Genomic DNA, 55,249 nt, shown 5'->3' with positions numbered 1-55,249 from the left:
TCGTCGAGCAGGGCACCGTGAGGTTGGACGACCCGGTCGTGACGTACCTGCCCGAGTTCGCCATGGCCGATCCACGCGCCCGGCAGATCACGGTGCGAAACCTGCTGGACCAGACCTCCGGGCTCGACGACCGTCGCGCGCCCGCCGGTCCGGCCGAGTCGTTGCGGCGACGGGTGTCCCAACTGGCCGGCGCCGACCTGCTGTTCGCACCCGGCGAGCGCTTCCGGTACGACAACCTCAACTCCGAAGTGGCCGCCCGGCTGGTGGAGGTCGTCTCCGGACGGCCGTTCGCCTCGTTCATGGCCGAGGAGGTGTTCGGGCCGTTGGGGATGCGGGCCAGCACCACCGTGGACACCGCGGCTCGGTTTCCTCGCTCCGGGCATGTCCGGGTCTTCGGGACGGCAGTCCCGGCGCCGGCACCGGCGGCGTTCGTCAACGGGTCGCAGGGGGTCGTGACGACCGCCGCGGACATGGGCCGCTGGCTGGGCGCGCATCTCAACGAGGGTGTCGGGCCTGACGGCGGGCGGGTCCTGTCGGCCGAGTCGATCCGCGTCGCCCACACGCCCACCGCGCGTAGCCCGGAGTACGTGATGGGGTGGATCGCGGACGATCCCGGCGAGCTGTCGCACAGCGGCGGCAATCCCACGTTCATGGCCGAGCAGACGCTGCTTCTGCGGGACGGGTACGGGATCGCGGTCATGGTGGACGTCGGCATGACCGCGACGGCGGCGGACGCCGACGCCATCGTCGACGGGCTGGTGACGATACTCGGCGGAGGGCGCGCGGCCGCCGGTGTTCCCGTCTCGCTGGTCACCGACGTCGTGTTCGGGGTACTGACCATCGTCGTCATCGCTCTCGGAGCGCTGGGAGTACGGCGTGCCCGGCGGTGGGCCGCGGCCCGGCGCCGGATGGGCACGGCCGCCGTCCGGCTGCTGCCGTACCTGGTTCCAGGAGCTGTCTCGGTGTCCTTGCCCGTACTGGCGACGGCGCTGTACACCCGGCGGACAGGATGGGACGCGCTCGCCTACGGCGTTCCCACGGTGCTGATGTGGCTGGGGGTCTCCACCGTCGTCGCGTTGGCCGTGGTGACGGTCCGGGTGCGGGCGCTGGTCGCGTCGCGCCCGGTCCCGGTGTCGTCGAGCCAAGCTCGGGATGCGACCGTCGTCGGTTCCGGATCCCACGCCGAGTAAGGAGAATAGGCCGGTGATCGCCGTTGAGGACCTGATGGAGCGCAGCCGCAGGGCCCGCACCGTGCGCCGGCAGCTACAGGGGAACATGGGTATCGGCTGGGTGCTCGCCGTGCTGGGCACGGTCCAGGTGGTTCTCGCGGGCTGGGTCCTGACGGCGGGGAGCGTCGCGCTCCTCGTGCTCGGCGAGCTGCTCATCGCGGCGCTCAGCGTCCTCGTCCTGACGTACCGCCGCTATCTGCGGTATCGCCGTTCGTTCGAGTCGGACCTCGCCCGGCGAGCCAGGGCCCGCGAACGCGGTGAGCTCGCCGAGGAACTGCACGACGTGCTCGGCCACGAGCTCAGCCTCATCGCGCTGCGTGCCGGGGCGCTGCAGGTGACGAGCACGGGCGCGGCGTCCGAGCAGGCCGCGGCGGTCCGCGCGCAGGTCGAGCAGGCGGTTCTGCAGCTGCGGCAGACCGTCCGGTTGCTGCGTCCCGACGACGACGTCCCAGAAGCCGCCCCGCCCTCCGGCTGGCATCTCGCGGGGCTGATCGCCCGGGCCCGCGACGCGGGCGCCACCATCGCGGTGGACGGTGATCTCGGCGACGTCCCGGCTCCGGTCCGGCTGACGGCCTACCGGGTGGTTCAGGAATGCGTCACCAACGCGGCGAAGCACTCCCCGGGCGCACCGGTCGGCATCCGCCTCACCGTGGAGGGCGATTCCCAGCTGGTCACCGTGACCACGGCGGGGGATGTGGGCGAGGACAGCGGCGGCTGGTCCGGCCTGGCCCGGTTGGAGCGGCGCGTGCGAGCCCTCAACGGCGAGCTGTCGGTCCGCGGCGTCGGCGGCACACGCGTGACGTTCGCCCGCATCCCCTTCCCCGGCTCGTCGTACGACAACGCGCCGCCGGGAGACGACCCGCCGGCCCGGCGGCCCGGAGCCGCCACGCTGCGCCGGGTGTTCTTGCCGGCACTCGGCGCCGTCGGCGTACTCCTCGCCTTCCACACCTGGGCGACGTACGCGACGGTGGTCGAACGGGACCGGTTCGCCGGCCTGGCGGCCGGACAGCCGGTCGCCTCCGCGAAGGACCTGCCGCGACGGCAGGCGCCGGTCCGTCTTCTCATCCCGGCCGACCCGATCCCCGCGTCCTGGCGTTGCCGCTACTTCACCGACGGGAACTTCCCTCTGGGCATCGCCACGTTCCAGATCTGCGACGACGGGGAAACCCTCACCCGCGTGCACGACCTGCGCAGAGGGCCCTGGCGATGATCCGGGTGCTCATCGTGGACGACGATCCCGACGTCCGGGCCGGACTCCGGACGATCCTGACCAGCGACGGTTCGGTACAGCTCGTGGGCGAGGCGACCGACGGGCACCAAGCTGTGGAGCAGGTGGATCGCTGCGTACCGGATGTCGTCCTGCTCGACATCCGGATGCCCGGCGGTGACGGCCTCGCGGCCGCGGCCGAGATCCGTCGCCGGTGGCCGGGGCAGCGCATCATCGTGCTCACGACCTTCGGGGAGACCGAATACGTCCGTCGCGCCGTACGTCTGGGGGTGAACGGGTTCCTGCTGAAGGTAGGGGATCCACGCGACCTGCTCGCCGGTCTGCGGTCGGTCATGGCGGGCGGGGCGTGCCTGGCGCCGACCGTCGCCGCCATGGTCATCGGCGATGCCCGGTCGGCCGCGGACCGGCGCGAAGTCGTGAACACCGCCGGGCAGATCCTCGCGCGCCTGCCCCCGCGAGAACGCGATGTCCTCCACCTGGTCGCCGAAGGACGGTCCAACGCGGAGATCGGGGAAACGCTGCACCTCAGCGAGGCAACGGTCAAGGGCTACCTGAGCTCGGCCTTCGCACGGCTCGGCGTGCGAAACCGGGTCGAGGCGGCCTTGCTCGTCTGGCAGGCCAGGTGAGGCGGCGAATCGGTCGGCCGGCGACGGCCTCCCAAGTGTTCGACGGCGGCCTTGTTCACCAGCTGCCCTCGGTCCTGGCTCGGGCACGATCCAGGACCACACCCGCGGCTGAGCGTCGACGCGACCAGGCCCGCGGTCAGCGGTGCTGGAAAGTGGTCCGCAGCCGGTAACGCTCGCCGCTGTAGCGCACCGTGGACAGCAGGACCGGCCGCTGGTCGCGCCCGTAGATCGTCTGGTCCAGAACCAGCACGGAGGCCCGCGGCTCGATCTCGAGGTGAAGGGCGAGCCGCTCGTCGGCGTCCCTGGCCTCGATGCTCACCTCGGACCGGTCGAGGTACACCCCACGTTCCCTGAGCGCCTCGAACAGCGAAGACTCCGCGAAGTCGACGTCGTCCAGGCCCGGTAGCGCCGAGGTGACGACCAAAGTGTGATCCACGGCGATGCGCACGTCGTTGAGGAGCCTGACGCGCTCCAGTTCCAGCAGCGGGCTGCCGGCCGGGATGTCGAGGCGCTCGGCCTCGTCCAGGGTCGCCGGCCGCACCTCCTGGGTGAGTACGACGGAGCTGGGCCGCATGTTCTTGCGGCGCGCCGTCACCGTGAAGGACTCCAGGTCCTTGGGCCAGTCACGGGCCACGACCGGCGCGGCGACGAACCAGCCGCGGCCGTGGGAGGCGGTCACGACCCCTTGCTCGACCAGGTGCGTGAGCGCCTTCCTGAGCGTGACCCGGGAGACGTCGAGCCGGACGCAGAGCTCGCGCTCGGGCGGCAGCTTCGTTCCCGCGCGCAGACCGCGGTGCTCGATCTCGCCGACGATCAGGCCGGCGGCCTGCGCCCACAACGGGTCCGGGCCGGTGTCTCGCACGAATCACCCTCCTTGATCACGTACGAGAATACCACTGCCGAAACATTGAATACCAATGCGTACCACCATTGACCAACTACATACCACCGGCTACTTTTGCCCGAAAACCACAGGAGGACTCATGGGCAAGCTCAAGCTCGGTGTGGCGGGCGTCGCCGCTCTGGCGCTGGCGACCGCGTGCGGCGGCGGCCAGGCGCCGTCGCAGGAGCAGGCGACGACCGCGCTCACCCTGCAGACCAACTGGACCAGCGGCGGCACCGAGAGCGTCCCGCTGAAGAAGGCGCTGGCCGACTTCACCGCCAAGACCGGGATCCAGGTCAAGGTGCTGGAGAACGGCGACGACCTCAACCAGGTCTACGAGACCGCCCTCCTGGCCGGCCAGGAGGCCGACGTGCTGCTGGTGGGACTGCTGGAAAAGCAGCTGGACTGGGTGAAGAACGGCGCGGTCGTGCCCACCGAGGAATACGTGCAGGCCTGGGGGCTGGGCGAGGCGATCCCCGCCGAGTCGCTGGCCGACTGGAAGGATGCCGAAGGGCACCTGCGCGGCCTGCCGTACGCGGGATTCACCTGGCCCTGGTGGTACAACAAGACCCTGTTCGACAAGCACGGCATCGCCCTGCCGCAGACCACTGAAGACCTCTTCGCCGCGGCGAAGAAGCTGCGCGCGCAGGGCGTGGGCGGCGTGGCCATCGGCGGCAACGACTGGTCCGGGCAGAAGGTCTTCATGCAGTACCTGGAGACCTACCTCGACGCGCCCTCGGCCAAGAAGGTCTTCGCCGAGGGCGGCACCTGCGCCAGCCCGGACGCCATGAAGGGCATCGAACTGTTCGTCCGGACGCGTGAGGCCGGGGTGTTCGTCGACGGCGTCGAGGGTCTGACCGCCGACCAGGCCACCGCCCTCTACCAGGAGGGCAAGGCGGCGATCGCGCCCATCGGCTCGTGGTCCTTCTCCAGCATGGACGAGGCGCTGGCCAAGGGCACCGTGCTGGGTGGCATGCCCGTCGCCGCGGGCGGCACCTACGCCAAGCCCAACGCCTTCCGCGGCTCCACCTCCGCCGGATGGTGGATCAGCCCCAACGGCAAGAAGAAGATCGACACCGTCAAGAAGCTGATCCAGTACATGTACTCGCCCGAGGTGCTGGACCACATGGCCACCGACGGCGGCGTGGTGATGGCGACCGACACCACCGTGGACCCGGCCAAGCTCGGCTCCCCGCTCCTGCGGCAGTCCTACACGACCTTCTCCAAGAGCGTGGACTTCGCCGTCATGCCCGACCTCTACGTCCCCGCCGATGTCGGCAACCCGCTCTACCGGGCGACCTCGATCGCCTACACCAAGGGCAACGACGCCCGGAAGATCTGCGCCGCGGTCGACGAGGTCTACCGGGCGGCGCAGTGAGGAAGCTCGGTTTCACGCTGCCCGCGCTGGCCTGGTTCCTGGTCTTCACGGTCGGCCCGCTGGCCAGCCTGTTCTACTTCTCGCTCACCGACTGGCGCGGGCTGATCGCGCCGCGCACCTTCGTCGGCGGGCGGAACTTCGAGCGGCTGGCCGGCGATCCGGTCGTCCACCAGGCCGTGATCAACACGCTGGTGCAGCTGGTGGTCTCGCTGCCCATCGTGATCGCCGGGGCCTTCATGATCGCCTACTACCTGTCGCTGCGGCCGCGCGGGCACCGCTTCATCAGGGCGGTGATGTTCACCCCCGTCCTGCTGTCCGCGCCCGCGCTGGCGATGGTCTTCGTGGGCGTCTTCGCACCCTCCGGCCTGGTCAACGGCTTCCTCGGCATGCTCGGCCTGGACGGGGCGATCAAGCCGTGGCTGGCGGACAGCTCGACCGCCTCCGTCGCCGTCATGGTGGTCATCGTCTGGTCGTCGATGTCGGTCTCGGCCGTCATGCTCGCCGCACGGCTCAACAACGTCCCGTCCGAGGTGTTCGAGGCCGCCTCGCTCGACGGCTGCGGCCACTGGCGGCGCATGTGGTCGATCGCCTGGCCGATATGCCGCGACTTCGTCGGCGTGGTGACCATGCTCCAGTTCCTGTGGACGCTGTTCTCCTCCGCCGCGGTCGTGCTGCTGCTGACCCGTGGCGGGCCGGGCACCACCACGGTGAACCTGTCCTTCCTGGTCTACGACTACGCCTTCAACCAGTCGAAGGTCGGCTACAGCCAGGCCATCGCGGTGCTGCTGTTCGCGGTCGGCGTGCTCGGCCTCATCGGCATCCGCCGGCTGTTTCGCCAGAACTACTGATTCGCCAGAACTACTGAAAGTCCGGCAGGACTACGGAAAGGAGGGCCGGATGCGACGTCTGCTGACAGTCCTGTCGCACGCGGGCGTGTGGCTCTACGTCGTGCTGCTCCTCGTGCCGGTGTACTACCTGGTCATCTCCGCCTTCAAGGACAACGTGGGCATCCTGTCCGCGCCGTTCTCCCCCTTCACCGGGCTGGAACTGGACAACTTCGGCAAGGCGTTCACCAATGCGACCCTCGGGCCTGCGCTGCTCAACCAGGCCTATGTCACGGCCGGGGCCAGCGTGCTGACCCTCGTGCTCGCCGTACCCGCCGCCTTCGCCCTGACCAGGTCGCGCGGACGGCTCGCCGTCCTGGTCGAGCGGGTCTTCGCGCTGGGCTTCCTGGTGCCGGGTTTCGCGTCGCTGGTACCGACCGTGATGTTGTCGATCATGCTGGGGCTCTTCCACACCCGCGAGTTCCTGATCTTCTTCCTTCCGGCCGGAGCTTTGCCGCTGTCGGTCATCCTGCTCACCCAGGCCATGCGGTCCATCCCGCACGACCTGGAGGAATCGGCGGTCCTCGACGGCGCGGGCAGCCGGCAGCTGCTGCGCTCGGTTTATCTGCCGCTGTCGACGCCGACCGTGGTCGTGGTGCTGATCCTCAACTTCCTGTCCTTCTGGAACGAGTACTTCTTCGCGCTGGTGATCGCCGGGCCGGACCCCGCGGTACGGACCGCCCAGGTCGCGCTACCGACGCTCTCGCTGGCCAACGCCTCGCAGTACGGTGTGCTCGCCGCGGGCATCGTCATCACCCTGATCCCGGTCTACGTGCTGTACGTGTTCTTCGCCGACAAGATGGAAAGGGCGGTGCTCGCCGGTGCGCTCAAGGGTTGAGATCCGGGTGGCCCACCTGGGGTACGGCACGGCCGCGTCGAAGGCCGTGGTGCTGCGCGTCCCCGGTGGCGTCCTTCCGCGGCGCCTGCTGCTGGTGTCCGGTGAGGCCGCCACGCCGCTGACCGCCGGGCCGGTGCACGAGGTGCCCGGCTGGAGCGGCGGCTCCTGGGCCCGCGTGGACCTCCCGGACGAGCTCCCGGCGGGACGCTATGCCGTCCAGGCGGGTGACACGCTCAGCGACGGTTTCACCGTCGGCGACGACCAGGTGCAACGGCAGACCATGTCCGACGTCCTGGCCTACTTCAAGGCGATGCGCTCCAGCGGCGAGATCGACCGCAAGGACCGGCGGGCGGCCTTCTGGGGAGACGACGGCGGCGCCACGGTGGACGCGCGGGGCGGCTGGCTGGACGCCAGCGGCGACACCAGCAAGTTCCTCAGCCATCTCACCTACACGCGCACGATGAGCCCGCAGCAGATCCCGCTGTGCGCCTGGGCGATGATGGTCGCGCGGGACGCGGTCGAGTCCCGGCACCCGCGGGTCGCGCGGTCGGTCGCGGCGCGGCTGCGCGACGAGGCGCTGTTCGGCGCCGACTTCCTCATGCGCTTTCGCTCCGAGGAGGGTTACTTCTACACGGGCATCTTCGACGCGCTGACCAAGCGGCTGGAGGAGCGGGTCGTCACGGCGCCGCTGCCCGAGTGCGTGCGCACCGACCGCTACCGGGCGGGGTACCGCCACGGCGGCGGCCTGGCCGTCGCGGCCCTGGCCCGCGCCGCCACGCTGGACGACGAGGGTGACTTCAGCCGCGAGGAGTACCTGTCGGCGGCGGTGAAGGGCTTCCACCATCTGGAGGCGCACAACCGGCAGTACCTGCACGACGGCGCCGAGAACATCGTCGACGACTACTCGGCGCTGCTCGCCGCCGCGGAACTGGTGGCCGCCGGGGTGGAGGAGGCCGCGCAGGCCGCCCACCGCCGGGCCCGGTCCCTGACCGGCCGCTACACCACCTCGCGAAAGGGCCCCGGCTGGTTCGTCGCCGACGCCGAAGGCAGGCCGTTCTTCCACGCCGTCGAGGCGGGCCTGCCGGTGCTGGCCCTGATCAGGTACGCCGAAGTGCTGCCCGGCGCCGCCGAGGACGCCCTGACCGTGGCCCGCCGGGCAATGCTGGACACTCTGGAGCGCACCCACGCCGTCCCCAACCCCTTCGGCTACCCGCGCCAGCGCGTCCAGCCCGCGGGCGGCGAACCCGCCGACGCCTTCTTCTTCCCGCACGCCAACGAGACCGGCTACTGGTGGCAGGGCGAGAACGCCACGATCGCCTCCCTGTCGGCCGCCGCCTCCGCCTGCGCGCGTCTTGACGGCCTCACGCCGCCGCAGCGCTCCCGGCTGGAGGCCTTCGCCGACGACCAGCTCGCCTGGATCACCGGACGCAACCCCTTCGACGCCTCGATGATCCACGGCAAAGGACGCAACAACGTCGACTACGCCTCCGACTTCCCGAACCTGCCCGGAGGCATCGTCAACGGCATCACCTCCGGCTGGAAGGACGAGGACGACATCGCCTTCCTGCCCTCCGACGCGCCCGAGGGTGAGTCCTGGCGCTGGGCCGAGCAGTGGATCCCGCACACCGGGTGGTTCCTGCTCGCCGTCGCCACCGCCCGCTGAAAGGACCTTGATCAATGACCTCCCGCATCACCTTCCGCGACGGCCAGGAGCGGCAGCCGCAGGCGCTCCAGGAGATCGCCGCCCACCTGCGCGAGCAACTGGCCGGGCCGCACGCCACCCGCCTGAGCGGAGCCCGGCGGCCGCTCTTCCTCGGCATCGGCGCCTCGTACGCGGCGCTGGCGGTGCCGGTGGAGCTGCTGCGCGAGCAGGGCGTCGCCGCGCAGCGGGCGCTCGCCTCGGAGGTCGGGCCCGCCGGGCGCGGCTTCGACACCGACCTGCTCATCGGCGTCTCCCAGAGCGGGCGCAGCCTGGAGACCATCGCGGCCTTCCGTGAGCTGGCCGCCGTACCCCGCGTGGCGGTGCTGAACGTCGTGCCCTCCCCGCTGGCCGATCTCGCCGACCTCGGCGTCGGCCTGGGCAATCAGCCCGACTCCTATGCCTCCACGATCGGCTTCACCGGGACGATCGTCGCGCTGGACCTGATGGCCGAGCTGATCGCGGCCCGACCCGCCGTGGCGGACCCGTGGCGGGATATCGCCGCGCAGGTGACCGGCGTGCGTTCGACGGCGATGGACGTGCTCGCGTCCGTACGCGAGCGGGCCGCCGGCTGCGTGGCGGCCGACGTCGTGGGGTCGGGAGCCTCCCGCGCCTCCGCAGAGGAGGGGGCCCTGCTGCTGCGCGAGGTCACCCGCATGCCGGCATCGGCGTCCGCGACCCGCAACTACCTGCACGGCGAGATGGAGTCCGCCGGCCGCACACTGCATGTGATCTTCGGAGACGGGCGCGAGGTCGAGCTCGCCCGCTCCCTGTCCGAAGCGGGGCATCTCACGCTGCTGGTCACCGGCACGGCGGTCGAGCCGACAGCCGATCTCGCCGTCGTGTCACTGCCCGGGGCCGCCACCGGCGCGCGGATCGTGCTGGAAACCGTCGTGGTGCAGGAGCTGGTGGCCACCCTCGCCGACGAGCGCGGGGTCGCCATCGAGTCCTTCGTCTTCGCCAACGACGACACCAAAGAGGGCGGCGTGGACCCGGCCGACTTCGCCATCGCCTCGCCGCGGGCGCAAAGCCGGTGATCGCGGGGTTCGACGTCGGCGGCACCAAGACGCACGTACGGCTTGTCGAGGGCCAGAGCGTACGGCACGACCGCGTGGTCTCCTCCGAAGGCTGGTCGGCCCTGCCGGTCGAGCACGCCGCCTCCTGGTTGTGCGCGCTGCTGCCCGGCGAGCCTGTCGAGGCGCTGGTGGTGGGCGCGCAGGGATGCGAGGACCGCGCCCACTGCGCCGCCCTGCGCGACGCCTTGGTCACCCGCGTGCGGGCGCCGGTCACCGTCGTCAACGACGCCGAGCTGCTCCTGCCGGCGGCCGGGCTCGAGCGTGGAGTCGCGTTGATCGCCGGCACCGGCGCCATCGCCGTCTACACCGACGGCGAGCACCTGATCCGCGCGGGCGGCTGGGGCTGGGTGCTCGACGACGACGGCAGCGCCTCAGCGCTGGTCCGCGAGGCGGCCAGGGCGGTCCTGGCCCGGGCTGACCGGGGTGAGGAGCCCGACGAGCTCGGCCTGATGCTGCTGGAGTCGACGGGCGCACCCGATCCGGCCGCGCTCGCCCACTCGCTCAGCTGGGGCACCGGTCCCGAGCGCTGGGGACTGCACTCGCCTGCGGTGGTCGCGGCGGCAGCCGCCGGTTCCGCGGCCGCACGCCGGATCCTCGATGAGGGGGCACGGTCGCTGGCCGGGCTCGTGGTGACGCTCGCCGGCCGGGGAGTGCCGGTCGAGGACGTGGTGGTCGCAGGTGGGCTGGTGACCAATGTGCCCGAGTACTGGGCGGCGGTGCACCGGCTGCTCGGGCAGTGGCTTCCGTCCGCGAGGACGACGTTGCTCGACCGCCCGCCGGTCGAGGGGGCGATCACCCGGGCTCGGTGGCTGCTGGAGGGTGCCTGACGCGTCGCCGTCGAAGACCAGGCCTCGGGCGATGACGAAGACGCCGGGTCACGGCCGGATCGGGCGCGGCCTGGAGCCTGAGGAAGTGGTGACCCGGCTCGGCGTCCGGGTCGAAGACCGCTCTCGCGTGACGCTTGACGAGCTGATCCGGTGGCAGACCTTCGGCGCCGTCGCCGGTGGAGACCGGACACTCCTCGTCGAGGCCCGCGGCGGGGCCGGCGTCACCGAAGAGATCGTCGTGCCGCTGTCGGCGGGCACCCGTCTCGTCTCCCACTTCTATCGTGCCGTTGCGCCGGACGTCAGAGCCGCCTGCACGATGCGGATCGCCTCGCCCGTGTCGATGCCGACGCTGGCGATCACGGCCGCGTAGTCGGCGGCGGCCCGGAGGGCCCGCTCCCGGCCCTCCTCTCCGGCGGCCGACACGAACGAGCCCGCCCGCCCGCGCGTCTCGATCAGCCCCGCCTCCTCCAGCTCCCGGTAGGCCCGGCCGACCGTGTTGACGGCCAGGCCGAGGTCGGCCGCGAGATGGCGGATGGTCGGCAGCCGGGCGCCCACGGCCAGCGTGCGGTCCTGGATCTGCCGGGCGAACTGGGCCCGCAGCTGCTCGAACGGCGGCACCGGCGAGGCCGCGTCGATGACGATCATCAGACCATCATGACCCGCCGGGCCACCGTCGCGCTCGGCGGCATCCTGGCGTGGAGCGCGACGAACGCGGCCAGGGACAGGATCAGGTAGGCGACCGCGGCGACGCTCCACCAGCCGGGCGCGATGCCGAACAGCAGCACCATGGGCAGCGACCACTGAACGCTCGGCATGGTGAGCTCGCGGGCGTCCTCGACGCGCATGATGACGTCGGCGGTCAGCGACTCCTCGTCCTGCGCCACGACCGGGAACCTGAGCAGGTGGCGCAGCTGCATGGCGGTGATGGCCGTCACGCCGAGCAGGCCGATCAGCAGGACGACGGCCAGCTGCCGCACGGTGGGATCGGGAACGGCCAGGGCGCTGCCGGCCAGCGCCATCGCACCGGCGAACGTGGCGACCGCGAAGACGGCGTACGGCCGGCCGAGCACGGCCCGCCAGCCGGGCTGGATCGGATGGGCCACCCTGCGCGACAGCGCCGCGCCCGCCCGCTGGTCGACGCGTCGCACCCACCGGTCGAGCAGCGACTGTGCCAGCAGCATTCCGGCCACCAGCCCGGTCAGGGCCAGCAGCGGCAGCGGGCGATACGACGGGAGGCCGCCGAAGGTGGAAGCGGCGGTGAGCGCGCTCGCGATGATCAGCACGGCCAGGATGATCTGAGCGGCGAGGCGGGCGCGTCTGCGGACCGCCAGCCGGCCGGCCAGCAGCGGGGTGGGATGAGCGTCGGTCAGGTCGTGGCGGGCCAGCCACTCGCTCGCCAGTCGCAGATCGGCCGCACGCGCCGGCGGGTCGGTGTCCGGTGACGGTTCGCGGGTCATGACGTCTCCTTTGTCGCAAGCTTTGTAGCAAGATGATGCGTCATAGATTGCGACAAAGTCAACGCCCCGCGGGCTCTCACCGTCCTGGCTCCACCGGCGTTCCCCCCGGTCTTGCGGAGGCGGGCTTCGGCGTCGATCGCCTTGGCCATGAATGGCCGGAACCGATGGCAACACTCCTGTTCCGGTACAGCTATCAAACGGTTCGCATCGCCCGACGCGTAATGGACATTGAAAAGTTCAGGACCCAGATAGACGTCGAAATCGCCGCTCTCAAGAGCGCGGAACCCGATCCGACATCGGAGACGTCACAGGTGCCGGCCTCGAGGATCCCGTCCGCAGAGCCTCAGAAACCAGCCTCATGAGATCTTCCCTTCTTCCTCCTTCACGTGAACGCAGCAAGTCGAGGACCAGGGATCAAAGCTGGAGCTCCACAATCGTCCTGGAGCCGCCGACGGTATACCGCCGACAGAACCGAAAGCCTCCGAACCTGGGAGACCTCCGTCAACCCCGACTCGGCCCCGGAGGACAGGCGTTTTCCGGATAACGCCGGCCTTTGATCACCAGTAAGGTGTGGGGATGACGACGAAGGCGTACGCGGCGCTCCTTCGGGGCATCAACGTGAGCGGCCACAAGAAGGTCCCGATGGCCGAATTGCGAGCGCTGCTCACCGAGCTCGGCCACGGCGACGTGCGCACCCATCTGCAGAGCGGCAATGCCGTCTTCACCAGTGCTCCGGGCGACGAGACGGCGCTCGCAGCGCAGCTGGAGCAGGCCATCGAAAAGCACTTCGGCTTCGGCGTCGACGTCCTGGTGCGTGATCACGCGTATCTGAAGGCGGTGGTCGACACCTGCCCGTTCCCCGCGGCTTCGCTCGAAGGCAGGCAACTGCACGTCACGTACTTCTCCGAGCAGGTCACCGCGTCGCGTTTGGCATCCTTCGACGCGGCGAGGTACCTCCCCGAAGAGTTCCGGCTCGGCGACCGCGCGCTCTACCTCTACACTCCCGACGGCCTGGGCCGCTCCAAGCTCGCGGAAACCCTGGCGAGATCCGCGCCGGCCGATGGCGTCATCGCCACCACCCGCAACTGGAACACCGTCACCAAGCTGGTAGAGCTGACTCAGGCCCGCCCTGCCTGACCGAGGTCAGATCCCGGGGACCTGCGCGGGTGCCGCGCCACCGACGTTCGGCGGCCAGGAGGGTCGCGACATGGTGGATCAGGTCTTGGGAGACATCGAGCACGGCTCATAGGTGATCACGTGGAGTTTCTTAATCGAGAATCGTGCGGTGGGACCTTTTCCGCCGGTACTCCACGCTCATTTCAGGGCATCGCGACCCATGCCGGCTCGTGCGCGGCGATGGCGTTCCAACGCTGCGAACTGCGTTCCCGTTGTCGCCCGGAGTCGCCCGGAGTCGTCCGCCGGCGCCTCACAATGAAAATTTCATCCCGCCGGCTGGATCCATGCGTGGAACCCGCGTCCTCACTTGACAGTCCCGCTTGCCCACGCCTATTGTGACGCGAAATCCCCGCGCGCCGAAATGTTAGCGATAACAATCGCTGATCTTATTTGGAGACACAACCCGGACCACGATCGGCCGGAGTGCCGACTTCCCGATGGCACGTGCGCGCTCGGGCGGGGCACTCCCTCGCGCGCCCGCGATCGGCATCTCCCTCGAAGCGCCCGGCGGTCAATGGAACGATTCAATCAGATCAGAATCAACAGCACTCTTTGGGGAAATCGATGTAGTTATGGGCTGTATACACCAGATGCAAGTTCACGGGGTCGCCTTCATCCGTAATTCATGATCATCGGTGTTGTCCGTCAGGCGATCCCTGTAAGCGGCGAACCGATTGGCAACAGGCTAGAGTGAGACAAAGTCGCGTTCCGTATCGACGGCCGCGTCGATACGGGCACATCTTCAAGGAGCACCAATGGTCGATTCCACCAACCGATTAAATGCGCGGCCGGCCGACGCGAATGCGCTCGGCGCGCGAATCGACCCGACGATCCCTCACCCGGCACGCATATACGACTACCTCCTGGGCGGCAAAGACCATTTCGCCGCCGACCGCGAGGCGGCGGAGCACCTCGTCAAGGTTTCACCTGGCACGCGGGAAGGCGTGCGCGCCCATCGGGCGTTTCTCGGTCGAGCCGTACGCCATCTCGCCGACAACGCCGAGATCACCCAGTTCCTGGACATCGGCACCGGCATCCCCACGCAGGGGAACACCCACGAGATCGCCCAACAGGTCAATCCAGCAGCTCACGTGGCGTATGTGGACAACGATCCCATCGTCCTGGTTCATGGGCGCGCCCTGCTGGCGAGCAGCGAAGAAGGCATGACCACGGTGATCGAGGCCGATCTACGGGATCCGGACGGGATCCTGTCGCATCCGGAGATCACCAAAGTCATCGACTTCACCCGGCCGGTGGCACTCATCATGGCCGGCGTTCTGCACTTCGTCACCGATGAGGAAAAACCTCATGAGCTGGTCGAGCGATACAAGGCGGCCGTCCCCTCGGGCAGCCAGATGCTTTTGTCGCACATCACGCTCGACTTCGCGCCGAAGATGCCCAGGGAAGAATTCACCAAGCCCTACGACAAGGGTTCGGCGCCAATGGTTCCGCGAAGCCACGCGCAGGTGGAGAAATTCTTCCAGGACTGGACGATGGTGCCTCCAGGGCTTGTCGAAGTGGTCACCTGGCGGCCGGACGAGAACGAATATCAAGAATCGATTCCCGGCGGCGGTCACGCTTGGGCCTACGGCGGCCTGGCCGTGAAACCATAAGGCTTCGCGGGCGGCCATTCGACATGGCCGCCCGCGCATCGACCCGTGCCGAATGCCCGACGTGTTTATCGACCCGTGCCCAACGACCGACGTGTTCACCGGACCGGGCCGATCCACGACCTGAGCCGATCCACGACCTCTGATGGACCGTCGCCGCGATCCGAGCGGACCACGGCGCCCAGCACACGGGCCTGACGGCCGGGGTGCCGTGGCGACCCCGGCCGTCAGGCCGTCATGGACGGTGCGGTGTCAGGACTGGCCGCTGAAGGTCCACTTCTGGTTGTTGCCGCTGTGGCAGGTGTAGAGCTGGATCAGGGTGCCGTTGGCGGTGCCGTTGCCGGTGGCGTCCAGGCACAGTCCGGACTGCACGCCGGTGATGGTGCCGTTGGTGTTGACGCGCCACTTCTGGTTGTTGCCGCCGTGGCAGCCGTAGATCTGGACCTTGACGCCGTTGCCGGTGCCGGCGGCGTCCAGGCACTTGTTGCCGTAGACCCGCAGTTCCTGCGCGGAAGTGGAGGCCCACTGCTGGTTGGGGTTGGTGTGGCAGTCCCAGATCTGCAGCTGGGTACCGTCGGTGGTGCTGGAGTTGGGCACGTCCACGCAACGGCCGGAACCGACATTCCTGATCTGCCCGTTCCCGGAGGGCACCGTCGGCGTGGGGGTGGGGGTCGGGTCCGGGTCGGGGTTGGGGTCGGCGGCGTTGAGGGCGTTGAGGACCGAGGTGTAGGCGGCCTTCTTGTTGCCGTTGCCGTCGAACAGCAGGGGGCTGGTGTTGGCGCCGAGCCAGGAGTCGCTGTCGCGCACACCCCACACGGTGATGCCGGTGCAGCGGGGCACGGCCAGGCAGTCGTTGGTCACCGCGGCGTAGGTCTGAGCCGAGCCGCCCTGGATGTCGAGCTCGGTGATCTGCACGTCCACGCCGAGGGCGGCGAAGCTGGAGATGGTGGTGCGGTAGTTGCTGTTGTAGGCGCTTTGGCTGTTGAAGTGCGACTGCAGGCCCACGCAGTCGATGGGTACGCCGCGGGCCTTGAAGTCGCGGACCATGTTGTAGACGGCCTGGGTCTTGGCCCAGCTCCAGTTGTCGATGTTGTAGTCGTTGTAGCAGAGCTTGGCGGCCGGGTCGGCGGCCCGCGCGGTGCGGAAGGCGACCTCGATCCAGTCGTTGCCGGTGCGCTGCAGGTTGGAGTCGCGCCGGCCGCCGGAGTTGCCGTCGGCGAAGGCCTCGTTGACCACGTCCCAGGCGTAGATCTTGCCCTTGTAGTGGTTCATCACGCCGTTGATGTGGTTGATCATCGCCTGGCGCAGCGAGTTGCCCGACATGGCCTCCATCCAGCCCGGCTGCTGGGAGTGCCAGGCCAGGGTGTGCCCGCGCACCCGCTTGCCGTTCTGCACGGCCCAGTTGTAGATCCGGTCGCCGCTGGAGAAGTTGAACTGGTTCTGGTTGGGCTCGGTGGCGTTGATCTTCATTTCGTTCTCGGCGGTGATCATGTCGAACTCGCGGTTCGCGATGGTCGTGTACTGCGAGTCGCCGAGCTTGCCGGCCGCGATCGCGGTGCCGAAGTATCGTCCGCTCTGCTGGGCCGCCGCGCCCAGCGTGGACGCGGCCGCATCAGCCGGGCCCGTCGTCACCACCAGTGCCGTGGCCGCGCCGAGCACGCTGAGCGCGCCGACGACCAGGGCCCGGCGCAGCCGGCTTCGGGGCGGGGGTATGGCGATTGCGCCCATTTCTGAGCCTCCATAACTACATCACAGGTGAAGGGAAATGCGGGGATGTTCCCCGCGGACTCGACACCGCGCCCGCCCTCGGGCGCACACCACCAAGGCATCAAGGAAGCGGCTCCCCGCCGGACCACAGGACAGAGGGGACCGCCTCGGAGACTCAGTGTGGAAACACGCCCGAAACTTGTCAAGACTGAAGCGAAACTTTCGGTTAATACGTTCGCTCTCGGTGCCGAATTGTCTGTACAGGGCAGAATCGGCATCCCGAAAATTTCGCCACGGCCCGCCCCGGACCATGGAAATGCATGAACGTTTCATCGTGCGTCCCCCTCGGCCGGATAGGCCGTCGCGATAAGACCAGGTGGATCCACGACCGGCCCCGTGCCGCCGAAGTGAAGACGCCTCCGGTCCTTGACAGGGACTTCACCTCTCGTGTGTGATCCGCACCATCACCACCACCTCCACCCACTCGACGGATAGGGGCCCGACCAAGCGGATATTCGATGTGAGCGTTAACAGGCATGGTGTCCCGCAGCCGTGATCGCCCTGACCACAAAAGGGCGGCTCCACTGTCAACGACGCCTGAATCGTGGTTCAGGCACATATCGACGTTCTCCCTGCGAGCATGCGCCGGCTCCCCGCGTGCATGCGCCGGCTCCCGCGTGCATGCGCCGGCGAGTGCGAGCCGGATCTCGGCTGGACTCTCCCCCTGTGGGAGGCCTCATGCTGCTCCCTGCGGCCCCCAATCGCCGATCATGAAGAGATCGGTGATGGGAACGGTGTGACCGTTCGCCGCGTCAGCACAGGGAGAGCGACGCATGACCATCGTGAAGGACATCGAGGCCCGCGGCATGCACCACTGCGAGACGACCGCGCTGGGGGTGCTGTTGCGGCATGAGGGACTTGATCTGTCCGAGCCCATGCTGTTCGGGCTGGGCTCGGGCCTGTCCTTCATCTACTGGGACAGCAAGGGCATGGCGTTCCCCTTTCTCGGAGGCCGTGTCAAGCCTTTCGACCTCACCAGGAACCTGGCCGCCAGGCTGGGGCTGATACTGACGACCGAGGAGACCACCTCGGCGCGCAAGGCGTGGCGGAACGTGGCCACCCCCCTCGACGCCGGTCGGCCTGTCGGCCTTCAGCTCGACTGCTACCACCTGGACTATTTCCGCTCCAAGGTGCACTTCGGCGGTCATGTCGTCGCCATGTACGGCTACGACGAGCACGACGCCTACCTGGTGGACACCGGCCGGCAGGGAGGAGCGGTGCGCACCAGCCTGGCCGGCCTCGCCAGGGCGCGCGCCGAACGCGGCCCGATGACCGCCAGGAACCGGTCCTTCACCATCACCTTGCCGGCTCGCCCGCTTTCCTGGCAGGACCAGGTCATCCCCGCCATCAGGGACTGCGCCGACGCCTTCCTCGCCGCTCCCATCGCGAACCTGGGCCACCGCGGCATCGAGAAAGCCGGCGAACGGGTGCCCGGATGGCTGCTACGCGCCGGCGAGCCGCGGCGGGACCTGCCGCAGGCCGCTCTCCTCATGGAGCAGGGCGGCACCGGCGGCGCCCTGTTTCGCGCCCTCTACCGCGACTTCCTCGGCGAGTGCACCCGGCTCATCGACGACGGCGACCTCCGTACCGGTCACAGGCTGTACGCCGAGGCGGCCGTCCTGTGGACGGACGTGTCCGCACTGGTCGCGAAGGCTGGAGAGAGCGGCGACGCCGGGTACCTCGAGCAGGCCGGCGTCATCCTCCACGATCTTTCGCGCGTCGAGAAGGACGCCATGCGGGTGCTGCGTCGGCTGTGACTCAGTCGCTTGCGGCTCAGCCGGCTGTGACCCAGTCGGCTGCGGCTCGAAGGAAAGCCCGAACCGCGGCGGGTTGTGGCTTCTGACCGGTCGTACTATCTTTTGGCCATGCGGCCAGAAAAAAAGCCGGATGGCCAGAAGCAGTCGTCGTTCATCCAGGAGGCCCGCCGCGCGCAGATCATCGAGAGCGCGATCGAGACCTTCACGGAGCTGGGCTACGCCGGCACCTCGCTGGCGCACATCGCCGAGCGCGCCGGCATCAGCAAGGGGGTGATCTCGTACCACTTCGCCGGCAAGACCGAGCTGATGGAGCAGATCGTCGAGCAGGTCTACCGCGACATCGCCCGGTTCGTCGTACCGCGGACGGAGAGGGAGACCACGGCGGCCCGCGCGCTGCGGGCGAACATCCGCGCGGTCGCCGAGTACATGCGGGGCCACCGCTCCCAGTTGCTCGCCCTCGGAGAGATCTTCAACAATTTCCGCGCCTCCGACGGCAGGAAGCGCTACGGCGTCGCCTTCAACGAGCCGATCTACCGGGACCGGGAGACGTTGTTCCGCCTCGGCCAGCAGAACGGCGAGTTCCGCTCCTTCGACCCTCGCGTGATGTCCATCACCGTGCAGGCCGCGATCGACGACATGTTCGCCTACTGGGTGACCTACCCCGATCACGACCTGGAAGCGCACGCGGAGGAACTGGCGGACCTGTTCGAGCACGCCGCCCGGGCCGAACCCCCTGGAAAAGCCGATCCCCCCGGAGAAACGGCGAACCGATGACACAGCCCGTCGACCGGCCGACCGCGCCGGCCACCCCCTCCCCGCACTCCCCGCGCCCCCCGCGGCTCCTCCATGTCGACAACCTGCGCACCGCCCTGACGGCACTCGTGGTGATCCACCACTCCGTGATCGCCTACAGCAACGTCCCGCGCTGGTACTACACGGAACCGCCGGCCGACCCCTCGGGAACGCTCCTGGACCTCGTGCTCGTGCTCAACCAGGCGTTCTTCATGGGCGCCTTCTTCCTCATCTCCGCGCTCTTCGTGCCGGGCTCCTACGACCGCAAGGGAACCGGGCGGTTCCTGAAAGAGCGGCTGCTGCGCCTGGGGGTCCCGCTGCTGCTCTGGCTGCTGGTGCTCCGCCCCCTGGCGACCGCCGGCAGATACACCGCCGCACGAGACTCCGCCCTCCAGCAGGGGACCGAGCTGCCCTACTGGCAGTTCTACCTGCGCTCGTTCACCCCCGGGCCGATGTGGTTCGTGGAGGTGCTGCTGGTGTTCAGCGCGCTCTACGTCCTGTGGCGGCATCTGGCCGTCAAGGACCGGCACGCGTCCGAACCGGCTCCGGCCGCGGGCCGGGCGCCCGGCGCTGTCGCGATCGTCGGGTTCACCGTCGGGCTGGCCCTGGTGACCTACCTGTGGCGCATCGTGGTGCCGATGGGTGTCTCGATCCTGGGGCTGCCCACCCCCGCCTACCTGCCGCAGTACGTGGCGCTGTTCACCGTCGGGCTGATCGCGGCCCGGCGCGGCCGGCTGGAGGGCCTGTCCGGAACGGCCGGCCGGGTCGGGTTCGCCGTCGCGGCCGTCGCCGCGGTCGCGCTCCTCCTCGTCCTGATCTCCACCGGAGAGGCGATCCTGGGCGGGGGAACCCTGCCGTCCCTGATGGCGGCGGCCTGCGAGTCCGCGCTCGCCGTCGGCGTCATCCTCGGCCTTCTGGTGCTGTTCCGGGAGCGCTTCGGCCACCAGGGACGCCGCCGCCGGTTCCTGTCGGCGCACGCCTACACCGTCTACGTCGTCCACCCGGTCGTGCTGGTCGCCCTGGGCCACGCCCTTCGCGACGTGCAGGCGCCCGCGGTCGCGAAGGGCGCGCTGCTCGCCGCCCTCGCGCTGCCGCTGTGCTGGGCGACGGCGTACCTGGTACGCGCCCTGCCGGGCGCCCGGAAGGTGCTCTAAACCGTATCCGTGCCGTGCGCGCGGGGCCTCGGGAACCGGTTCTCAGGGAGTTTTCAGGCGGAGTTTGTAGCACTTTCAACTGAAATTTATGAGTATGGGGCAATGGAGCGCGTGCCGCAGGAGGCCGATGCGGCCGGGGCTCGGGGAGCCGCGGCCGGCAGGGCCCGGCGGTTCGTCGCCGGGGGCGGGGCACTTGTCGTCGTCGTGGCGTTGCTCGCGTACTGGCTGGGAAGCGGCGGCGGGAGCGGCGAAGAGGCCGCGCCCGGGCCGAGCGCGACGCCGACGCCCGGTGCGACGCTCACGGTGCCCGACGTCTTCAAGAGGGTCGGGCCGTCGGTGGTGGTCGTCCAGGCCGGGAAGTCGCTCGGAACCGGGGTGATCGCGGCCGAGGACGGGACGATTCTCACGGCGTATCACGTCGTCCAGGGCACCTCGGACAAAGGCGCTCCGGACAAAGGCGCTTCCGGCAAAGGCGCCGAGGACGTCACCGTGACGTTCGCCGACGGCACCAGGACGAAGGCCGTCGTCGCGTCGTCGAACCCCAAGCTCGACGTCGCGACCCTCAAGCCGGCGAAGTTGCCGGAGATCGTCGTCCCGGCGACGCTCGGCGGCGCCGCGACCGTGGGCGCGCCCGTCGTGGCGATCGGCAATCCGCTGGGCCTGACCTACAGCGTCTCCACCGGCGTCGTGTCGGGCCTGAACCGGAGCGCCGACCGGACCGCCAAGGAGGGCGGCCTGAACGGGCTCATCCAGTTCGACGCCTCCGCGAACCCCGGCAGCTCCGGCGGCCCACTCCTGGACGCTCGCGGCCTGGTCATCGGGATCGTCGTCTCGATCGCCGATCCGGGAGGCGACGAGGCGTTCGCCGGCATCGCGTTCGCGGTGCCGATCGGTGCGGCTCTGGGCGGCGGCGAGGGTGACGGGCCACCGGGCGACGGGCCCCAGATCTGACCGAAGCGTCACGAGAGGGAACACCACATGACCTCGACCAAGTCCTCCGAGTCGGCCCATCCGCTCGAGCATGTGCTGTTCGAGGTCAAACGCACGATCGTCGGGCAGGACGTCCTGCTGGAGCGCATGGCCGTCGCGATGATCGCCGACGGCCACCTGCTCGTCGAGGGCGTGCCGGGCCTGGCCAAGACGCTCGCGGTGAGGTCGCTGGCCGCCGCGATCGCCGGGAGTTTCCAGCGCGTCCAGTTCACCCCCGACCTGGTGCCGGCCGACCTCGTGGGCACGCGGGTCTACCACCAGCACTCCGGGGAGTTCAGAACCGAGCTCGGCCCGGTGTTCGCGAACCTGCTGCTGGCCGACGAGATCAACCGCGCGCCCGCCAAGGTGCAGAGCGCCCTGCTGGAGGTGATGCAGGAGCACCAGGTGACGATCGGCCGTGAGACGTTCCGGGTGCCCGAGCCGTTCCTGGTCATGGCGACGGAGAACCCGATCGAGTCGGAGGGCACCTACCCGCTGCCCGAGGCGCAGGTCGACCGTTTCATGATGAAGGTGGTCGTCGACTATCCGACGCAGGCCGAGGAGCAGGCGATCGTCAGACGGGCGCTGCGACCGCCCGAGCCGCCGCAGCCGATGGTGACGGCCGAGGACCTGATCGCGATGCGGGCCCGCGCCCGGCAGGTGTACGTCGATCCGGCGATCGTCGACTACGCGGTACGGCTGGTCTCCGTGACGCGCTCCCCCGCGATGGCCGGGCTCGGCGAGCTGGAACGGTATGTCACCTACGGGGCGAGCCCGCGGGCGTCCATCGCGCTCGTCACGGGCGCCCGGGCGCTGGCGTTCCTGCGCGGCCGCGACTACGTCCTGCCGCACGACCTGTCCGAGCTCGCGCTCGACGTGCTGCGCCACCGCCTCGTGCTGTCCTACGAGGCCCTCGCGGACGACGTCGACGCCGACACGATCGTCACCGGGGTGCTCGGGGCCGTCCGGGCGCCCGACGTCGTCCTGCAGAACCGCTGAACCGCCATGTCCACCGCCTCCGAGAGGCTCCTGCTCCGCCTGGAGTGGAAGGTCGTCCGCAGGCTCGACGGCCGGCTGCAGGGCGCCCACCGCACCGCGCACCGCGGCTCCGGGATCGACTTCACCGGGTTGCGCGCCTACGGCGACGGCGACGACGCCCGGCACATCGACTGGAACGTGACCGCACGGCTGGACGAGCCGCACCTGCGGGTGTTCACCGAGGACCGCGAGCTGACGGTGTGGCTCGTCCTCGACCGGTCGGCGTCGATGGCGGCCGGCCGGCCGGGGCGCGGCAAGCACGATGTGCTCGCCGAGCTCGCGCTCGTCCTCGCCCGGCTGTTCGGCCGGGGCGGCAACCGCGTCGGCGCCCTGCTGTTCGACACCGGGACACCGCGCGTCGTGCCGCCCGGCACCTCCCGGCGGCACGCGCTGCGGATCGGCGCCGAGCTGGAACGCACCTCCGAGGCCCGTGGCAGCACCACCAAGACACGTGGCGGCATCTTCAAGACACGTGGCGGCACCACCGAGACGCGCGGCACCACCACCGACCTGGCGGAGATGCTCGACGCGGCCGGACGGCTCGCGCGCCGCCGCGCGCTCGTCGTCGTGCTGTCGGACTTCATCGGCGACGGCGACTGGGAGCGCTCGCTCCAGCGCCTGGCCCGGCGGCACGAGGTGGTCGCCCTGCGGATCGTGGACACGGCAGACGACGTACTGCCCGAAGCAGGGCTGATCGTGGTCGAGGACGCCGAGACCGGCGAGCAGCTCGTCGTCGACTCCGCCGACCCGCTGCTGCGGGTCCGCCTTCGCGCCGCCGTCGACGCCCGCGACGCCCGGCTCGAGGCGGGGATGCGCCGGGCCGGGGTGCCCGTCCACCGCATCGACACCGACCGCGATCTGGCCGAGGCGCTCGTCGAGGTCGTCGCCCGGACCGGGGACCGGTCGCCGTGACCGGGCTCGCCGAGGTCGCGAACGGACACCCGAGGCCGGCCGAGGAGGTCTCATGACCTTGTCCTTCCCGCCGCTGCTGGCCGTCGGGCTGCTCGTCGCGGCGGCGCTCGCCTGGGCGGCCGTCGTCTCGGCGCGCCGCCGGACGGCCGCCCTCACCGCGGCCGGGGTCGCCGTGCCGGGCGGCCGCCGGGCGTACCTCGGAGCCGGCCTGACGATCGCCGGCGTCGGGGTGCTCGCGGTCGCCGCCGCCGGACCGGCGGCCATGGTGCCGGTCCCGCGGACCGCGGGTACCGTCATCCTCGCCGTCGACGTCTCCAACAGCATGGGTGCCGACGACGTCGCGCCCACCCGGCTGGCGGCCGCGCAGCGGGCGGCCCGCGCGTTCGTGGCGGCGCAGCCCGACAGCGTCGACATCGGAGTCGTCGCGTTCGAGCGGGGCGCGCTCACCACCGCGCGGCCCGACGCCGACCACTCCGTCGCGCTCAAGGCCATCGACCGGCTGAAGATCACCGGCGGCACCTCGCTGGGGACGGCCATCACGGCCTCCCTGTCGGCGATCACCGGCAAGCAGGTGGCCGCCGGCCGCGACGGCACCGCGCCCGACATCGGCTACTGGCCGTCCGCGACGATCGTGATGTTCTCCGACGGCCAGAACCAGGGCGCGGACGTCGAACGGGCCGCCGCCGTGGCCCAGCGGGCGGGTGTCCACGTCCACACCGTCGGGGTCGGCACCACGGCAGGGGCGACGGTGAAGGTCGACGGCTACCGTCTGCAGACCTCGCTCGACGAGGACACCCTCACCGCGATCGCGCAGACCACCGGCGGCGGCTACCACCCCGCCTCCGACGCCGCGCGGCTCGACGGGATCGCCGACACGATCGACCTGCGGCTCACCGTCTCCGACGAGCCGCTGCCCCTCGCCGGCGGGCTGATCGGGCTCGCCCTCGCGCTGCTCACCGCGGGCGCGGCGCTCAACGTGCTCCGGTCCGGACGGGTGATCTGAATGTCGTTCTCATGGCCGTGGGCACTGCTGTCCATCCTGGTCATCCCGCTGATCCTCGCCATCCGCGAGTGGGCGCGGCGCCGCCGCCGGCGGGCCGTCGTGCGCGTCACCTCGATCGCGCTCGTCCGCGGCGCCCTGCCCGGCCGTACGCGCTGGACGCGGAAGATCCCCGCGGCGCTGTTCGTGGCCGGGCTCGCGCTGCTCGCGGTCGGGGCCGCGCGACCGCAGGCGTCGGTCCCGGTGCCACAGACGTCGACGACGATCCTGCTCGCGCTCGACACCTCCGGCTCCATGTGCTCCACGGACGTCGACCCCAACCGCATCACCGCCGCGAGGAAGGCCGCCGCCGAGTTCATCGAGTCGCAGCGGGGCGGGCCGCGCATCGGCCTGGTCACCTTCGCGGGCAGCGCGGGTCTGCTCGTCCCGCCCACCGACGACACCGGCTCGCTGATCGAGGCGCTCGACGGCCTCACCGTGTCCCGTGGCACCGCGATCGGGCAGGCCGTGCTCACCTCGATCGACGCGATCGCGGAGGTCGACCCGTCGGTCGCCTCCACCGGGGCGGACCCCGTCGGCGGCGGGCCGGGGTACGCCGGTGCCGCAATCGTCGTGCTCACCGACGGCGCCAACACCCAGGGCGTCGACCCGCAGGTCGCCGCCCAGGAGGCGGCCCTGCGCCGCGTCCGCGTCTTCCCCATCGGCTTCGGCACCACGAACCCGGCCCCGATGGTCTGCGACAACTCGCAGTTCGACGGCCGAGGCTACGGCGGCTGGGGCGGCGGCTCCGGCGGCCGGGGCGGCTTCGACAGGGGCCGCAACCCCCGCGTCATCGACGAGCCCGCGCTCAAGCAGATGGCCCGGACCACCGGCGGCTCCTACCACCGCGCCGAGAACGCCGACCAGCTCCAAAGCGCCCTCGAGGCCCTCCCCGGCAGCTTCACCGTCGTCCGCCAGCGGGTCGACACGGCCGCCGCCTTCGCCGGCGGCGGCGCCCTCCTCATCACCGCGGCCCTGTCCCTCTCCCTGTGGTGGAACCGCCCCCGGGCCCCGGCCCGCTGACGTACCCGTGGCCGGCACGGGCCGCCGGTCAGCCGTGTGTTCCGACCGAGACGTGCAGCGAGAGGTACGAGGACAGGGCGCGCAGGAAGTCCGGGGCGTCGAAGACCGCGCCCGCGGAGGCGACGCCGGTGGCCTTGGTCCGGCCGGTGAGGATGCGGTCGACGGCCTCCACCGCGAGCGGCGCGCTGACGGCGTAGATGTCCTGACCGGCGACGGCCACGCGGCGTTCCGCGCCGCCGGAGCGGACGAGGACGTCGACGACGAAGGTCTGCGCGGAGCGGCCGCGCTCGTCGACGGCGATCGGTGCCGGGGCGCCGGGGGCGAACAGGTCCGCGGCCGCCTTGGCGGTCATGTAGGTGCGCACCTCCGGGACGGCCAGGTGGCTGGGAACGGTGACGACGTCGGCCATGGTGAACTCCCCGATGACGCTCTGGGGGCCGAGCGGAGCCGGGAAGGGCCACTCCATGGTCGGCAGGGCGTCATCGTGGTACTCCAGCCGCCCGCCGGTGAAGCGGACACGGCGGCCACCCCGTCGCTGACTCGAGACTACGCCCGCAGCGAGCGTTCCGCCGGTGGGGTGCCAGCTGCTCAGGCCGTAGGCGATGTGCGCCTCGTCCGCCGCCGTCCAGTCGCCCATCGCGGTGGTGACCAGGAGATCACCGAGGCCGCCGTAGAAGGCCATCGCCGGGACCACCACGATGCCCGCGGCGCGGGCGCGCTCCGCGAAGTGCGCGAACGTGTCGACGTTCGCCTCGATCTCGGCCGCCACGTCGACATACGGAACGCCGGCGCGCAGCGCCGCCTCGACCAGCGGGGCGGCGGTCGAGGCGAAGGGCCCGGCGCAGTTGATCACGGCGGCCGCGCCGTCCAGCGCGCGGTCGAGTGAGGCCGGGTCGTCGACCGACGCCTGCCGCGCCTCAAGCCCGGGGTGGGCCTCCACCAGCGCCACCAGCTTGTCCCGGTCGCGGCCGAGGAGCAGCGGGACGTGTCCGCGCTCACGCAACTCCGCGACCACGAACCGCCCGGTGTGCCCGTAGGCGCCGAACACCGCCACGATAGAACCCGATCCCATGCCTGCTCCCGCGTGCTCGTAGTGCTTCACGAGGTAGATCCTGTCTTCGCCGGCCCATCGGTGCCCAGTGTCTGGAATGACACGACCCGTACAATTTCCGACATGGGTTCTTTCCCGCGCTCCGTCGCGGTCGCCGCCGTCGACGGGATGCTGCACTTCGAGCTGGCCCTGGCCTGCGAGGTCTTCGGCTCCGCCCCGGACGCCGTGCCGGGCCCCTGGTACGACGTCAGGGTGTGCGGCACGCACGCCGTCCGGGCAGGCCGGTTCCGGCTGGAGCCGGACCACGGGTTCGACTGGCTGGCGCGGGCCGGCACCGTGATCGTCCCCGCCCTGGCGGACGTCGACGAGGACCCGCCGGCCGAGCTGGTCGAGGCGGTGCGCGCGGCTCACGCGTCGGGCGCGCGGGTGGTCTCCCTGTGCACGGGCGTGTTCGTGCTCGCCGCCGCGGGCCTGCTGGACGGGCTGCGCGCCACCACGCACTGGGCCCACACCGGGGAACTGGCCGCGCGCCATCCCCTGGTGGAGGTCGACCCGGACGTGCTCTACGTCGACAACGGCAGCGTGCTCACGTCCGCGGGCAAGGCCGCGGCGATGGACCTGTGCCTGCACCTGGTCCGCCGCGACCACGGTTCGGCGATCGCCAACGTGGTCGCCCGCCGTCTGGTCGTGCCGCCCCACCGGGCCGGCGGCCAGGCCCAGTTCGTCACCACACCGGTGCCCGCCCGGGACGGCCACCCCCTGGCCGAGTTGCTCACCTGGGCGATGCGGCGGCTGGACCAGCCGCTCACCGTGGAGGACATGGCCCGCCAGGCGAACATGAGCTCGCGCCACCTGGCCCGCCACTTCCACTCGGTGGCCGGCACCACCCCGCTGCAGTGGCTGTTGACGCAGCGGATCCGCCGCGCGCAGGAGTTGCTGGAGACCACGGACGACAGCGTCGACACCATCGCCTCGGCCGCGGGCATGGGCACGGCGACGACGCTGCGCCGCCATTTCCACCGCACGATCGGCGTACCGCCGGACGCCTACCGCCGCACGTTCCGACCGTGAGGCCGCGGCGCCCCGTGCCCGGCGCCCGGCGCCCGGGAACGATCGGGAACCGCGCCGGCCTGTCGATCCCCCAAAGGCGTGGAGACGGTCCCACGCCTCCGGCGGTACCGCGAGAGATCACAGCGGTCCTTCGAGAGAGACGCAGCGGTCCTACGGGAGAAACCGCAGCGGCTTCGCGAGAGAAACCGCAGCGGCTTCGCGGGAGAACGGCGGTGAGCGAAGTACCCGGTGTGATCGAATACGTCCCCATGGACGACATGGCGCTGGGGGCGCTCGCGCAGCGGCTGACGCGGATCCCCGGGGTGGTCGCGGTGGTGCTCGGCGGCAGCCGCGCCCGCGGCACGCACCGCCCGGATTCGGACACTGGCGCGGTACGGGGCGGCCGGCACCGACCCCGCCTACGCGGCCGGCTGCCTGTTCCGCGCCGTCGGCGTCGCCTGCCAGGCCCTGCACGGCCACGCGGGGCGGTGGCTGGTCAACGAGAAGGGCATGGTGGCCTCGGCCGGCCGGCTGCCCGCGGCCCCGCGGGACTTCGCCGTACGGGCGCAGCGGCTGCTCGGTCACATCGGCGACTCGACGCGGCGGATCGAGCAGGTCGTGGCCGACGCGGCCGCCCTGACAGACGAGGTAAGGGCGGCCGTGTCACCTGACACGGCCCGAGTCCGGTGGAGCCGGTTCAGCTGACCCTCATACCGGACGGAAGTAGGATCATCAGCGTGGATCTGGACAATACCGCGGCCCAGCTCGGGGTATCCGTCGAGGACGTCGAGCGCGTGCACCGGCTCGCCGGCGACCGGCCGTCGGCTCCGCTGCCCGCCAAGGCCGACGCGCCCGCGATCCTCGCCCGGCTCACGGTGCGACCGGACGACGCCGCCGAGATCATGGAGGGCTGGCCTGACCCCGGCTCCCCGCTGTGGACTCCGGAGCTGCGCTGGCTGCTCGACCGCTCGATCGCCCTGGTCCGCGCCGATCTCGGGGGCCACGGCTGGCTTTCTCCCGGTCCGGAGCTGCCGCGCGAACGGGGCCCCGCCTGGCGGCATCTCTACGTGTACGCGTACCTGGCCCTGGTCGACGTCGTCACGGGGTACCACCGCGACCACGGCATCGCCGATTCCGTGTCGTGGGCGACCCTCGCGGACCTGGGCCGCAACCTCGCGATCGACCGGCGGATGCACCGCGAGGGCTGGCCGGTCATGCAGAGCTGGCTGACGCTGCACGCGCGCGGCGGCCTCTACGAGCTGGGCCGGCTGCAGCACCACCGCGGCGGCACCACCATCGACCTGCACATCCCCGAGTCGGGGCCGATGACCCCGGAGGCGGTCGCGGCGTCGCTCGACGAGGCCCGCGCGTTCTTCCCGCGCCACTTTCCCGACGAGCGCTACACGGCCTTCGCCTGCGGCTCGTGGCTGCTCGACCCGCAGCTGCTGGAGTACCTGCCCGGCGACTCCAACATCGTCCGGTTCCAGCGAAGGTTCGAGCTGGAGCCCTACGAGGAGCCGGAAGGGGTGGACGCCGACGTCGAGGTGCTGCGGTTCGTGTTCCGCACCCTGACCACGCCGCTCGACCGGCTGCCGCGCCGCACCGTGCTCCAGCGCGCGATCGTCGACCACCTGAGGGCCGGCCGCCACTGGCAGATCCGCCGCGGCCACTTCCCGATCTAGCCACACCCTGGCCCGAAGTCGCCGACGGAGCCTTCAGGGAGCCCGGACGCTGCGCGCAAGATCGGCCCGCTGACGATCGTCGTTCACCGTCTCGACACTGACGTCGTTGTCCATGCATCCGTCGATGAGCCCCCACTGGCGAAGAGGCATCGCGATGACCAAGCCGGCACTCATGCCGGGCAGGGTGCCGAGATCGTGGAGGGCGGTCAAGGCGGATCATGAGTAGGAAGCGGGTACGGCGGCGCCGAGGACGGGGCGATGAAGGTGTCGCGGAGTCATCATGACGCCGGTGATAAGGATGGCGAGCGCCGGGGCCGCAGGCGTCCCGGCGTCACCGAACTTGACGGTGGAATGCCGCTCTCGCCTGCGCACCGTCGATTAGACGGCCGTCTGAGAACCGCCCTGCTTCCCCTGGTGAATTCGGCTTTCTCGAATTCGCGGCCAAATGGAGAATGGCCGCGTTCAATCGCCGGGGAAACCCTGGAAAAGTCCAGGGCAATCCGGTTCCGGATCGGCGGGCCCGCTTGCCGGAGTACCGCGGGCCGTCGTTCCCGCAAGATTCCATGGTGACGCTCCGTGTTCATCGGCGGCGTGGCGGCTCCGGCCCGCATCGCCTTCCCGAAGAAGACGGGCGGCGGCCTTGCCGTGGTGGCCGCGGGCGTCTCCAGGAGTCGCCGCCGGATCGCGGCGCCGCGGGCGGCGGCCACCGGGATGCCGGCATCGCCAGGAAGGGCGGCTGGACGGCCGGGGCGGCAGGACCCGCCCGGCGGCCGCGACGAGGGCCTCGCGACCACCGGCCGGGCGCCGTGTCACCCCGGCCCGATCATGCTCCGCCACCTGGCGGCCCGGGGTGCGCCCGGGACCGTTCCTCCGGTCATCTCCGGGACGATCTAGCGCCTGAACTGGGCAGACGCGCGCATCGTCATCAATGGACCGCTCCGGCCGCGACGTCCGGGAGGGCGAGCTCGCCGGCGGATCTCTCGTCCTCCTCCGGCGGCCGGACCTTCCTGGCGTACGACGCCGCCTGGCGCGTGGCGGGCGGATCGGCTCTCGGCCGATGCGGCGGAAGCCGAAAGGACCGCCACGCACCGGCCCGGGACGCGTGAAGGGCCCGGCCCCTTTAAGGGGCCGGGCCCTTGGACCGGCTCGTGGTCATACCGGGTCCGTCGCGGGTGTTACCGCCACGCCGTGAAGTGCCACTTGTTGGGCTGCGACCATGTACAGGCTGTCACCTGGTATCCCGAATCCCTGACCGCGTACCTCCAGTAGTTGCAGGTGCCCGCGTCCGAGTAACCGCCGTAGAACTTGCTCTCGGCGTGGGCCACGCCGCCAAAGGATAAGACCGTTCCGGCGATGGCGAAGCCGGCGACGCCGACGACCGCTCTTTTCATGAGACTCATGCTTTGGACCTTCCTGTAGACCCCCGCGGGGAATTACCGCTGCACATTGATCTTTAACTAGCGATCACCGATATGCAAGACCGTATTTGAAATCCGGCGTCAGGCGATCGGAGGGAAAAGACGACGGAGCGTGATCGGGCCGGGGCGACGTCGCCGATCGCGCGCGCCGCCGCCCGCCCCGGCTTCACACAGCCGTCCCGGGCGAGCGTCAGGCGGGAGCGGCCGGGGTGGCCGGCTTCCCGGCCCAGCAGCGATCCGCAGCGGCCGTCGCGCGCGTGGCCGGGTCAGAAATAGGCACCGGGTATGGCCGCCCCGAGGACGGGGCGGCGAAGGTGTTGCGGGGTGACCATGACGCCGGTGATCCTGCTCGCGACCGCCAAAGCCGCTGGAATGGGGTTGTCGATGCGGTCGTCAGCAGCCGGATCGAGGCCCAGCTCACGAAGGTGACGATTGAGCCGATCAGGATCTGTGCCATGCCTCTGGATGGGAAAAGTCGGGTTGATGTCGGTGATGTACTCGCCGTCGACGGCATAGGAGAGGCGGTGCCGGGCGGCGTAGTTGTGCCGCATCACCGCCACCGCTTCTCCCCCGTCGCGAGACAGGGGGCAGAGAGCCTCTCTATGCGAGCCCCGAAAGCCGCAATCCTCGATCGCGACGGTCCAGTCCCCGATTCGCCTCACCGTGATGACCTCAGGCCCTTCCGGCTGAGAGTAATCCTCGTCTCCGATGAGCCGGATGTCCTCGTCCGCGGCTCCGAGCCGGCGCAGCACCTCATGCTCGTCGAGCCCGCGGGCGAAGACAATCGTGTAGATCTCGCCGAGCCCGCTGCCCTCTTCCCACTGGTAGTCCTCCGGCGACGCACCGGGGGTTCTGGCGGTGGCGTGGACCATCTCGAACGTGCTCGCCTGCTCGAGGATCTCGGGGTGGGCGGCGAAGAAGGCCTCGGTGATTTCCGGAGCCATCCGGCCACGCTCACTGACCGGGTAGCCGTTCACTCTCGCCCAGTCCCGGATCTGAGTGCGGCCCAGCTTGGGCGTCCGGTAGGTGACGCGGAGGGGGGTGAAGTCGGCATCGGACATGATCAGAAACTACCGCCAGGTTTGATGCCTTGTCTGCCATCGCTCTTCCAGCGGGTCCGACCTGGAGCGATACAGCCCTCTCCCAAGGACGTGGTCCTTCACCAGTCAGGAGGCAGTGCCGCCTCGGGCAATTCCAGGTCTTCGACGGTCCCGGGCGGGTGCAGGCGGTGGGGCGCGCCTGGTTCCCAGAGAGCCAGAAGTCGGAGCACTGCCGGGTCAACGGTTCTCATCTTGAGGTGGTCGAGGACCCGGTCGGTGAGCGCGGTGGGGTGATAGTCGTCGTCGACCGGCATCGCCGGCAGAGCGGCCGGGCCACCGCCTATCTCCTGTACGAACAGGCGACCGGCCTCAACTGAGTGGCCACCCTGTCGAAGAACGTCATCCCGGGCACCACCCAGACGGGCGCCCCGCTGCGCGTGCAGAAGGGCGCCCCCGGTAACGGCTGGGGCCGCCACACCGCCTACGCCGGCCCGATCCGCCTCCTGGCGAAGAGGAAGTGCGTCGTCCGGGGCGGCGATTTCGCCAGGGCGGCGTGGCAGGGCGGCTGACCCACCGCGGCTAGACCCGCTTCTCGTGCCAGGTGTAGTAGAGGTAGGTGCTGCCGGGCCCGGTCAGCGTGCCGTAGACCTGCCAGAAGCTGTTCGGGGCGAGCGAGAAGCGGAAGACCTTGTCACCGGGCCGGTCGTCCACGAAGGCGGTCTGTGTGCCGTTGTTCCAGATCCGCACTTCGATCGTGAACGTTGAGGTGTCCGGGATGTCGAGGCAGATCTCGTAGTCGTACGACAACGAGCCGCCGATGTTGTAGCTGCGCCCGTCGATGGCCCCTCGCTCCATGTTGGAGGGGATGTAGCTGTTGTACACCCGCGTGTACCCGCCAGTGGAGCAGTCGACCGCGGAGCTGGCCGCGGACGCGGGGTTGATGCCGGTGAGCATGGCGCCGAGGACGCCGATGAGAACGAAGATGGTGCGCTTCATGCCTCTCCTCATCTGTGCACGTGAGCCTCCGACCAATTAGTTGAAGGCTTAACCGATTCTGACGAGGTCGCCGTAACCGGACAAGGCAAGGCAGGAATCCCACGGATTCAAGTCAAACAGGCCACGTCGAGCTGCACGGATGAATCCGCCCTGCTTCCTTCGACTGAAATTAAGGTGAAAACCGCATGCCAGGGGGTTCGGAGGCGGCCGTCGCCTCCCCCATCCGGTGGTTACGATCACCCGCCGGAAACCGAATCGAGCGTGCGCGGCGCACGACGTCGGCGCAGGTCCTGGCGATGCGGTCGAAGATCGTGCTGGGGTGTGCCGACAGTGAGGACAACCAGCAGATCGCCCAGCGGTTGCGGGTGCACCCCGACACGGTCTCCAAGTGGCGCTCACGGTTCTTACGGCTGCGTCTAGAAGGGCTGGTCGATGAGCAGCGGCCGGGCCGGCCGTCGTCGGTTTCGCTGGATCAGGTCGAACAGGTCGTGGTGGCCACGCTGGAGCAGACGCCCAAGGGCGCCACGCACTGGTCACGGGCTTCGATGGCCCAGCGCAGCGGGTTGTCGAAGTCGACCATCGGGCGGATCTGGCGCGACTTCGGGCTCAAGCCACACCTGGCCGGCACCTTCAAACTGTCGAGGGATCCGTTGTTCGTGGAGAAGGTCGTCGACGTCGTCGGCCTCTATCACAACCCGCCCGAGCGGGCGGTGGTGTTGTGCGTGGACGAGAAGTCCCAGATCCAGGCCCTGGACCGCTCCCAGCCGGTGCTGCCGATGATGCCGGGCATGCCCGAGCGGCGCACCCACGACTACGTCCGCAACGGCATCACCAGCCTGTTCGCCGCCTTCAACATCGCCGACGGCACCGTCATCGGCGAACTGCACCGCCAGCACCGCGCCACCGAGTTCAAGAAGTTCCTGATCACGATCGACAAGAGCGTCCCCGCGGACCTGGACGTCCACCTGATCTGCGACAACTACGGCACCCACAAGACCCCGGCGATCAAAGCGTGGCCGGCCCGTCATCCCCGCTTCCACCTGCATTTCACCCCGACCGGCTCCTCCTGGATCAACCAGGTCGAGCACTGGTTCGGCTTCCTGACCGACCAGATGATCCGGCGCGGAGCGCACAAAAGCGTGCAAGCCCTGGAGAGCGACATCCGCACCTGGATCAACGACTGGAACGACAACCCACGCCCGTTCGTCTGGAAGAAGACCGCCGAGGAGATCCTCGAATCCCTCGCCCGATATTGCCGACGAATTTCTGACGCAGGACACTAGCGGGTGACGTTGTCATCGGCGTCCAGCAGGGTCAGTTCCCGGCGTCTGGGCAGGCCTTCCCAGTCGCCGGTCACCGACACGGCGAACGCTCCGCACCGCACGCCGCGCTCCAGGCGGCCCCCTAAGCCCTCGCCATCGAGGAAGGCCGAAAGGTAGCCCGCGACGAAGGCGTCTCCCGCGCCGACGGGGTCGATCTCCGTGACCCGCGGTGCCGCCCTGCGCTCCACGGTCCGGCCGTCCGCCGCCAGGGCGCCGTCGGAGCCGAGCTTGATGACGGCCTGGCGTGCTCCCGTCTCCAGCAACCGCCTGGCCAGGTGTTCGGCGGTCGCGCTCGTACCGGTGACCAGTTCGGCCTCCCGTCGCCCGGCGAACACGATGTCGGCCATCGAGGCCAGGCGTGACAGCACCGGTCGTGCCCGATCGGCGGGCCAGAGCAAGCTGCGGTAGTTGACGTCGAAACTGACCGTCACCCCCGCCTCGCGGGCGAGGAGTACACCGCGCTCCACCGCGGCGGCCGCCTGATCTCCGAGCGCGGCCGTGATACCCGTGAGATGGATGAGCCGCGCGGACCTGATCACCTCCACCGGCAGGTCCGCGGGCGACAGCGACGCCCCGGCGAGCCCCTGCCGGTAGTAGGCCACGCTCACCCGGTCAGCGGTGCGGCGATGCCGCAGCATCAGGCCCGTGGGCCGTTCGGCGTCCCTGACCGCGTACCCGACGTCGACCCCCTCACCTCGCAGGGTCGCCGTGATCATGTCGCCGGCGTCGTCGTCACCGAGGCGGCCTATCCAGCACGTCCGATGCCCCAGGCGGCTCATGCCCACGGCGACCGTGGCCTCGGCGCCGGCGAAGGAGATCTCCGCCGGACTGCCCGGCCTGGGCAGCCCCACCGCGGTGGAACGGACCACCGCCATGGCCTCGCCGAGGGTGACCAGCTCATGCATTCCGTACCCCGCGCTTCCAGCCCCGCAGCCCACGCAGGAGTTCGTCCGCACGCGAGGCGAGACCTGTCATGTCCCCGCTCTCGCAGGCGTCGCCGATGAGCGGGCTGCCCATCGCCACCGCGTACGCGCCCGCTCGCAGGTATTCCGGAGCGTCGTGCACGCTCACCCCGCCCGTCGGTACCAGCAGCACGTCCGGTAGGGGAGCCCGGACGGCCGTGATGTAGTCCGGACCGCCGACCGCGGCGACGGGGAAGACCTTCACCATCGTGGCCCCCGCGGAACGCGCCTGCAGGATCTCCGTCGGCGTCAGCGCGCCCGGCAAAACCGGCACACCCAGCAGCCGAGCCTCGTCGATGACCTCGGGCAGCACCGCCGGAGTGACGAGATAGCGTGCCCCGGCCTCCACCGCCGCCCGCGCCGAGGGTGCGTCCAGGACGGTGCCCGCGCCCAGGACCAGCCCATCGAGCCCGGATGCCGCCGCGGCGCGTATCGCCTCCAGCGCACCGGGCGTCGTCAGCGGCAGCTCCACCGCGTGGATGCCCCTGTCGACCAGCGTCCTCAGGACGGCCGGAACGTTTCCGGCATCACGCGTCCGGATGATGGCGATCACCGGACACGCGTCGAGGGTCTGTTCCAGCAACTCGTCTGTCACGCTTCGCTCCAGGACAATGGGGTACGGAAAACCGAATTCTCAAGCTCCTAGCGGTCTGCCAGGAGTTTGTTCAGGTAGCGCAGCTGCTCCTCCACCTGGAAGGGGCCGCCGCCCTCGTGGTTGTTCCACGGCCAGACGGTGATCTCCTTCGGACCCCGCCAGTGGTTGTAGGCGCCGAACACCGTGGACGGCGGGCAGATGTCGTCCATCAATGCCACCGAGTACAGCGCGGGGACCTGGCCGTGGGCCGCGAAGTTGAGGCCGTCGAAGTAGGCCAGCGTGCGAAACACCTGCTCGGGTGCGGCGCGCTGGGAGGACAGGAAGCGGACGATCTCCTGGTAGGGGTCGCGCCCGGTGATCTCCACGGCCCTGCGGAAGTGGGTGAGGAACGGCACGTCGATCAGGGCGGCCCGCACGTCGGGCCGGAGCGCGGCGACGGCCTGGGCGATGCCGCCGCCCTGGCTGATGCCCGTCACCACGATCGCCTCGGCGTCGACCGCGGGGTGGCCGGCCGCCACGTCGACGGCGCGGGCGGCGTCGGTGAACACCCGCCGGTAGTAGTAGGTGTCGGGGTCCAGGATGCCCCGGGTCATCATCCCCGGAGCGTGCGGCGCGCCACCGGTGTGCGGGTCGGCGGTGGCGCCCGGCTGGTTCACGTGCGCCGCGCCCTGGCCACGGGTGTCGACCACCAGCGTGGCGTAGCCGGCCGACGGCCAGGTCAGGTGGTCGTGGGCGAAGCCCCGGCCGCCGCTGTAGCCGATGTACTTCACCACGCACGGCAGCGGGCCCTGCGCGCCCCGCGGAACCAGGAACCAGGCACTCACCCGGTCACCACCCCAGCCGGCGAAGGAGGTGTCGTAGACCTCGACGGCGGTGAGGGGGATGTCGTAGGGCGTGAATGTGGGGGCCAGGTCGTGCTCGGCGGCCTCGGCCAGGGTCCTGGACCAGAAGGCGTCGAAGTCGGCAGGCTCCTCACGCTCGGGCAGATAGTCGCGGAGCTTCTCCAGGGGAAGGTCGAACAGAGGCACAGCGCACTCCAAACGGTAGAGGGTCCCGACATTTCACATCACTGGTTGGTGAAGGCGTCATCCGGGGCCCGCGGATGCGGTCCTGCGGCTCGGGATGACGGACGCGGAACGGGCCGCCCGCGCCGGTGCTCGGGTCAGGCGGCCCGTTCTGCGTCTATCGTCCGTTCCCCGTGCGCACGAGCTTCACGGTGTCGGCACGGATGCATCCCGCGCCGTCCCGCGCGAGCCCGACGGTGAACTCGTCCCCGGCCGACGCGTTGACCTCGCCGAGCGAGACCCACTCGGCTCCAGCGGCGCTGAAGTCGACCCGCCGCATCATCAGCTGCGCTCCGCCGCGGCTCAGCGTCACATGCGCCTGGGTGTTGCCGCCCTCGGCTCCGGTGCGGTACACGAACGCCTCGTAGCGGCCACCCGCCTTCGCCGTCACCTTCCAGCTCGCGGCGGCCCCCAGATCGCAGGAGTACCGCGAGGTCAGCGCTCCGAAGCCGGGCAGGGACGACGCCGCCCAGCCGGGGCCGCTCTCGGCGTAGCCGACGGCGGTCGGGCCGTCGTTGTCGGCGTAGTAGTCCTTCTCGTAGTAGCGGAAGTAGTCGAAGGCGACGGTCGCGGGCAGCGCGGCCGGGTCGGGGTAGTCGTTGTAGGCGACCGCCGTCAGCCACACCTTCATCGAGTCGTGCACGAACGGGCCCGCCGGATAGGCCAGGTAGGCGCGCTGCCTGCCGTCGACGAAGAACCGGACCCCGGCCTCGTCGTACTCGTAGCCGAAGACATGCCAACCCTGGGACAGGTCGGTACCCACGTCGTACCAGCCGCTGGTCACCTGCCGTCGTGGCGGGCGGTGGTCGAAGACGTTGTGGATCACCCGGTTCGGATGGATCGAGTCGATCTCGAAGCCGTCGATCTCGGCCAGCTGGCACTTGTGCACGCCGTTGGCGCCGCCGCACATGGACCAGAAGGCGGGGTGCCATCCGGGACCCTTGTTGATCCAGACGCGGGTCTCGTAGTACCCGTAGCGCATGAGGTCCTTGGAGACCAGACCGCCACCGGTGAAGGGCTTGCCCCGATCCGTCTCCGCCTTCAGGTCGATGACGGCGGCGCCGTCGCTGCCCGGCACGTCGGGGTCGAAGCGCACGTTCGCGGCGCGCTGCGAGCTGTTGCCCCGGACGTCGGTGCGCGGGTCCCACGGGCCGTTCGCCCAGTCGATGGGCTTGGTGAACTCGTCGGCGAAGGCGAGCCGGTAGTCGCCGAGGCCGGGGCCGTCCGGCGGCGGCGGGTTGGCGGGTCCGCCCCGCCGCAGCCGGACGGCGTAGGTGCGCGTGTACTCGTCGAGGGGATCGGCGGGTGTGAGGTCCGGTCCCGCTGTGAGCGTCACCGTGACGTCCTGCCCCGCCCTCGCGACCACCGGCCCGAGCGGGCGCCAGTACCCGCCGCCCTCGCGCTGGTTGACGACGTGCGTGCGCCCGCCCGGCGTGACGGTGTATTCGGCGTTGCCGGCACTGGTGTGGAACGGCGGGTACCAGACGTCGACCTGGTAGGCACCGGCCTTGGGGGCGGTCAGCGTCCAGGATGCGGTGTCGCCGGGCTTGTTGGTGTAGCGGGCCTGGCCGCCGGCGAACCCGGACAGGGCGCCGGGCAGCCACCCACCGGACTCCCGGTACTCCGGGTCGAAGACGGTCTTGACCAGAGTCCAGGGCTTACCGGTGTGTGTGCGGGCTCCTTCCACGGTCGCGACACCAGCCGTTGTACGGACTTCATCCGCGGTCGCAACGCCGGTGGTGACGGATAGCGCGCTCGCGATCACCAGTCCGGCACAGAGCATGAGAGATGGTCGTCGGAGGGTGGGCATCAGGGCTCCTCGCCTCATCTTTTAGATTCTAAAACTGTATAACAGATGGATAATCCAAATGACAGTGCTATCACCCATTGCCCACGATGCCCGATTCTTCACCGTGAAGGAGCGATGTCATCTACGATGTGGATGACACTTCTACAATCCGGGACAGGTGAAGATCATGGCGGCCCGTGTGTCGGCTCGTGAATCCGCAGGAGGTACGCAGAGCGTCGAGCGTGCGCTCTCCCTGCTGTCGGCCTTCAGCGAGGAACGCCCCGAGCGCCGTATCTCCGAGCTGGTAGCCGCCACGGGGCTCGGGCAGTCGACGGTGTCGCGCCTGGTCGGCGCACTCGTCACTCTGGGATACCTCTCGCACGACGAGCGCAGCGGCCTCTACTCCGTCGGACCACAGGTGATCACACTGGCGGGCATCGGGCTCAACCAGTCGCCGGTGCACCAGCAGTCGCGTCAGCAGGCCCAGAATCTCGCCGGCGCGCTGGGCCTGGGCGCCAACGTGGCCGAGCGCCACGGCGCGAGCATGTTCTACCTGTGCAACTTCGAGGGTCCCAGCGCTCCGCGTCCCTCCACGCTGATCGGCCGCGAAGGACCGCTGCACGCCACGGCCATGGGCAAGGCACTGATCAGCGAGCTGTCCCCGGCCGAGGTCGGCGAGTTGCTCGGCACCACATACGCCCGCTACACGCCGCACACGATCACCGAGCTGGGGGACCTGACGGCGGCACTGAAGGAGGTCCGCCAGCGCGGTTACGCCACCGAGGTCGAGGAGCTGGCCTTCGGACGCGCCTGCCTCGCCGCGCCGCTCCGTGACAGGACCGGCCGCATCGTCGCCGCGCTGTCGGTCTCCGGCCCGCTGTCCACCATGAACCTCGCCCGGCGCCAGAACGAGCTGGCGATGACGGTCATCGAGTACGCCGACCAGATCTCATCGAGCCTCGGTTACCACGCGACGGCGACGGCTCTGCCCGGCTGACCTGCGCGTTGATCCCCGCGGCCGTAACGACAGCAGAGCACGGCGGACGGCCGGCACGTCAGTTCTCCGCAAGCGGCGGCAGGCCGCGGCGGACGACCGGCGCGTCAGTCCTCCGTGGGCGGCGGCGGCAGGCCGCGGCGGGCGGCGAGGGTGGCCAGCAGAACGGGCAGCGACGGGACGAGGAGCGGCAGCGCGGCAGGAGTCGTGAACCAGGCACCGACCACGAGAACGGCGACGAGCAGGGCCACTCCCAGCGTCGCGACCGGATGCCTCCATGCGACCTCCACCGTGGCTCGCCAGGCCTGGGTCGGGCTCAGGTCCATGTGTGCCAGAACGGCGGGCAGCTGCATCAACGTGGCGAGATAGAGGAACAGTACGACGGCGATGCCGTACACCACCGGCGTGCCGCGAGCGGCCAGCAGGTAGAAGACGAGCACCCACACGGTCAGCAACGGCACGCCGAGCGCCGGTTGCGACGAGACCAGGTTCGCCCGCCACGCCGACCAGAAGTCGCGCCACATCCGCGGAGAGCGGCCGAGCAGGTAGTCACGCTCAAGGACGTAGAGAGCCTGCGTGCTGGGGCCGAGCCCGCCGACCACCAGGCCGGCCAGCACACCGAGGACCCACAGCAGGTTGAGCCCGACCAGCCGGGCCGGCCAGTCGAGCCACCCGTAGAGGCGTCCGAACCGCCCCCCGATCTCCACCTCAGGCATGGTCGTCCAGGCGGGCCCTGAGGTCGGCGCGGGCGAAGGTCGCCGGTGAGGTGATCGACAACCCGCCGTCGACCGGCAGCACCACTCCCGCGATCCCTGACGCCGCGGGTCCGGCGAGGAAGGCGACGGCCTCGGCCACCTCGGCCGGTGTGATGGTGCGGCCGATCGGATAACCGCCCGCGGCATCGGGCAGGTCGGCGCCGCCGACCATGCCCGGCGCGACGGCGTTCACGCGGACACCCCTCCCGGCGACGTCCAGCGCGAGCTGACGGACCAGCGCGTCGACCCCGCCCTTGGCGGCCGCGTACGCCGCGACCCAGGGAGCGGCCAGGAACGAGTTCACCGATGATACGGCGACGATCGCGCCGCCCTCGCCTAGGTGGGGCAGGGCCGCCCGGGCGGTGAAGAAGAACGTGTCGAGGCACCCCGCGAACGCCGCCCGCCACTGATCGTCGGTGGTGCGATCGGCCCGGGCTATGGGCATGACGCCCGCCGCCGGCACCAGCACGTCGAGGCCGCCCATCACCTCGACCGCGGTGGCGACCGCCGCCGTCGCCGCCGCCGGGTCGGCGCAGTCGGCGGCCAGGTCGGCGGCCAGCACGTCGTGCTTCGACTCCTCCAGCGAGACGCCCACCACGCGCGCGCCGTCGGCGGCGAAGCGCTCGGCGATCGCCCGCCCGATCGGCGTGGACGCCCCGACCAGCAGCACCCTCCGTCCGCTCATGCGGCCACCAGCTTCTCGACCGCGGCCACGTCGACCTCGACTCCCAGACCCGTCCCCACCGGGACCGCCATACCGGTCGGCGTCGGCTCCAGCGGTGTGGACAGGATGCGGTTGGCCTCGGGGAACAGCGTCGGGTGATACTCGAACGCGAGCAGGTTGCCCGCGGCGGCGCTCACGTGCAGGCCCGCCGCCACCGCGATGCCGAGCCCGGCCGAGTGGTGCGGCGCCACCGGGAGGTGGTGCGTCTCGGCGTACTGGGCGATGGCCAGCCCCTCGGTGATGCCGGTGCGCCCGATGTCCGGCTGCAGCAGACCCACGGCGCGCGCGTCGACGAACGGGCGGAACTCGAAGCGGTGCCGCATGCTCTCGCCCGTGGCCACCGGGATGTCCAGCCGGGTGGCGAGGTCTGCGTGCCCCGCGACGTCCTCGAAGGCCAGCGGCATCTCGAAGAACCAGGCGTCGAGCTCCACCAGGGCGCGGCCCAGCCGCATCGCGTCGGCCAGGCCGTACACGCCGTGGACGTCGACGGCCACGCGAAGGTCGTCGTGGACGGCACGCAGCGCCTCGACACTGGCGATGTCGGCCCGCACCCCGTAGCCGAGGCCGACCTTCACCTGCCGCACTCCCCGCGCCACCCAGTCGCGGGCCTGCGCCACGCGGTCGGCGTCGCTCTTGCCCGGCAGCCCGGAGACGTAGGTGGGCACGACGTCACGGTAGGCGCCTCCCAGCAGCTGCACGACCGGCTGCCCGATCAGCTTGCCCGCCAGGTCCCACAGTGCGATGTCGACCGCCGCGAGGGCGTCGGCCTGGTGCCCGCCGAGGTGCCCGCGCTCGCGCATGAGGTCGCGCAACCGGTCGACGATCGGACGTACGGCCAGCGGATCGGAGCCGACGAGGACCGGCGTGAACAGCTGCGACACGATCTGCGCGGGGACCTCGGGCGCGACGGGGGCCAGCGCCTCGCCCCAGCCGGTCGTCCCGTCGTCGGTGACGATGCGCACGAGCAGCGTCTCCCGGCGGCTGCCGTAGATGCTCAGCCACGGCGGACTGGTTCGGTACGTCCTCGCGCCGCCGTCCGGCGCGGGCAGGGACAGCGGGTAGACGTCCACTCGCTCGATGACGGTCATGTCAGATGTTCCTCACGGCGATCGGCAGGGGGGTAAGGGTCTCGTTCAGCAGAGCGATGCCCGCGGCGTCCAGCGGTTTGGCGGGTGAGCGCACGATGGCGTGGTCGATGATGCCACGCCGTACCAGCACCTCCTTGTGCACCGCCCAGGCGATCCCCTGCTGCAGCCCGTGGACGACGAGCGGCAGCAGCCGCGCGAACGCCTCGCGCGCGGCGGCGTGGCGGCCGGCGTTCCAGTCGGCGAGGATCGGCGCCAGCAGATCGGGGAACTCGCACGCCGGCATCGTCCCGACCGCTCCGCGCGCGTACTCGTCGAGCACGAACTGTCCGTTCATGCCGCCGAGCACCGCGAACCCCTCGTCGCCGAGTGCGGCGACCACCGCGCCGACCTTCGGCACGGTGGGCGGCGACTCGATCTTCACCGAGGTGACGCCGGGCAGCTTGCTCAGCTCCACGACGAGCGAGGGCGACATGGCGACGCCGGTGACGCCCGGCGCGTCCTGCACCATCACCTCGACCCCGACGCCACCTAGAGCGGCGTAGAAGTCGACGAGCTGGTCGGGGCCGGGCTTCACCATGAACGGCGGCAGCACCATGAGCGCGTCCGCGCCGCCGTCGGCCGCCTCGCGGGCCTGTTCGAGCGCCGTGACGGTCGACGTGCCGTTGACCCCGGCGACCAGCGGAACCTGCCCGCCCGTCACCTCGGCGACGTCGGCGAGGATGGTCCGCCGCTCGGCCGCGGTCAGCGCGAAGCCCTCGCTGGCCATGCCGAACACAGCCACGCCGTCGACGCGAGCGGTCAGCTGGAACTCAACGAGCCGGCGCAGGCTCCGGCGGTCGAGGGAGCCGTCAGGCAGGAACGGGGTGGCCAGGATGGGGACCAGCCCCTGAACGGTATGGGTCATGCGGTGCTGAGCTCCTCGGCGAGACGGCGGCGGGCGGGGCGAGATCACGACCGGGCACCCGCTGGATGGACAGGTGCAGATCGAGCGTTCCGGCATCACGAATCAGCATCTGGCATCCAGAAAGGGATTGACTCGATGCAACATATGCGTAACCTTCCCACATAGTGCATGAAACGTTCAATTTTGATCAAGATTCGATTCGGAGACACGGTGGCATCGGAGCTCGGCACCAACCAGAGCGTGGAGAAGGCCGCAACGATCCTCTCCGCCTTCGTCGACGGACGCCTGCTCCGCGTCTCCGACGTCGCCAAGCACGCCGGGCTCGGCCAGTCCACGGCCTCCCGGCTGCTGGCCACACTGGAGTCCCTGGAGTACGTCGAGCGCGACCCGGTCAGCAGCCTGTACCGGCTCGGGCCCGCGCTCATCACACTGGCCGGCACCGCCGTCAATCAGAATCCGGCGCACCGGGAGGCCCGCCAACCCGCCCAGAACCTGGCCGCGTCGCTGGGCCTCGGCGTCAACGTCGCCGAGCGCCGCCAGGAGTCGCTGTTCTACCTCTGCAACTTCGAGGGCCGGCTCGCACCGAGGTCGTTCGCGCTGATGGGGCAGCGCAACCCCCTCCACGCCACCGGCCTGGGCAAGTGCCTGCTGCTCGGCCTCGACCCCGCGCAGCGCCGTGCCCTCATGCCCCGGCTGCACCAGTACACGCCGTACACCGTCACCACGCACGACGAACTCGACCGCGTGCTCGACGAAGCGGCCAGGCGCGGGTACGCCACCGAGACCGAGGAGCTCGCCCTGGGGCGCGCGTGCATCGCCACGCCGATCCTCGGCCACTCCGGATCGGTGGTGGCCGCCATCTCGATCTCCGGGCCGCTGTCCACGCTCGACCTCACGGGCCGGGAGGCCGAGCTGGCCAGCACCGTCATCGAGACCGCCGACTCGATCAGCGTCGGTCTAGGTTATCTCGGCCCGACGCACGCGCCGCCATCCATCACCGGCGTCCGCGGCTGACGCCCGAAGGCTCTTATCTCACCCCCCAACGTCCAAGGGAGCTCAACCCATGATCCATACAAGACGCGCTCTGTACTACGCGGCGGCCGCGGCGCTCACGCTGACCCTCAGCGCCTGCAGTCTCGTCGGCGCGGGTGGCGAGGAAGCCTCCTCCGGCTCGAAGATCACCGTCACCGTGGCTCTCGTCCCCGACCCCCCGGGAGCCAGCGAGTTCTACCGCCAGCAGTTCGACACGTTCCAGGCGGCCAACCCCGACATCAACGTCAAGGTCGTCGAGAACCCCTCCGACCAGCAGCTCAGCGCCATCGAGCTGATGTTCCAGCAGGGCAGCTCGCCCGACGTGTTCCGCGCCCAGGACAACGGCATGGACCGGATGCTGGAGCGCGGCTGGGTCGCACCGCTGGACCGGTACGTCACCCCGGAGTTCCTCGGTCGATTCCCCCAGGGCTCGATGGAGCCGGCGACCTCCGGCCTGCACCGCGACGGCAAGCTCATGAGCCTGCCCCTGGTCTGGGGCAACTGGTCGCCGCTGCGCGTCTTCATCTACAACAAGGCGATTCTCAAGGAGAACGGCTTCGACGGCCCGCCCAAGAACTGGTCGGAGATGGAGAAGATGGCCACGGCCATCACGAAGAAGGGTGACGGCAAGGTCTTCGGCTACGCCCCCACCGCGGCGAAGGCGCTCGCGGTCGAGATGCTGGCCAACACCGCCGTTCCCTACTCCGTCCCCGCGCAGGGCATCGACTTCCGCACCGGTGAGGCGGCGACCGCCGACCCGGGCATGGTCGAGGCGGTCGAGCTGCACCGCCGGATGCAGGCCGACAAGGTGATGATGCCCGGCTGGGAGAGCTGGGACGGCAACCGCGCCTTCACCGAGTTCGCCGCGGAGAAGCTGGCGATGTACCCCAGCGCGCCGTGGAACGTCGCCGAGATCCGCAAGCTCAACCCCGAGATCGAGATGGGCGTGTCGGCGATCCCCGTCCCCGGCTCCGGTCGCGGCGCCTACACGGCACTCCCCCAGTCCTTCGGCCCGCTGTGGGGCATGTCGGCCCAGTCCAAGCACCCGAAGGAGTCCTGGAAGGTCATGGACTTCCTCTCCTCCCTGGAGTTCCACAAGGCCTACTACACGAAGTTCGGCACCTTCACCGCCCTGGAGAGCGCCTGGAAGGACGAGGCCGTCAAGAACCCCGACCAGAAGGCCATCCTCGACGTCGCCACCGAGACGCTGCGGCTCGCGCCCAACCCCAAGCTCGCCAGCGAGGGCGGGAAGATGATCCTGACGGCCCGCGAGGGCAGGCCCGAACTGCGGCACATCGACGCCGCCGCCGACTCCATCGTGAACAACAAGCCGTTCCTGCCCATGGCCAAGGACATCGACAAGAAGCTCCGGATGCTGATCGACGAGACCATCGCCGCGAGCGGCGGCAAGGCCTCGCGCAAGGACATCACCTTCCCCGGCTGGAACCCGCTCGAGCCGTTCGAGCCGGAGCAGTGACTACGCCATGACGACAACGCAGTCCAGGGGCGGCGCCGTGGCAGCGCCCGCGACACCGCCCCCGGCTCGCGGCGGATCAGCCGCCACACCCGGGCCGTCTCCGTTCCGCGGGCTCAGGAAGCACGGGTGGAGCTACGTCTTCCTCATCCCGATGGTTCTGCTCTTCGGCGCGTTCACCATCTGGCCGATGATCGCCAGCTGGTGGTACGCGTTCTTCGACTGGGACGGCGTGGGCACCCCCACCACGTGGATCGGTCTTGACAACTTCGCCGAGGTTCTCGGCAACGGGATGTTCTGGCAGGCGTTCTGGAACTCGTTCCTGTTCTCGCTCGTCGCCATCTTCGTCGAGATGCCGCTCGCGCTGCTGTTCGCCATCCTGCTGAACAACTCCCGGCTGCGCGGTCGCAACCTCTACCGGCTCTCGCTCTTCCTGCCCGTCGTGGCCACGACGGCGGTCGTCGGCATCGTCTTCGCCGTGCTGTTCGACCCGGCGGGCGGATTCGTCAACGACATCCTCATCAGCCTCGGGCTGGTCGACCAGCCGATCAACTTCCTCGGCTCGCCCTCGGCGGCGCTGCCGACCCTCATGGGCATCGACGTGTGGAAGGGCTTCGGCATCACCCTCATCTACTGGCTCGCCGCCCTGCAGACGGTCCCCCAGAGCACCTACGAGGCCGCCCGCATCGACGGGGCCGGCAGCGGCCAGCTCCTGCGTTACGTGACGCTGCCCATGGTGACGCCGATCGCGATCGTCATCCTGCTGCTGGTCTTCCAGCGCAGCCTCAACACCTTCGACCTCGTCCAGGCCACCACCCAGGGCGGTCCCGTCTTCGCGACGGATGTCGTGCCCACCTACATCTACCGCTACGCCTTCGACCCGTTCATCCAAGCCCCGCGCTACGGTTTCGCCTGCGCGGCCGGCGTGGTGTTCGGTCTCTTGACCCTGGTCGTCACGCTGTTGCAGGCCCCGCTGCTGCGTAACAGGTACAAGGTGGGCGCAGTATGAACAAGAGCTTCTGGTATCGCCACCGGTTCAAGACCTGGCACGTGTTCCTCATCCCGTTCTGCCTGATCTGGGTCTACCCGTTCATCTGGATGATCTCGGCGGCGTTCAAGTCGCAGCGCGAGATGCTGCTCGGCGGCCTGTCGGTCATCCCCGAGGAGTGGACCTGGGGGAACTTCCAGCGGGCCTGGACGACCGCGCGGTTCGGCGACTACACGATGAACACCATCACCTACTCGGTCACGGTCGTCGTGCTCGTCCTGCTCGTGTCCGCGCTGGCCGGGTACGCGCTGGCCCGCAAGGACCTGCCCGGCAAGAAGGTGATCGTCGGCATCCTCGTGGCGACGATGTTCATCCCGCACGGCTACACGATCATTCCGACGTTCCTGCTGGTGAACGGGATGGGCCTGAACAACGGCCTGCTCGGCGCCACCCTCGCCCAGGCCGGACCGGCGCTCGTGGTGCCGGTCCTGCTGTTCATGGGGTTCTTCGGCGGAATCCCGAAGGAGCTGGAGGAGGCGGCCAGGGTCGACGGCGCCGGCTACCCGAGGACGTTCTTCCGCATCATGCTGCCGCTGGCCAAGCCGGTGATCGGCACGGTGGCGCTGATGCAGTTCATCAGTGCCTGGAACGCGTTCTTCATCCCCCTGGTGTTCACACTCGGCCGCCCCGACCTGCGCACGCTCGGCGTGGGCATGTACAACTTCTTCGGTCAGAACTCCACCGACTGGACGGGCCTGGCGGCCGGCGCGTGCATCGCGGTCATCCCGATCATCGTGGTGTTCCTGTTCCTGCAGCGCACGTTCGTCGAGGGGATCGCCGGTGCGGTCAAGAGCTGACGCCGTCTCCGAACACGCTTACGAGCAGGGCGAGGGTCCCCGGGTCGACCCGCGCACCGGCGAGGTGCTGTGGGTGGACATCAAGGCGGGCACCGTGCACCGGGCGCTGTTCGAGGCCGGCGCCCTGCGCGTGGTCACCGACTACGAGGTGGGCGCGCGGGTCGGGGCGGTGGCGCCGTTACGCGAGCCGGGCGCCGGGTGGGTGCTGGCCGTACAGGACGGCTTCGCGCACCTGGCGGAGGACGGTCGTCTCACGCCGATCGTCTCCGGTCTGACCTCGGGACGCGACCAGATGAACGACGGCGTCTGCGATCCGGCCGGGCGATTCTGGGCGGGCTCGCAGGCGATTCCGCGCGAACCGCGCGCGGCGCTGTTCCGGCTCGACGGCAACGGCTCGGTCACTCGGGTGCTGGAGTCGGTCACCGTCTCCAACGGCATCGGCTTCACCGCCGACGGCGCGACGATGTACTACGTCGACACGCTCCCCCACCGGCGGCTGGAGGCGTTCGATGTCGTCGATGGGGAGCTGTCCGGGCGGCGCGTCATCGCCGACGTGGCCGGCGGCAACCCCGACGGGCTGGCCGTCGACGACGAGGGCTGTGTCTGGGTGGCGGTCTGGGACGCCTCGGCCGTGCACCGCTACGCATCCGACGGACGGCTGCTGGCCGTCGTCGACCTGCCCGTTCCCCGGCCCACCGCGGTCTGCTTCGCGGGCAGCACGCTGCTGATCACCACCGCGTGGCTGGGCCTGGACCACCCGCCCGCCGGGAGCGGAAGGCTGTACGCGGTCGACGCCGGAGTCGGCGGCCCTCCGGCCTCCGCCTGGGCGGGGACACCGGCCACCACGTGGGCGGGAACGCCGTGAAGACCACCGAAATCGAGCAGGTGAGAACGCCGTGAAGACCACCGAGATCGAACGGGTGGGAGCGCCGTGAAGATCACTGAGATCGAACCGCTGCCCGTACGCACCCGGGAGGCGTCGTTTTTCCTCGTCGTCGTGCACACCGACGAGGGGCTGTACGGACTGGGCGAGATCGGCATGCGCTCGCGTCCGGAGACGATCCACGGGGCGCTGCGCGACCTGGCCGCCCTGGCCGTCGGTCAGGACGCGACCCGGATCGAGCACCTGTGGCAGCTGCTGCACCGCGGCGGCTTCTTCCCCGGCGGCTCCGACGTCGGAGCCGCCGTCGCGGCCATCGACATGGCGCTGTGGGACCTGCGCGGCAAGGCCCTCGGGGTGCCGATGTACGACCTGCTGGGCGGTCGCTCCCGCGAGCGCGTGCCCGCCTACGTTCACCTGCTCGGCCGCGAGCTTCCCGAGCTGGTGGACAACGCGCGCGGGCTGGTCGAGCGGGGCTGGGCCCATCTGCGCATCGGCCTGGACGACCAGGTGGGCGACGTGTTCGAGCCGCGCCGCGCGGTCCGCCGCACGCTCGGCGTGGTGCGGGGGCTGCGTGAGGCGCTCGGCGACGACGTGGAGCTCCTCATCGACGTGCACACCCGGCTCGACCCCGCGGAGGCGGTGCTGTTCTGCCGCGAGGTCGAGGCCGCACGGCCCTACTTCGTGGAGGACCCGCTACGGGCGGAGGCGCTGGAGTCCTACCGGGCGCTGCGCGGGCGCACCGGTGTGCCGCTGGCCGCCGGCGAGCAGCTCACGAGCAAGTGGGAGTTCCGGCCGCTGATCGAGGAGGATCTCATCGACCACGCGCGCATCGACCTGTCCAACACCGGCGTCACCGAGGGCCGCAAGATCGCGGCGATGTGCGAGGCGCACCACATCCGGGTCTCGACCCACAACCCGCTGGGTCCCGTGTGCACGGCCGCGTCCGCGCACGTCAACCTGAGCCTGCCCAACGTCGGCCTGCAGGAGCAGGCACGGCCCTACGGGTGGGACGACACCGGCGTCATCGTCGCCGGCCCGCGCGTCGCCGACGGCGCGGTGGTGCCCGCCGACCTGCCCGGGCTCGGCGTGGAGATCGACCTGGCGGCTGCCCGGCGTGCGACGCCGGTGATAATGAACCCGCCCCCGCGCTTCCGGCGCGACGACGGCTCGTTCACGAACTGGTGAGGTTTCCTTGATCACCGTACTGATCACCGGCGCCGCCGGGAACGTCGCCGGGCAGCTCCGTCCCGGCCTGGAGGGGCTCGACCTGCGGGTGACCGACAGGCGTGACGTCCAGGGCTGGGACGGCGCCGAGGTCGTCGTCGGCGATCTGTCCGATCCCGCGTTCGCGGCCGAGGCCGTCGACGGCGTCGACGCCGTGGTCCACCTGGCCGCCTCTCCCAACCCCTCCGCCCCGTGGGCCGACCTGCGGAGCCCGAACGTCGACACGGTCGCCACCGTGCTCGACGCCGCCCTGGCCGCGGGCGTCGCGAAGGTCGTCCTGGCCACGTCGGTGCACGTCATGGGCGGCTACGCGCGGCCGGGCGAGGCGGTCGTCAATCCCTCCTGGCCGGCCCGTCCGTGCTGCCGATACGGCGCGACCAAGGCCTTCGCCGAGGCGTACGGTTCCGTGATCGCCGCGTCGGGCGACACCTCGGTCGTCTGCCTGCGGCTGGGCCTGTGCCTGCCGACGCCGACGACCACGGGCAACATCGCCGAGTGGCTCGCGCCCGCCGACCTGCGGCGGCTGGTCCGCGCGGCGCTGGCGGCCAAGGTGCGCTACGGCGTCTACTTCGGGATCTCGGCCAACACGCGCCGCCTCTTCGACCTCTCCAACGCCCGCGCCGACCTCGGCTACGAGCCCCGGCTCGACTCCGAGGTGTTCGCCGGTGATGTGCGGCCGGGCCCCGCGGGCCTGTGCGCGGTGACGCACACCGCGCACAGGCCCGCCTGACGCGGCAACTGAGCTTCCCCCGTTTTTCCAGAGGCTTTGGATCATGGTCCACGGATCATGGGAAAGGTCTTGATCATGGGGAAGCGGAAGTACCCGCCGGAGCTGCGGGAGCGAGCGATGCGCCTGTATCGGCAGGCTGAACCCAAGCCGGTCATTGCGCATCTGGCCGACCAGCTCGGCGTCCACCGGGAGGCTCTGCGCAACTGGATCCGGCAGGACCAGGCCGACCACGGCGAGCGGGTCGTTCTGCCGACCAGCGCGATGCTGGAGGAAAATCGGCAGCTGGCCCGGGAGAACGCCGAGCTCAAGCGGATCAACGAGATCATGCGGGCGACCAGCGCTTATTTCGCTCAGGAGTTCGACCCGACCCGGCGGCGGTCATGAAGTTCATCGATGAACACCCTGGCCTTGCCGCGGTCGAACTCATCCTGCGGGTCCTCGGCGTACCTACCCCCACCTACTACGGCTGGCGTGAACGCCTGGCCCGTCCCAGCGCCCGAGCAGTGGCCGACGCCTTGCTCCTGGAGGAGATCAAGAAGATTCGGGCCGATCACGAGTTCGCCGACACCTACGGCTCGCCGAGGGTCCATCTGGAGCTGCGACGGCGCGGGATCCGCGTCTCACGCAAGCGGGTCGAGCGGCTCATGCGCGCGGCCGGGCTGCAGGGTGCGTTCATGCGCAAGGGCTACAAGGTCGCCTCCACCCGGCAAGATCCACGTCATCAGGCCGCGCCCGACCTGGTCAACCGGAACTTCTCCGCGCCGGCGCCAAACCAGCTCTGGGTGGCGGATCTGACCAGGATTCTCACCGGTGAGGGCGTGCTGTGGCTGGCCTCGGCGCGCGATGTCTTCTCCAACCGAGTCGTGGGCTGGAAGACCTCCGACCGAGCCGATACCGAGCTGGTGCTCGGGGCGCTGGAGTTCGCCTTGTGAAGCCGCGACGTGCGCGCAGGAGGGTCTGTCCAGTTAACGGCTCTGTCTCGTAATCGGTGGTAGCGCTGTGTGATGTTTCATGGGAGCAGGATGCGGTGGCGGAGGAGCGCGAAACCGGCTCGTCCGTGCATCTGTCTCATGATCCTTTTGGTGCGTGTGTTGACGCCCTCGGTTCGGCCATTGTGGTGGGGCATTGTGAGGGCGGCGTTCACGGCGGCGCGGTCGAGTTCGAGGCCTTTGCTGAAGCCGTGAAGGTAGGGCAGGTCTGCAGTGCGGACGGCTGTGATCCATGCGGTGAGTTTGGCGTCGTTGCCGGCAGCCGGGATCAGGAGTTCAGCGAACGCATGGACGAGGCGGGTGAGTTCGGTGAGTTCGGGGCAGGCGGCGGTGAGCTCACCGAGCAGCTTGCTGTCGCTGTCGCGCAGGCGGTCGGGGCGGGTGAGCAGGAGACTTGCGAGGCGGCGTGGGGTGATGACGGGTCGGTCGCCTTCGGCTCTACCTTGGGTGATGTATCGATAGAGCAGGTTGAGGCTGCCGGTGAAGCCGAGTTCTTTGATCTCCCGGTAGAGCCGCTGGACGGGGACGGCGGGGTCTTCGGCGCGGCGGTTGCGAAGATGGTCGCGGTAGGGATCGACGAGGGTGGGCCGGTAGCGCGGGGCACGACGGAGCGTGTCGGGTTCCTTTGTTCGGGCGTAGCGCTTGACGGTGTTCAGGCCGAGGTTGAGACGGCGGGCGCATTCGAGCAGGCCGACGCCCTTGTCGAGGAGGTCGTTGACCTGCTCCCAGCGCTCCCGGGTGCTCTGCTCGCGGACGCCCCCAGGTCGGGGCGGGTTGACCGTCGCCCAGCAGGAGCTGTGAGAGCGGACCTCGGACAGGACCTTGTCGCACAGATTCCTCCAGATGTGCCACCGGTCCCCGACCTGCACCGCATTCGGTAGTGCCCGCCGGATCGCCTCCCCGTAGGTGAGCGAGCCGTCCCGGCAGACGATCTCGACCCCCGGATGCGCGCGCAGCCACGCCTCCAGGGCATCCGCGCGCCGCCCCAGCAGCACATCCACCCGTTCACCGGTCTCGGCGTCGATCAGGATGGTGGCGTAGCGGTGGCGGCGCCTCAAGGCGAAGTCGTCGACCCCGAGCACCCGCGGCACCCCGATGGAAGGCAGCGGCAGCCGCATCAGCAGACGCAGCGCGGTCGACCGCGCCACAGGAACGCCCAGCGCCCGGGACAACCGGGCGCCCGCCCTGCCCGCCAGCTCGCTGACCAGCGACGCCAGCTGGTCGGTGAGCCGGTTCGTCCGCCGCTGGTAACGCTCCAGCAGCCCCGCCACCTGCTCGCGAAACGTCTGACGCGGGCAACCCCGCTGCGAGCACATCAGCCGGCGCACCCTCACCGACATCACCACCCGCCGGCCATCCACGGGCACGTCCGCGACCGTCCGGCCGTAGAAACCATGCACCCGCGCGGTGAACGTCCCGCACGCCGGGCACGGCACCGGATTATCCCGAGTCCGCGCCGTCACCCGGATCAGCTGACCCTCGTCCGCTATACCCTCGATGACCAGGCAAGACAACCCAGAAAACACCACACCCACAAGGGTGTTGATCTCCAACACGCCTCATCCTGGCACCGGCAACTCACAGCCACCACCGATTACGGGACAGAGCCGAAAACCGTACAGTCCCGGCCGGACCTACCTGACCCGATCGGGAGAGATCGCGGGTGTCGAGTGGCTGCCTCTCGATATACGCCGCCGCGAGGAGGCCGACGCCCTGATCGGCGCGTGGCGGCCAGAGGTGGTGGTCAATGCCGCGTACCGGCAGACGGACTGGGCGACCACGGCGGTCGGTGCCGCGAACGTAGCTCTCGCCACCTTCGCGGCAGGCGGGCGCCTGGTTCACGTGTCCAGCGACGCGGTCTTCTCCGGCGCGGCGATCCACTATGACGAGACGAGTGATTTCGTCGGTGACTAGCAACAGCGTTTGCGGGTCAGTTTGGACAGCGCTGAGGGCCGATGCTGTCGAGAAATGTCGGTGAGAAGTAGCAGCGCTGAGGGCCAGGTCTGCCTGTGTCGGCTCCGTGACGGGGCTCGGTGCTGGGTGCAGAAGTCCAGCCACTGATGTCGACCCGTCGGTGTGGATCGCATAGTCGCCGCTGCCTATGCAGGCGCGCCCGTGTTGACACCCTGATCCACCGACTTCGCGGTAGCGCGGAAAGAGTTGTGCGTCTTGCCGTACCCAGCACGCATTCGAGGAAGTACGTCGACACGTCCCTCACAACGAGCTCGCTGACGCCTGTGGTTCAGCCCGGTCCGCCGACTGCGGGACCTGGCCGGGGAACCTGTGCCGCTAGCTTCTTCGGCGCCCGCAGGCAGTAGCTCTCGATGAGCAGCTCGGCGATCTCGTCCCAGTCCGCGTCCGGTTCGATCACCATGCCCACGACCTGCGGGTGCCACCTCGGTTTGTAGAACGGGTGGCCGGTGCCAACGAGCGCGGCGAGCTCGGCACCGTCGGAGCGGAAGGTCAGGACGGTGGCATCCCCGACGAACGGCGCGTCGCGGGTGTAGGCGGGCGGGTACTCGTCGCTGATGCCGAGGACGTGGGCGAAGGTCTTCTTGCGGACCAGCCAGCGGGTGCCGACCCAGGCCTGTTCCTCGTAGACGCCGGGGAGTGCGAGGCACAGCGCGCGGAGGCGGTCGAGGACGTCGTCCGGCACGTCGGGGCTGTCCGGCATCAGCGTCTCCCAAAATTGTCGGTGCTCTCGTGCATGATGCCCGCCAAGAGCCTGAACCACGTCGACATCGGCACCGGAACCCCTGTCCTAACCATTGGTCGGGCGCGGGTGGTTTCGTTCGTGAGAAGTGACCGCATTGGTTCGTGAGTTCTGACCGCACTTGAGGGCTGGAACCATGATCAATGTTCGGGAGAGCCGACCGCACCATGGGATGGAGGTCGCGGGGTCAGGGAGGCCAGTTTGTCAGTACTCGGCCCTAGCATGCGGAGCATGAAACGATATGTCGACGAGGACCTGCACGGTGCAGAGTTCCGCGAGTGCGATCTGACCGGGGCACGCCTGATCGGCGTTGTCATGCAGGACGCCGTGATCGACGGGCTTATCACCAACCTCGTGGTGAACGGGGTCGAGGTCACCGAGTACGTCGAGGCAGAGCTCGACCAGCGTAATCCGGTGCGGCTGCTGATCCGCTCCGAGGACCCTGCCGAGCTGCGCGAGGCAGCGCGTCAGCTCCATGCCGGCTGGGCCGCCACGATCGAGCGAATCCGTCGTACGCCCGGCATCGAGCGCCGCAGCGTGAACGACGAGTGGTCGGCCGTGCAGACGATGCGCCACCTGGTCTTCGTCCACGACTCGTGGTTCCGCCGCTGTTGCCTGGGCTCGACGGAACTGTTCACGCCGATGGGCATCGGGACGACCGTCGAGTCCTACCGTGGAGCGCACGGGCTTGACCTCTCGCTCGATCCGTCCCTAGACGAGATCGTGAGCGTGCGTGACGCACAGGCCGCCGAGCTCGAGGCCTGGCTCGACAAGGTCACCGCTGAGCAGCTCGCCGGGCGAGCGCCGGTGCCCGACGACGATGTCTGGCCGCCGTACGCCCGGGGCCGCTCGGTACGGCAGTGCCTCGGCACGGTGCTCAACGAGACCTTCGAGCACCACGGCTTCTGCGTCCGCGATCTCGACCTGATCGAGGCACAGGACGCTGAGTAGGACCGGCTACGGACTCACGCGGCACTTCTCGAGCATCCGGCGGGCCTGAGCTAGGTGCGGGCGGCCCGCCGGGAGGGCGGCGAGCTCGTAGAGGTGCGCCGCCCTGGAGGTCGGCGATGCGGTTCATCAGTACGGTCGAATCCCGCGAACAACGACTTCGCCCAACCGTGCCCGCGGTCACTGGAGTTGGCCCGGTTTGGTGGACACCTGATCTCTGGGGAACCCTGGTTCCCGGAAGAAGGAGTCTGCTGTGCCGAACAACTATCCGCCGGAGTTTCGCCGGCAGATGGTGGAGCTGGTGCGCGCGGGACGGACGCCGGAGGAACTGGCCAAGGAGTTCCAGCCCTCCGCGCAGTCGATCCGTACCTGGGTGCGCCAGGCCGACCTCGATGACGGCCGCCGCCAGGACGGTCTGACCAGCGCCGAGAAGGACGAACTGGCCCGGCTGCGGCGCGAGAACAAGATTCTCCGGGAGGAGAAGGAAATCTTGCGCAAGGCCGCGGCTTTCTTCGCGCGGGAGACGGATCTGCCGCGATGAAGTTCCGGCTGATTCATGCGGAGAAAGACCACCATGAGGTCTCCCTGCTGGCCCGGGTGCTGGGTGTGTCGCGC

Annotated in this window: 59 protein-coding genes (1 of these 59 cut by a window edge); 40 read left to right on the top strand and 19 right to left on the bottom strand. The window is 70.0% G+C overall.

Annotated features, from left to right (window positions below):
• The 3 genes in view from AB0F88_RS28695 to AB0F88_RS28685 are tightly spaced (at most 13 nt apart) and all read left to right on the top strand, a layout consistent with a single transcriptional unit that may run on beyond the window.
• Positions 1–1,190, top strand: partial view of a serine hydrolase domain-containing protein gene (locus AB0F88_RS28695; protein ID WP_362690659.1) — the 3' portion only. The gene continues 394 nt to the left of window position 1, outside the view; the window shows 1,190 of its 1,584 coding nt (coding positions 395–1,584); the start codon falls outside the window, past its left edge; the stop codon is at positions 1,188–1,190.
• A 13-nt stretch (positions 1,191–1,203) separates the two neighbouring features.
• The gene (locus AB0F88_RS28690) at positions 1,204–2,439 is read left to right on the top strand and encodes a histidine kinase (protein ID WP_362690656.1); all 1,236 of its coding nucleotides are present in this window, start codon (positions 1,204–1,206) and stop codon (positions 2,437–2,439) included.
• Entirely contained in the window at positions 2,436–3,083 is a 648-nt protein-coding gene (locus AB0F88_RS28685) for a response regulator transcription factor (protein WP_362690653.1), read from the top strand. The genes AB0F88_RS28690 and AB0F88_RS28685 overlap by 4 nt, the downstream gene beginning before the upstream one ends.
• 136 nt (positions 3,084–3,219) lie before the next feature.
• Here the strand turns inward: AB0F88_RS28685 and AB0F88_RS28680 are convergent, their stop codons facing one another.
• Positions 3,220–3,945: a GntR family transcriptional regulator gene (locus AB0F88_RS28680; RefSeq protein WP_362690651.1), complete on the bottom strand. Its 726-nt coding sequence runs from the start codon at positions 3,943–3,945 to the stop codon at positions 3,220–3,222.
• A gap of 121 nt (positions 3,946–4,066) precedes the next feature.
• On the opposite strand from AB0F88_RS28680, the gene AB0F88_RS28675 reads away from it, so the two are divergent.
• From AB0F88_RS28675 to AB0F88_RS28645, 7 genes are read left to right on the top strand one after another with little or no spacing between them, the layout of a single operon-like run.
• Positions 4,067–5,344 carry an ABC transporter substrate-binding protein gene (locus AB0F88_RS28675; protein WP_362690648.1) on the top strand — a complete coding sequence of 426 codons (1,278 nt, stop codon included), beginning with the start codon at positions 4,067–4,069 and terminating at the stop codon, positions 5,342–5,344.
• A complete protein-coding gene (locus AB0F88_RS28670) occupies positions 5,341–6,192 on the top strand; it encodes a sugar ABC transporter permease (RefSeq protein ID WP_362690645.1) in 852 nt (283 codons plus the stop codon). Before AB0F88_RS28675 ends, AB0F88_RS28670 begins: the two co-directional genes overlap by 4 nt.
• Positions 6,193–6,241: 49 nt before the next feature.
• On the top strand, positions 6,242–7,066 hold the full coding sequence (locus AB0F88_RS28665) for a carbohydrate ABC transporter permease (RefSeq protein ID WP_362690642.1): 825 nt from the start codon (positions 6,242–6,244) through the stop codon (positions 7,064–7,066).
• Positions 7,050–8,729, top strand: coding sequence for a glycoside hydrolase family 9 protein (locus AB0F88_RS28660; RefSeq protein WP_362690638.1), 1,680 nt, complete (start codon positions 7,050–7,052; stop codon positions 8,727–8,729). The genes AB0F88_RS28665 and AB0F88_RS28660 overlap by 17 nt, the downstream gene beginning before the upstream one ends.
• Positions 8,730–8,743: 14 nt before the next feature.
• Positions 8,744–9,802: an SIS domain-containing protein gene (locus tag AB0F88_RS28655; protein WP_362690635.1), complete on the top strand. Its 1,059-nt coding sequence runs from the start codon at positions 8,744–8,746 to the stop codon at positions 9,800–9,802.
• A complete protein-coding gene (locus AB0F88_RS28650) occupies positions 9,799–10,668 on the top strand; it encodes a BadF/BadG/BcrA/BcrD ATPase family protein (protein WP_362690632.1) in 870 nt (289 codons plus the stop codon). Before AB0F88_RS28655 ends, AB0F88_RS28650 begins: the two co-directional genes overlap by 4 nt.
• Positions 10,669–10,699: 31 nt before the next feature.
• Positions 10,700–11,038: a DUF6461 domain-containing protein gene (locus AB0F88_RS28645; RefSeq protein WP_362690629.1), complete on the top strand. Its 339-nt coding sequence runs from the start codon at positions 10,700–10,702 to the stop codon at positions 11,036–11,038.
• Here the strand turns inward: AB0F88_RS28645 and AB0F88_RS28640 are convergent.
• Together AB0F88_RS28640 and AB0F88_RS28635 are read right to left on the bottom strand one after the other, a co-directional pair.
• Positions 10,945–11,313: a GntR family transcriptional regulator gene (locus tag AB0F88_RS28640; protein ID WP_362690626.1), complete on the bottom strand. Its 369-nt coding sequence runs from the start codon at positions 11,311–11,313 to the stop codon at positions 10,945–10,947. The two genes, AB0F88_RS28645 and AB0F88_RS28640, sit on opposite strands and share 94 nt — an antisense overlap.
• The gene (locus AB0F88_RS28635; RefSeq protein ID WP_362690623.1) at positions 11,313–12,125 is read right to left on the bottom strand and encodes a hypothetical protein; all 813 of its coding nucleotides are present in this window, start codon (positions 12,123–12,125) and stop codon (positions 11,313–11,315) included. The genes AB0F88_RS28640 and AB0F88_RS28635 overlap by 1 nt, the downstream gene beginning before the upstream one ends.
• Positions 12,126–12,701: 576 nt before the next feature.
• On the opposite strand from AB0F88_RS28635, the gene AB0F88_RS28630 reads away from it, so the two are divergent.
• On the top strand, positions 12,702–13,262 hold the full coding sequence (locus tag AB0F88_RS28630; RefSeq protein ID WP_362690621.1) for a DUF1697 domain-containing protein: 561 nt from the start codon (positions 12,702–12,704) through the stop codon (positions 13,260–13,262).
• Between the two features lie 794 nt (positions 13,263–14,056).
• Entirely contained in the window at positions 14,057–14,914 is an 858-nt protein-coding gene (locus tag AB0F88_RS28625; RefSeq protein WP_362690618.1) for an SAM-dependent methyltransferase, read from the top strand.
• Between the two features lie 249 nt (positions 14,915–15,163).
• Here AB0F88_RS28625 and AB0F88_RS28620 read toward each other — a convergent pair whose 3' ends face one another.
• Positions 15,164–16,639, bottom strand: coding sequence for an endo-1,4-beta-xylanase (locus tag AB0F88_RS28620; RefSeq protein ID WP_362690615.1), 1,476 nt, complete (start codon positions 16,637–16,639; stop codon positions 15,164–15,166).
• Positions 16,640–17,451: 812 nt separating this feature from the next.
• Between AB0F88_RS28620 and AB0F88_RS28615 the strand changes: the two genes are divergently transcribed.
• The 8 genes from AB0F88_RS28615 (at position 17,452) to AB0F88_RS28580 (ending at position 25,362) form a co-directional block, all read left to right on the top strand.
• Entirely contained in the window at positions 17,452–18,435 is a 984-nt protein-coding gene (locus AB0F88_RS28615; RefSeq protein ID WP_362690612.1) for a BtrH N-terminal domain-containing protein, read from the top strand.
• 108 nt (positions 18,436–18,543) lie between these two features.
• The gene (locus AB0F88_RS28610) at positions 18,544–19,209 is read left to right on the top strand and encodes a TetR family transcriptional regulator (RefSeq protein ID WP_362690609.1); all 666 of its coding nucleotides are present in this window, start codon (positions 18,544–18,546) and stop codon (positions 19,207–19,209) included.
• Positions 19,206–20,381 (top strand): acyltransferase family protein, encoded by a 1,176-nt coding sequence (locus tag AB0F88_RS28605; protein ID WP_362690606.1) that lies wholly within the window; start codon positions 19,206–19,208, stop codon positions 20,379–20,381. Before AB0F88_RS28610 ends, AB0F88_RS28605 begins: the two co-directional genes overlap by 4 nt.
• Positions 20,382–20,483: 102 nt before the next feature.
• On the top strand, positions 20,484–21,332 hold the full coding sequence (locus AB0F88_RS28600) for a trypsin-like peptidase domain-containing protein (protein WP_362690603.1): 849 nt from the start codon (positions 20,484–20,486) through the stop codon (positions 21,330–21,332).
• Positions 21,333–21,359: 27 nt separating this feature from the next.
• Entirely contained in the window at positions 21,360–22,349 is a 990-nt protein-coding gene (locus AB0F88_RS28595; RefSeq protein WP_362690600.1) for a MoxR family ATPase, read from the top strand.
• A gap of 6 nt (positions 22,350–22,355) precedes the next feature.
• Positions 22,356–23,300 carry a DUF58 domain-containing protein gene (locus AB0F88_RS28590; RefSeq protein ID WP_362690597.1) on the top strand — a complete coding sequence of 315 codons (945 nt, stop codon included), beginning with the start codon at positions 22,356–22,358 and terminating at the stop codon, positions 23,298–23,300.
• Positions 23,301–23,352: 52 nt separating this feature from the next.
• Positions 23,353–24,303 (top strand): VWA domain-containing protein, encoded by a 951-nt coding sequence (locus AB0F88_RS28585; protein WP_362690594.1) that lies wholly within the window; start codon positions 23,353–23,355, stop codon positions 24,301–24,303.
• The gene (locus AB0F88_RS28580; protein ID WP_362690591.1) at positions 24,304–25,362 is read left to right on the top strand and encodes a VWA domain-containing protein; all 1,059 of its coding nucleotides are present in this window, start codon (positions 24,304–24,306) and stop codon (positions 25,360–25,362) included.
• A 28-nt stretch (positions 25,363–25,390) separates the two neighbouring features.
• On the opposite strand, the gene AB0F88_RS28575 is transcribed toward AB0F88_RS28580, so the two are convergent.
• On the bottom strand, positions 25,391–26,434 hold the full coding sequence (locus AB0F88_RS28575; protein WP_362690588.1) for a saccharopine dehydrogenase NADP-binding domain-containing protein: 1,044 nt from the start codon (positions 26,432–26,434) through the stop codon (positions 25,391–25,393).
• A 102-nt stretch (positions 26,435–26,536) separates the two neighbouring features.
• On the opposite strand from AB0F88_RS28575, the gene AB0F88_RS28570 reads away from it, so the two are divergent.
• The 3 genes from AB0F88_RS28570 (at position 26,537) to AB0F88_RS28560 (ending at position 29,145) form a co-directional block, all read left to right on the top strand.
• A complete protein-coding gene (locus tag AB0F88_RS28570) occupies positions 26,537–27,484 on the top strand; it encodes a helix-turn-helix domain-containing protein (protein WP_362690585.1) in 948 nt (315 codons plus the stop codon).
• Between the two features lie 489 nt (positions 27,485–27,973).
• Positions 27,974–28,168 (top strand): hypothetical protein, encoded by a 195-nt coding sequence (locus AB0F88_RS28565; RefSeq protein ID WP_362690582.1) that lies wholly within the window; start codon positions 27,974–27,976, stop codon positions 28,166–28,168.
• Between the two features lie 32 nt (positions 28,169–28,200).
• Positions 28,201–29,145: an acyltransferase domain-containing protein gene (locus AB0F88_RS28560; protein WP_362690579.1), complete on the top strand. Its 945-nt coding sequence runs from the start codon at positions 28,201–28,203 to the stop codon at positions 29,143–29,145.
• A 33-nt stretch (positions 29,146–29,178) separates the two neighbouring features.
• On the opposite strand, the gene AB0F88_RS28555 is transcribed toward AB0F88_RS28560, so the two are convergent.
• A complete protein-coding gene (locus tag AB0F88_RS28555) occupies positions 29,179–29,355 on the bottom strand; it encodes a hypothetical protein (protein ID WP_362690576.1) in 177 nt (58 codons plus the stop codon).
• Positions 29,356–29,721: 366 nt separating this feature from the next.
• Here AB0F88_RS28555 and AB0F88_RS28550 point away from each other — a divergent pair, with 366 nt between their 5' ends.
• The gene (locus AB0F88_RS28550) at positions 29,722–30,039 is read left to right on the top strand and encodes a hypothetical protein (RefSeq protein WP_362690573.1); all 318 of its coding nucleotides are present in this window, start codon (positions 29,722–29,724) and stop codon (positions 30,037–30,039) included.
• 281 nt (positions 30,040–30,320) lie between these two features.
• Here the strand turns inward: AB0F88_RS28550 and AB0F88_RS28545 are convergent, their stop codons facing one another.
• Complete coding sequence (locus tag AB0F88_RS28545) at positions 30,321–30,545, bottom strand: hypothetical protein (protein WP_362690570.1); 225 nt, start codon at positions 30,543–30,545, stop codon at positions 30,321–30,323.
• A 284-nt stretch (positions 30,546–30,829) separates the two neighbouring features.
• Positions 30,830–31,624, bottom strand: coding sequence for a DUF6461 domain-containing protein (locus AB0F88_RS28540; RefSeq protein ID WP_362690567.1), 795 nt, complete (start codon positions 31,622–31,624; stop codon positions 30,830–30,832).
• A gap of 167 nt (positions 31,625–31,791) precedes the next feature.
• Here AB0F88_RS28540 and AB0F88_RS28535 point away from each other — a divergent pair, with 167 nt between their 5' ends.
• Positions 31,792–31,980, top strand: a complete 189-nt coding sequence (locus AB0F88_RS28535; protein WP_362690564.1) for a hypothetical protein — start codon at positions 31,792–31,794, stop codon at positions 31,978–31,980.
• Complete coding sequence (locus tag AB0F88_RS28530; RefSeq protein WP_362690561.1) at positions 31,981–32,172, top strand: hypothetical protein; 192 nt, start codon at positions 31,981–31,983, stop codon at positions 32,170–32,172.
• A gap of 10 nt (positions 32,173–32,182) precedes the next feature.
• On the opposite strand, the gene AB0F88_RS28525 is transcribed toward AB0F88_RS28530, so the two are convergent.
• Positions 32,183–32,599, bottom strand: coding sequence for a hypothetical protein (locus tag AB0F88_RS28525; protein ID WP_362690558.1), 417 nt, complete (start codon positions 32,597–32,599; stop codon positions 32,183–32,185).
• 185 nt (positions 32,600–32,784) lie between these two features.
• On the opposite strand from AB0F88_RS28525, the gene AB0F88_RS28520 reads away from it, so the two are divergent.
• Positions 32,785–33,882, top strand: a complete 1,098-nt coding sequence (locus AB0F88_RS28520) for an IS630 family transposase (protein WP_362690555.1) — start codon at positions 32,785–32,787, stop codon at positions 33,880–33,882.
• Here AB0F88_RS28520 and AB0F88_RS28515 read toward each other — a convergent pair.
• The 4 genes from AB0F88_RS28515 to AB0F88_RS28500 all read right to left on the bottom strand — a co-directional run bounded on the left by AB0F88_RS28515 (position 33,879) and on the right by AB0F88_RS28500 (position 38,229).
• Complete coding sequence (locus AB0F88_RS28515; protein WP_362690552.1) at positions 33,879–34,826, bottom strand: sugar kinase; 948 nt, start codon at positions 34,824–34,826, stop codon at positions 33,879–33,881. The genes AB0F88_RS28520 and AB0F88_RS28515 overlap by 4 nt on opposite strands.
• On the bottom strand, positions 34,819–35,478 hold the full coding sequence (locus AB0F88_RS28510; protein WP_362690549.1) for a bifunctional 4-hydroxy-2-oxoglutarate aldolase/2-dehydro-3-deoxy-phosphogluconate aldolase: 660 nt from the start codon (positions 35,476–35,478) through the stop codon (positions 34,819–34,821). Before AB0F88_RS28510 ends, AB0F88_RS28515 begins: the two co-directional genes overlap by 8 nt.
• A 47-nt stretch (positions 35,479–35,525) precedes the next feature.
• Positions 35,526–36,506 carry an acetylxylan esterase gene (locus AB0F88_RS28505; RefSeq protein ID WP_362690546.1) on the bottom strand — a complete coding sequence of 327 codons (981 nt, stop codon included), beginning with the start codon at positions 36,504–36,506 and terminating at the stop codon, positions 35,526–35,528.
• A 154-nt stretch (positions 36,507–36,660) separates the two neighbouring features.
• A complete protein-coding gene (locus AB0F88_RS28500) occupies positions 36,661–38,229 on the bottom strand; it encodes a family 16 glycosylhydrolase (protein ID WP_362690543.1) in 1,569 nt (522 codons plus the stop codon).
• A 289-nt stretch (positions 38,230–38,518) separates the two neighbouring features.
• Between AB0F88_RS28500 and AB0F88_RS28495 the strand changes: the two genes are divergently transcribed.
• Complete coding sequence (locus tag AB0F88_RS28495) at positions 38,519–39,328, top strand: IclR family transcriptional regulator (RefSeq protein ID WP_362690540.1); 810 nt, start codon at positions 38,519–38,521, stop codon at positions 39,326–39,328.
• A gap of 104 nt (positions 39,329–39,432) precedes the next feature.
• Here the strand turns inward: AB0F88_RS28495 and AB0F88_RS28490 are convergent, their stop codons facing one another.
• Genes AB0F88_RS28490 through AB0F88_RS28475 form a run of 4 tightly spaced genes read right to left on the bottom strand, consistent with a single transcriptional unit; the run spans position 39,433 to position 42,796 of the window.
• Positions 39,433–40,041 (bottom strand): DUF624 domain-containing protein, encoded by a 609-nt coding sequence (locus AB0F88_RS28490; RefSeq protein ID WP_362690537.1) that lies wholly within the window; start codon positions 40,039–40,041, stop codon positions 39,433–39,435.
• A complete protein-coding gene (locus AB0F88_RS28485) occupies positions 40,034–40,765 on the bottom strand; it encodes an SDR family oxidoreductase (RefSeq protein WP_362690534.1) in 732 nt (243 codons plus the stop codon). The genes AB0F88_RS28490 and AB0F88_RS28485 overlap by 8 nt, the downstream gene beginning before the upstream one ends.
• Positions 40,762–41,892, bottom strand: a complete 1,131-nt coding sequence (locus tag AB0F88_RS28480) for a mandelate racemase/muconate lactonizing enzyme family protein (RefSeq protein WP_362690531.1) — start codon at positions 41,890–41,892, stop codon at positions 40,762–40,764. Before AB0F88_RS28480 ends, AB0F88_RS28485 begins: the two co-directional genes overlap by 4 nt.
• Position 41,893: 1 nt before the next feature.
• Positions 41,894–42,796, bottom strand: a complete 903-nt coding sequence (locus AB0F88_RS28475; protein ID WP_362690528.1) for a dihydrodipicolinate synthase family protein — start codon at positions 42,794–42,796, stop codon at positions 41,894–41,896.
• Positions 42,797–43,006: 210 nt separating this feature from the next.
• On the opposite strand from AB0F88_RS28475, the gene AB0F88_RS28470 reads away from it, so the two are divergent.
• The 9 genes from AB0F88_RS28470 to AB0F88_RS28430 all read left to right on the top strand — a co-directional run bounded on the left by AB0F88_RS28470 (position 43,007) and on the right by AB0F88_RS28430 (position 50,916).
• Complete coding sequence (locus AB0F88_RS28470) at positions 43,007–43,810, top strand: IclR family transcriptional regulator (RefSeq protein ID WP_362690525.1); 804 nt, start codon at positions 43,007–43,009, stop codon at positions 43,808–43,810.
• Between the two features lie 49 nt (positions 43,811–43,859).
• A complete protein-coding gene (locus tag AB0F88_RS28465) occupies positions 43,860–45,305 on the top strand; it encodes an extracellular solute-binding protein (protein ID WP_362690522.1) in 1,446 nt (481 codons plus the stop codon).
• A 151-nt stretch (positions 45,306–45,456) separates the two neighbouring features.
• Positions 45,457–46,311 carry a sugar ABC transporter permease gene (locus AB0F88_RS28460; RefSeq protein WP_362690519.1) on the top strand — a complete coding sequence of 285 codons (855 nt, stop codon included), beginning with the start codon at positions 45,457–45,459 and terminating at the stop codon, positions 46,309–46,311.
• Complete coding sequence (locus AB0F88_RS28455) at positions 46,308–47,147, top strand: carbohydrate ABC transporter permease (RefSeq protein ID WP_362690516.1); 840 nt, start codon at positions 46,308–46,310, stop codon at positions 47,145–47,147. Before AB0F88_RS28460 ends, AB0F88_RS28455 begins: the two co-directional genes overlap by 4 nt.
• Positions 47,131–48,012 (top strand): SMP-30/gluconolactonase/LRE family protein, encoded by an 882-nt coding sequence (locus tag AB0F88_RS28450; protein WP_362690513.1) that lies wholly within the window; start codon positions 47,131–47,133, stop codon positions 48,010–48,012. The genes AB0F88_RS28455 and AB0F88_RS28450 overlap by 17 nt, the downstream gene beginning before the upstream one ends.
• Positions 48,013–48,078: 66 nt before the next feature.
• Positions 48,079–49,215, top strand: a complete 1,137-nt coding sequence (locus AB0F88_RS28445) for a mandelate racemase/muconate lactonizing enzyme family protein (RefSeq protein WP_362690510.1) — start codon at positions 48,079–48,081, stop codon at positions 49,213–49,215.
• A 7-nt stretch (positions 49,216–49,222) separates the two neighbouring features.
• Complete coding sequence (locus AB0F88_RS28440; RefSeq protein WP_362690507.1) at positions 49,223–49,984, top strand: NAD(P)-dependent oxidoreductase; 762 nt, start codon at positions 49,223–49,225, stop codon at positions 49,982–49,984.
• A 75-nt stretch (positions 49,985–50,059) separates the two neighbouring features.
• The gene (locus tag AB0F88_RS28435) at positions 50,060–50,368 is read left to right on the top strand and encodes a transposase (RefSeq protein WP_362690504.1); all 309 of its coding nucleotides are present in this window, start codon (positions 50,060–50,062) and stop codon (positions 50,366–50,368) included.
• Positions 50,365–50,916 carry an IS3 family transposase gene (locus AB0F88_RS28430; protein WP_362690501.1) on the top strand — a complete coding sequence of 184 codons (552 nt, stop codon included), beginning with the start codon at positions 50,365–50,367 and terminating at the stop codon, positions 50,914–50,916. Before AB0F88_RS28435 ends, AB0F88_RS28430 begins: the two co-directional genes overlap by 4 nt.
• Positions 50,917–50,993: 77 nt before the next feature.
• On the opposite strand, the gene AB0F88_RS28425 is transcribed toward AB0F88_RS28430, so the two are convergent.
• A complete protein-coding gene (locus AB0F88_RS28425) occupies positions 50,994–52,499 on the bottom strand; it encodes an ISL3 family transposase (RefSeq protein ID WP_362691196.1) in 1,506 nt (501 codons plus the stop codon).
• A gap of 13 nt (positions 52,500–52,512) precedes the next feature.
• Here AB0F88_RS28425 and AB0F88_RS28420 point away from each other — a divergent pair, with 13 nt between their 5' ends.
• Positions 52,513–52,887 (top strand): sugar nucleotide-binding protein, encoded by a 375-nt coding sequence (locus AB0F88_RS28420; protein WP_362690498.1) that lies wholly within the window; start codon positions 52,513–52,515, stop codon positions 52,885–52,887.
• A 328-nt stretch (positions 52,888–53,215) separates the two neighbouring features.
• On the opposite strand, the gene AB0F88_RS28415 is transcribed toward AB0F88_RS28420, so the two are convergent.
• Entirely contained in the window at positions 53,216–53,647 is a 432-nt protein-coding gene (locus AB0F88_RS28415; protein WP_362690495.1) for an MmcQ/YjbR family DNA-binding protein, read from the bottom strand.
• Between the two features lie 270 nt (positions 53,648–53,917).
• Between AB0F88_RS28415 and AB0F88_RS28410 the strand changes: the two genes are divergently transcribed.
• Both AB0F88_RS28410 and AB0F88_RS28405 read left to right on the top strand, forming a co-directional pair.
• Positions 53,918–54,637 carry a DinB family protein gene (locus AB0F88_RS28410; RefSeq protein WP_362690491.1) on the top strand — a complete coding sequence of 240 codons (720 nt, stop codon included), beginning with the start codon at positions 53,918–53,920 and terminating at the stop codon, positions 54,635–54,637.
• A gap of 250 nt (positions 54,638–54,887) precedes the next feature.
• Positions 54,888–55,175: a transposase gene (locus AB0F88_RS28405; RefSeq protein ID WP_012891277.1), complete on the top strand. Its 288-nt coding sequence runs from the start codon at positions 54,888–54,890 to the stop codon at positions 55,173–55,175.
• Positions 55,176–55,249: the final 74 nt, after the last annotated feature.

It is taken from the genome of Streptosporangium sp. NPDC023963, assembly GCF_040639135.1.
Lineage (GTDB): Bacteria > Actinomycetota > Actinomycetes > Streptosporangiales > Streptosporangiaceae > Streptosporangium.
Note: the sequence above shows the minus strand (reverse complement) of the source record. Positions and strands in the feature narration are given on the sequence as shown.

Coding starts and splice junctions, on each gene's coding strand:
- AB0F88_RS28685 (WP_362690653.1), top strand. CDS start 2,436: ATGATCCGGGTGCTCATCGTGGACGACGATCCCGACGTCCGGGCCGGA.
- AB0F88_RS28675 (WP_362690648.1), top strand. CDS start 4,067: ATGGGCAAGCTCAAGCTCGGTGTGGCGGGCGTCGCCGCTCTGGCGCTG.
- AB0F88_RS28665 (WP_362690642.1), top strand. CDS start 6,242: ATGCGACGTCTGCTGACAGTCCTGTCGCACGCGGGCGTGTGGCTCTAC.
- AB0F88_RS28655 (WP_362690635.1), top strand. CDS start 8,744: ATGACCTCCCGCATCACCTTCCGCGACGGCCAGGAGCGGCAGCCGCAG.
- AB0F88_RS28645 (WP_362690629.1), top strand. CDS start 10,700: ATGACGAAGACGCCGGGTCACGGCCGGATCGGGCGCGGCCTGGAGCCT.
- AB0F88_RS28640 (WP_362690626.1), bottom strand. CDS start 11,313: ATGATCGTCATCGACGCGGCCTCGCCGGTGCCGCCGTTCGAGCAGCTG.
- AB0F88_RS28635 (WP_362690623.1), bottom strand. CDS start 12,125: ATGACCCGCGAACCGTCACCGGACACCGACCCGCCGGCGCGTGCGGCC.
- AB0F88_RS28630 (WP_362690621.1), top strand. CDS start 12,702: ATGACGACGAAGGCGTACGCGGCGCTCCTTCGGGGCATCAACGTGAGC.
- AB0F88_RS28625 (WP_362690618.1), top strand. CDS start 14,057: ATGGTCGATTCCACCAACCGATTAAATGCGCGGCCGGCCGACGCGAAT.
- AB0F88_RS28620 (WP_362690615.1), bottom strand. CDS start 16,639: ATGGGCGCAATCGCCATACCCCCGCCCCGAAGCCGGCTGCGCCGGGCC.
- AB0F88_RS28615 (WP_362690612.1), top strand. CDS start 17,452: ATGACCATCGTGAAGGACATCGAGGCCCGCGGCATGCACCACTGCGAG.
- AB0F88_RS28610 (WP_362690609.1), top strand. CDS start 18,544: ATGCGGCCAGAAAAAAAGCCGGATGGCCAGAAGCAGTCGTCGTTCATC.
- AB0F88_RS28605 (WP_362690606.1), top strand. CDS start 19,206: ATGACACAGCCCGTCGACCGGCCGACCGCGCCGGCCACCCCCTCCCCG.
- AB0F88_RS28600 (WP_362690603.1), top strand. CDS start 20,484: ATGGAGCGCGTGCCGCAGGAGGCCGATGCGGCCGGGGCTCGGGGAGCC.
- AB0F88_RS28595 (WP_362690600.1), top strand. CDS start 21,360: ATGACCTCGACCAAGTCCTCCGAGTCGGCCCATCCGCTCGAGCATGTG.
- AB0F88_RS28590 (WP_362690597.1), top strand. CDS start 22,356: ATGTCCACCGCCTCCGAGAGGCTCCTGCTCCGCCTGGAGTGGAAGGTC.
- AB0F88_RS28585 (WP_362690594.1), top strand. CDS start 23,353: ATGACCTTGTCCTTCCCGCCGCTGCTGGCCGTCGGGCTGCTCGTCGCG.
- AB0F88_RS28580 (WP_362690591.1), top strand. CDS start 24,304: ATGTCGTTCTCATGGCCGTGGGCACTGCTGTCCATCCTGGTCATCCCG.
- AB0F88_RS28575 (WP_362690588.1), bottom strand. CDS start 26,434: ATGGGATCGGGTTCTATCGTGGCGGTGTTCGGCGCCTACGGGCACACC.
- AB0F88_RS28570 (WP_362690585.1), top strand. CDS start 26,537: ATGGGTTCTTTCCCGCGCTCCGTCGCGGTCGCCGCCGTCGACGGGATG.
- AB0F88_RS28565 (WP_362690582.1), top strand. CDS start 27,974: ATGGTGGCCTCGGCCGGCCGGCTGCCCGCGGCCCCGCGGGACTTCGCC.
- AB0F88_RS28545 (WP_362690570.1), bottom strand. CDS start 30,545: ATGAGTCTCATGAAAAGAGCGGTCGTCGGCGTCGCCGGCTTCGCCATC.
- AB0F88_RS28540 (WP_362690567.1), bottom strand. CDS start 31,624: ATGTCCGATGCCGACTTCACCCCCCTCCGCGTCACCTACCGGACGCCC.
- AB0F88_RS28525 (WP_362690558.1), bottom strand. CDS start 32,599: ATGAAGCGCACCATCTTCGTTCTCATCGGCGTCCTCGGCGCCATGCTC.
- AB0F88_RS28520 (WP_362690555.1), top strand. CDS start 32,785: ATGCCAGGGGGTTCGGAGGCGGCCGTCGCCTCCCCCATCCGGTGGTTA.
- AB0F88_RS28515 (WP_362690552.1), bottom strand. CDS start 34,826: ATGCATGAGCTGGTCACCCTCGGCGAGGCCATGGCGGTGGTCCGTTCC.
- AB0F88_RS28495 (WP_362690540.1), top strand. CDS start 38,519: ATGGCGGCCCGTGTGTCGGCTCGTGAATCCGCAGGAGGTACGCAGAGC.
- AB0F88_RS28490 (WP_362690537.1), bottom strand. CDS start 40,041: ATGCCTGAGGTGGAGATCGGGGGGCGGTTCGGACGCCTCTACGGGTGG.
- AB0F88_RS28485 (WP_362690534.1), bottom strand. CDS start 40,765: ATGAGCGGACGGAGGGTGCTGCTGGTCGGGGCGTCCACGCCGATCGGG.
- AB0F88_RS28480 (WP_362690531.1), bottom strand. CDS start 41,892: ATGACCGTCATCGAGCGAGTGGACGTCTACCCGCTGTCCCTGCCCGCG.
- AB0F88_RS28475 (WP_362690528.1), bottom strand. CDS start 42,796: ATGACCCATACCGTTCAGGGGCTGGTCCCCATCCTGGCCACCCCGTTC.
- AB0F88_RS28465 (WP_362690522.1), top strand. CDS start 43,860: ATGATCCATACAAGACGCGCTCTGTACTACGCGGCGGCCGCGGCGCTC.
- AB0F88_RS28460 (WP_362690519.1), top strand. CDS start 45,457: ATGGTTCTGCTCTTCGGCGCGTTCACCATCTGGCCGATGATCGCCAGC.
- AB0F88_RS28455 (WP_362690516.1), top strand. CDS start 46,308: ATGAACAAGAGCTTCTGGTATCGCCACCGGTTCAAGACCTGGCACGTG.
- AB0F88_RS28435 (WP_362690504.1), top strand. CDS start 50,060: ATGGGGAAGCGGAAGTACCCGCCGGAGCTGCGGGAGCGAGCGATGCGC.
- AB0F88_RS28430 (WP_362690501.1), top strand. CDS start 50,365: ATGAAGTTCATCGATGAACACCCTGGCCTTGCCGCGGTCGAACTCATC.
- AB0F88_RS28415 (WP_362690495.1), bottom strand. CDS start 53,647: ATGCCGGACAGCCCCGACGTGCCGGACGACGTCCTCGACCGCCTCCGC.
- AB0F88_RS28410 (WP_362690491.1), top strand. CDS start 53,918: ATGAAACGATATGTCGACGAGGACCTGCACGGTGCAGAGTTCCGCGAG.